This is a genomic window from Bradyrhizobium sp. CIR18, assembly GCF_014198295.1.
Lineage (GTDB): Bacteria > Pseudomonadota > Alphaproteobacteria > Rhizobiales > Xanthobacteraceae > Bradyrhizobium.
On record NZ_JACIHF010000013.1, the window covers coordinates 1 to 57,671 of the forward strand.

The 57,671-nt window shown below is 57.8% G+C and carries 46 protein-coding genes and 6 pseudogenes (1 of these 52 running past the window's edge); 35 read left to right on the top strand and 17 right to left on the bottom strand.

Features of this window, described 5'->3' with window-relative positions; translation table 11 throughout:
- Positions 1-700 precede the first annotated feature (700 nt).
- The 19 genes and pseudogenes from GGD65_RS30395 to GGD65_RS30485 all read left to right on the top strand — a co-directional run bounded on the left by GGD65_RS30395 (position 701) and on the right by GGD65_RS30485 (position 22,713).
- On the top strand, positions 701-2,401 hold the full coding sequence (locus GGD65_RS30395; protein WP_183237637.1) for an MFS transporter: 1,701 nt from the start codon (positions 701-703) through the stop codon (positions 2,399-2,401).
- Between the two features lie 534 nt (positions 2,402-2,935).
- On the top strand, positions 2,936-3,367 hold the full coding sequence (locus GGD65_RS41180; RefSeq protein WP_409362770.1) for a Crp/Fnr family transcriptional regulator: 432 nt from the start codon (positions 2,936-2,938) through the stop codon (positions 3,365-3,367).
- Positions 3,368-3,557: 190 nt separating this feature from the next.
- Positions 3,558-4,265, top strand: a complete 708-nt coding sequence (locus GGD65_RS30405) for a GntR family transcriptional regulator (protein WP_183237639.1) — start codon at positions 3,558-3,560, stop codon at positions 4,263-4,265.
- Positions 4,266-4,978: 713 nt separating this feature from the next.
- Positions 4,979-6,376, top strand: coding sequence for an aspartate aminotransferase family protein (locus tag GGD65_RS30410; protein ID WP_183237640.1), 1,398 nt, complete (start codon positions 4,979-4,981; stop codon positions 6,374-6,376).
- A complete protein-coding gene (locus GGD65_RS30415; RefSeq protein WP_183237641.1) occupies positions 6,373-8,088 on the top strand; it encodes an acetolactate synthase catalytic subunit in 1,716 nt (571 codons plus the stop codon). Before GGD65_RS30410 ends, GGD65_RS30415 begins: the two co-directional genes overlap by 4 nt.
- A gap of 151 nt (positions 8,089-8,239) precedes the next feature.
- Positions 8,240-9,676: an aldehyde dehydrogenase family protein gene (locus GGD65_RS30420; RefSeq protein WP_183237642.1), complete on the top strand. Its 1,437-nt coding sequence runs from the start codon at positions 8,240-8,242 to the stop codon at positions 9,674-9,676.
- 166 nt (positions 9,677-9,842) lie between these two features.
- Entirely contained in the window at positions 9,843-11,108 is a 1,266-nt protein-coding gene (locus GGD65_RS30425; RefSeq protein ID WP_183237643.1) for a Glu/Leu/Phe/Val dehydrogenase, read from the top strand.
- Positions 11,109-11,145: 37 nt separating this feature from the next.
- Positions 11,146-13,221: a hydantoinase/oxoprolinase family protein gene (locus GGD65_RS30430; protein WP_183237644.1), complete on the top strand. Its 2,076-nt coding sequence runs from the start codon at positions 11,146-11,148 to the stop codon at positions 13,219-13,221.
- Positions 13,218-14,963 carry a hydantoinase B/oxoprolinase family protein gene (locus GGD65_RS30435; RefSeq protein WP_183237645.1) on the top strand — a complete coding sequence of 582 codons (1,746 nt, stop codon included), beginning with the start codon at positions 13,218-13,220 and terminating at the stop codon, positions 14,961-14,963. Before GGD65_RS30430 ends, GGD65_RS30435 begins: the two co-directional genes overlap by 4 nt.
- 108 nt (positions 14,964-15,071) lie before the next feature.
- Positions 15,072-15,554 (top strand): annotated as a pseudogene (locus GGD65_RS30440) (PaaI family thioesterase); the annotation flags it as partial.
- Between the two features lie 185 nt (positions 15,555-15,739).
- Positions 15,740-15,988, top strand: coding sequence for a hypothetical protein (locus GGD65_RS30445; RefSeq protein ID WP_183237647.1), 249 nt, complete (start codon positions 15,740-15,742; stop codon positions 15,986-15,988).
- The gene (locus GGD65_RS30450; RefSeq protein WP_246783449.1) at positions 15,985-16,791 is read left to right on the top strand and encodes an aminotransferase class I/II-fold pyridoxal phosphate-dependent enzyme; all 807 of its coding nucleotides are present in this window, start codon (positions 15,985-15,987) and stop codon (positions 16,789-16,791) included. The genes GGD65_RS30445 and GGD65_RS30450 overlap by 4 nt, the downstream gene beginning before the upstream one ends.
- Positions 16,792-16,976: 185 nt before the next feature.
- Positions 16,977-17,613 (top strand): annotated as a pseudogene (bioD, locus tag GGD65_RS30455) (dethiobiotin synthase).
- An 8-nt stretch (positions 17,614-17,621) separates the two neighbouring features.
- On the top strand, positions 17,622-18,851 hold the full coding sequence (locus GGD65_RS30460; protein WP_183237649.1) for an aminotransferase class III-fold pyridoxal phosphate-dependent enzyme: 1,230 nt from the start codon (positions 17,622-17,624) through the stop codon (positions 18,849-18,851).
- A gap of 192 nt (positions 18,852-19,043) precedes the next feature.
- Positions 19,044-19,250, top strand: a complete 207-nt coding sequence (locus tag GGD65_RS30465; RefSeq protein ID WP_183237650.1) for a hypothetical protein — start codon at positions 19,044-19,046, stop codon at positions 19,248-19,250.
- A 368-nt stretch (positions 19,251-19,618) separates the two neighbouring features.
- Positions 19,619-19,885, top strand: a complete 267-nt coding sequence (locus GGD65_RS30470) for a hypothetical protein (protein ID WP_183237651.1) — start codon at positions 19,619-19,621, stop codon at positions 19,883-19,885.
- 123 nt (positions 19,886-20,008) lie between these two features.
- A pseudogene (gene panB / locus GGD65_RS30475) lies at positions 20,009-20,837 on the top strand (3-methyl-2-oxobutanoate hydroxymethyltransferase).
- Positions 20,838-20,846: 9 nt separating this feature from the next.
- The gene (gene panC / locus GGD65_RS30480; protein WP_183237652.1) at positions 20,847-21,689 is read left to right on the top strand and encodes a pantoate--beta-alanine ligase; all 843 of its coding nucleotides are present in this window, start codon (positions 20,847-20,849) and stop codon (positions 21,687-21,689) included.
- A 301-nt stretch (positions 21,690-21,990) separates the two neighbouring features.
- Complete coding sequence (locus GGD65_RS30485) at positions 21,991-22,713, top strand: SDR family oxidoreductase (RefSeq protein ID WP_183237653.1); 723 nt, start codon at positions 21,991-21,993, stop codon at positions 22,711-22,713.
- Positions 22,714-23,074: 361 nt separating this feature from the next.
- Here GGD65_RS30485 and GGD65_RS30490 read toward each other — a convergent pair whose 3' ends face one another.
- Positions 23,075-23,506 carry a hypothetical protein gene (locus tag GGD65_RS30490; protein ID WP_183237654.1) on the bottom strand — a complete coding sequence of 144 codons (432 nt, stop codon included), beginning with the start codon at positions 23,504-23,506 and terminating at the stop codon, positions 23,075-23,077.
- 729 nt (positions 23,507-24,235) lie between these two features.
- Between GGD65_RS30490 and GGD65_RS30495 the strand changes: the two genes are divergently transcribed.
- Positions 24,236-25,684: a methyl-accepting chemotaxis protein gene (locus GGD65_RS30495; RefSeq protein WP_183237655.1), complete on the top strand. Its 1,449-nt coding sequence runs from the start codon at positions 24,236-24,238 to the stop codon at positions 25,682-25,684.
- Between the two features lie 117 nt (positions 25,685-25,801).
- The gene (locus GGD65_RS30500; protein WP_183237656.1) at positions 25,802-26,059 is read left to right on the top strand and encodes a hypothetical protein; all 258 of its coding nucleotides are present in this window, start codon (positions 25,802-25,804) and stop codon (positions 26,057-26,059) included.
- Between the two features lie 287 nt (positions 26,060-26,346).
- On the opposite strand, the gene GGD65_RS30505 is transcribed toward GGD65_RS30500, so the two are convergent.
- From GGD65_RS30505 to GGD65_RS30525, 10 genes are all read right to left on the bottom strand, one after another.
- A complete protein-coding gene (locus tag GGD65_RS30505) occupies positions 26,347-26,724 on the bottom strand; it encodes a hypothetical protein (protein ID WP_183237657.1) in 378 nt (125 codons plus the stop codon).
- Between the two features lie 7 nt (positions 26,725-26,731).
- Positions 26,732-27,031 (bottom strand): hypothetical protein, encoded by a 300-nt coding sequence (locus GGD65_RS30510; protein WP_409362771.1) that lies wholly within the window; start codon positions 27,029-27,031, stop codon positions 26,732-26,734.
- A 752-nt stretch (positions 27,032-27,783) separates the two neighbouring features.
- Positions 27,784-28,608, bottom strand: a complete 825-nt coding sequence (locus tag GGD65_RS39985; protein ID WP_210317361.1) for a hypothetical protein — start codon at positions 28,606-28,608, stop codon at positions 27,784-27,786.
- Positions 28,609-28,634: 26 nt separating this feature from the next.
- Positions 28,635-28,994 (bottom strand): hypothetical protein, encoded by a 360-nt coding sequence (locus tag GGD65_RS39990; protein ID WP_210317363.1) that lies wholly within the window; start codon positions 28,992-28,994, stop codon positions 28,635-28,637.
- On the bottom strand, positions 28,994-29,530 hold the full coding sequence (locus GGD65_RS39995) for a hypothetical protein (protein ID WP_210317365.1): 537 nt from the start codon (positions 29,528-29,530) through the stop codon (positions 28,994-28,996). Before GGD65_RS39995 ends, GGD65_RS39990 begins: the two co-directional genes overlap by 1 nt.
- 158 nt (positions 29,531-29,688) lie before the next feature.
- Positions 29,689-30,384: a hypothetical protein gene (locus GGD65_RS40000; protein ID WP_210317367.1), complete on the bottom strand. Its 696-nt coding sequence runs from the start codon at positions 30,382-30,384 to the stop codon at positions 29,689-29,691.
- A 58-nt stretch (positions 30,385-30,442) separates the two neighbouring features.
- Entirely contained in the window at positions 30,443-30,646 is a 204-nt protein-coding gene (locus GGD65_RS40375; RefSeq protein ID WP_246783450.1) for a hypothetical protein, read from the bottom strand.
- A gap of 105 nt (positions 30,647-30,751) precedes the next feature.
- On the bottom strand, positions 30,752-31,498 hold the full coding sequence (locus tag GGD65_RS40380) for a hypothetical protein (protein WP_246783451.1): 747 nt from the start codon (positions 31,496-31,498) through the stop codon (positions 30,752-30,754).
- A 101-nt stretch (positions 31,499-31,599) separates the two neighbouring features.
- Positions 31,600-32,091: a hypothetical protein gene (locus tag GGD65_RS40385; protein WP_246783452.1), complete on the bottom strand. Its 492-nt coding sequence runs from the start codon at positions 32,089-32,091 to the stop codon at positions 31,600-31,602.
- A 99-nt stretch (positions 32,092-32,190) separates the two neighbouring features.
- A complete protein-coding gene (locus tag GGD65_RS30525; protein WP_312017749.1) occupies positions 32,191-32,829 on the bottom strand; it encodes a LuxR family transcriptional regulator in 639 nt (212 codons plus the stop codon).
- A gap of 844 nt (positions 32,830-33,673) precedes the next feature.
- Between GGD65_RS30525 and GGD65_RS30530 the strand changes: the two genes are divergently transcribed.
- The 5 genes from GGD65_RS30530 to GGD65_RS41190 all read left to right on the top strand — a co-directional run bounded on the left by GGD65_RS30530 (position 33,674) and on the right by GGD65_RS41190 (position 38,968).
- Positions 33,674-35,179, top strand: a complete 1,506-nt coding sequence (locus GGD65_RS30530) for a porin (RefSeq protein ID WP_183237659.1) — start codon at positions 33,674-33,676, stop codon at positions 35,177-35,179.
- A gap of 549 nt (positions 35,180-35,728) precedes the next feature.
- Positions 35,729-37,159 carry an aldehyde dehydrogenase family protein gene (locus GGD65_RS30535; RefSeq protein WP_183237660.1) on the top strand — a complete coding sequence of 477 codons (1,431 nt, stop codon included), beginning with the start codon at positions 35,729-35,731 and terminating at the stop codon, positions 37,157-37,159.
- Positions 37,160-38,288: 1,129 nt separating this feature from the next.
- On the top strand, positions 38,289-38,591 hold the full coding sequence (locus GGD65_RS30540) for an enoyl-CoA hydratase/isomerase family protein (RefSeq protein ID WP_183237661.1): 303 nt from the start codon (positions 38,289-38,291) through the stop codon (positions 38,589-38,591).
- Positions 38,575-38,715, top strand: a complete 141-nt coding sequence (locus tag GGD65_RS41185; RefSeq protein ID WP_183237662.1) for an enoyl-CoA hydratase-related protein — start codon at positions 38,575-38,577, stop codon at positions 38,713-38,715. The genes GGD65_RS30540 and GGD65_RS41185 overlap by 17 nt, the downstream gene beginning before the upstream one ends.
- Before the next feature lie 37 nt (positions 38,716-38,752).
- A complete protein-coding gene (locus tag GGD65_RS41190) occupies positions 38,753-38,968 on the top strand; it encodes an enoyl-CoA hydratase-related protein (protein ID WP_409362765.1) in 216 nt (71 codons plus the stop codon).
- Here GGD65_RS41190 and tnpC read toward each other — a convergent pair.
- The 3 genes and pseudogenes from tnpC to GGD65_RS40390 form a co-directional block, all read right to left on the bottom strand.
- Positions 38,948-40,528 (bottom strand): annotated as a pseudogene (gene tnpC, locus GGD65_RS30555) (IS66 family transposase). The gene GGD65_RS41190 and the pseudogene tnpC overlap by 21 nt on opposite strands.
- A gap of 55 nt (positions 40,529-40,583) precedes the next feature.
- A complete protein-coding gene (gene tnpB, locus GGD65_RS30560) occupies positions 40,584-40,946 on the bottom strand; it encodes an IS66 family insertion sequence element accessory protein TnpB (RefSeq protein ID WP_183237664.1) in 363 nt (120 codons plus the stop codon).
- A gap of 163 nt (positions 40,947-41,109) precedes the next feature.
- Positions 41,110-41,283: pseudogene (locus GGD65_RS40390) on the bottom strand (transposase); the annotation flags it as partial.
- Between the two features lie 563 nt (positions 41,284-41,846).
- Between GGD65_RS40390 and GGD65_RS30570 the strand changes: the two are divergent.
- The 7 genes from GGD65_RS30570 (at position 41,847) to GGD65_RS30600 (ending at position 49,946) form a co-directional block, all read left to right on the top strand.
- A complete protein-coding gene (locus tag GGD65_RS30570) occupies positions 41,847-42,239 on the top strand; it encodes an FAD-dependent oxidoreductase (RefSeq protein ID WP_183237666.1) in 393 nt (130 codons plus the stop codon).
- A 7-nt stretch (positions 42,240-42,246) separates the two neighbouring features.
- A complete protein-coding gene (locus GGD65_RS41195; protein ID WP_409362772.1) occupies positions 42,247-42,732 on the top strand; it encodes an NAD(P)/FAD-dependent oxidoreductase in 486 nt (161 codons plus the stop codon).
- Between the two features lie 366 nt (positions 42,733-43,098).
- Entirely contained in the window at positions 43,099-43,662 is a 564-nt protein-coding gene (locus GGD65_RS30580; protein WP_183237668.1) for a LysR family transcriptional regulator, read from the top strand.
- A gap of 770 nt (positions 43,663-44,432) precedes the next feature.
- Positions 44,433-45,968 (top strand): class I adenylate-forming enzyme family protein, encoded by a 1,536-nt coding sequence (locus GGD65_RS30585; RefSeq protein WP_312017746.1) that lies wholly within the window; start codon positions 44,433-44,435, stop codon positions 45,966-45,968.
- A 754-nt stretch (positions 45,969-46,722) separates the two neighbouring features.
- Positions 46,723-48,291: an AMP-binding protein gene (locus GGD65_RS30590; RefSeq protein ID WP_183237669.1), complete on the top strand. Its 1,569-nt coding sequence runs from the start codon at positions 46,723-46,725 to the stop codon at positions 48,289-48,291.
- Between the two features lie 62 nt (positions 48,292-48,353).
- Positions 48,354-48,788, top strand: coding sequence for a Zn-ribbon domain-containing OB-fold protein (locus tag GGD65_RS30595; protein ID WP_210317369.1), 435 nt, complete (start codon positions 48,354-48,356; stop codon positions 48,786-48,788).
- Between the two features lie 18 nt (positions 48,789-48,806).
- Complete coding sequence (locus GGD65_RS30600; protein WP_183237670.1) at positions 48,807-49,946, top strand: thiolase family protein; 1,140 nt, start codon at positions 48,807-48,809, stop codon at positions 49,944-49,946.
- A 231-nt stretch (positions 49,947-50,177) separates the two neighbouring features.
- On the opposite strand, the pseudogene GGD65_RS40395 reads toward GGD65_RS30600, so the two are convergent.
- The 3 genes and pseudogenes from GGD65_RS40395 to GGD65_RS30610 form a co-directional block, all read right to left on the bottom strand.
- Positions 50,178-50,467 (bottom strand): annotated as a pseudogene (locus GGD65_RS40395) (IS5/IS1182 family transposase); the annotation flags it as partial.
- A 185-nt stretch (positions 50,468-50,652) separates the two neighbouring features.
- Complete coding sequence (locus tag GGD65_RS30605) at positions 50,653-52,485, bottom strand: hydantoinase B/oxoprolinase family protein (RefSeq protein WP_183237671.1); 1,833 nt, start codon at positions 52,483-52,485, stop codon at positions 50,653-50,655.
- 5 nt (positions 52,486-52,490) lie between these two features.
- Positions 52,491-54,821: a hydantoinase/oxoprolinase family protein gene (locus GGD65_RS30610; RefSeq protein ID WP_210317371.1), complete on the bottom strand. Its 2,331-nt coding sequence runs from the start codon at positions 54,819-54,821 to the stop codon at positions 52,491-52,493.
- A gap of 671 nt (positions 54,822-55,492) precedes the next feature.
- Between GGD65_RS30610 and GGD65_RS40400 the strand changes: the two genes are divergently transcribed.
- Positions 55,493-56,158, top strand: a complete 666-nt coding sequence (locus GGD65_RS40400) for a transposase (RefSeq protein ID WP_312017747.1) — start codon at positions 55,493-55,495, stop codon at positions 56,156-56,158.
- Positions 56,159-57,050: 892 nt separating this feature from the next.
- Positions 57,051-57,671, top strand: the 5' portion of a protein-coding gene (locus tag GGD65_RS30620; RefSeq protein ID WP_183237672.1) for a TauD/TfdA family dioxygenase. 288 nt of this gene lie beyond the right edge of the window; the window shows 621 of its 909 coding nt (coding positions 1-621); its start codon is at positions 57,051-57,053; the stop codon falls past the right edge of the window.

A 57,671-nucleotide genomic window follows, 5' to 3' on the forward strand; every position in this document is an offset into this window, starting at 1 on the left:
GGGCCGCATTATCGAGCAGGGCCCGCCCGAAAAAATCTTCACAAATCCCGAATCCGAGCGCACGCGCTCCTTCCTGCAATCAGTCCTCAACCATTAAGGAGACGCTACCAGATGCAAGTCGATTAAGGTTATCCGAGCTCATGCCGAGACAAAAGTGCCAGCGCGTCTTCCGTTTGTTCCGCGGTCAGTGAGTCCCTGAACGCCCCCGAAGCGGTCATCAACTTTAAGCCGAGAACTCGGTTGGCCTCATGCTCAGGCCATGCGTTGTGCACGTCAGGCTGTTTTTTGAACTCGGTACGGCCGCTTTGACCTTCAATATCTACTTGTAGTCGGCCGGGCTCGAGAGCCAACTTTAAATCTCAGGAAAGAGCTCACGTTTGCCGACCTCAGGAGAACCTAGGTGGCCTAAGTTTCGCGGTTGCTCAGCTTCTACAGGGAGCTACAGGGTATGCTGCTTTCCAGTCGACACAGGACAACACGAGAGTCATCAGGACCTTTGCAATGTGCTAGCGGTTTGCAATGTCGGCCCCGGAACGTCGGTATTGGTAAGTAGATTCATCGCGCTGGGTTTCAGATGTAGGCAAACTGCGCAAGGCAAGGAGCAGGGACGTTATTTTCTGAACGGCCAGGTCATTCCGAAAATTCTCTTGTCGAGATCTAAGTCCCAGATCAAGTCCACGGCGACCGGGCACAAGCGCGGATGACTCATTCACCTAAACCGCCGACGTTCCGCCCAGACGGGATCAGCGCACCTCTGCGCCATGTCACTTTCCGGCGCGTCTGGCTCGCAAGCGTACTCTCCAATCTCGGCATTCTAATCCAGGGCGTCGCGGCGGCCTGGACAATGACACAGATGACTGCCTCGGCCGACAAGGTCGCGCTCGTGCAGACCGCGCTCATGCTGCCCGTAATGTTGATCGCGATGCCGGCAGGCGCGATTGCCGACATGTATGACCGGCGTATCGTAGCACTGGTGTCACTCTTTATCTCCCTGATCGGTGCAGGCGCACTGACGACGCTCGCCTGGATCGGCCTGATCACGCCGAATATCCTGCTGGCGCTCTGCTTTGTCGTCGGCAGCGGCATGGCGCTGCTGGGACCGGCCTGGCAATCCTCTGTAAACGAGCAGGTGCCCTCAGAGATGGTTCCTGCGGCAGTCGCGCTCAATGGGATCAGCTACAACATCGCGCGCAGCGTGGGCCCAGCTCTCGGAGGTGTCGTCGTCGCATATGCCGGCGCAGTGGCTGCATTCGCTCTAAATGCGCTGCTTTATCTACCTTTGCTAGTAGCGTTGTTCCTGTGGAGGCGGATCGCCGAACCCTCGCGCCTGCCGCCTGAAAGGCTTAACCGCGCGATCGTTTCGGGTGTGCGCTACATCAGCAATTCACCAGCAATCAAAGTCGTGCTGACCCGCGCTATGGTGATCGGCGCTATTGGCGGCGCGATCATCGCGCTGATGCCGCTGGTTGCGCGCGATCTCTTACATGGCGGACCACAGACCTACGGCGTGATGCTAGGGGCCTTTGGTCTAGGAGCTGTTATCGGCGCGCTCAACGTCACCGAGATGCGAAAGCGTATGAGTGGCGAGGCCGCAATCCGCGCCTGTTCTCTTTCAATGGGTGGGGCAATCGCTGCGGTCGCCATGAGTCACCAGCCAGTATTGAGCGCGACCGCTCTGGTCGTAGCGGGCGCCTGCTGGATGATAGTGGCGACCCTAAACAACATCGGCGTGCAACTATCGACGCCGCGTTGGGTGGCGGGACGCTCGCTTGCTGCCTACCAAGCGGCGGGATCAGGCGCGATTGCGCTTGGCAGCTGGGGCTGGGGCGATCTAACCAATGCCGTCGGTGTCGAAATGGCGCTTCTGGTCTCCGCCGCTTTGATGCTGGCCTCTCCGATCATTGGCTTCTGGCTGCCTATGCCTCGCATTGGCGCGCGGGGAGAGGAGCCGGTGGCGCTTGATGATCCCGAGGTGCGGCTGGCCCTGACCGGGCGCAGCGGGCCCCTGGTAGTCGAGATCGAGTATCGAGTATCGCAGGAAAAAGCACGGCCTTTTCATAACATCATGCAAGATGTGCAAATGATGCGACAGCGCAACGGGGCCTACGGTTGGTCCATCGCACGGGATATTGCCGATCCAGAATTGTGGACGGAACGGTATCATTGCCCAACCTGGTTCGACTACTTGCGCCAGCGCAACCGCTCGACACGCTCGGAGCACGCAATAGAACAGCAGGCGATGGCCTTTCACATTGGCCCCGAGCCGGTGCGGGTCCGCCGCATGCTCGAGCGGCCGTTCGGCTCAGTACGGTGGAAGGACGACACGCCAGACCATCCGGTGGCCGAAGAGAAATATCCTCAAGTCTCTGCCGCAGTTCGCGTACCTCCGCCGCTAGCGTGAGTACGCAGCTTGGAGATCGAGCTGACCATTTTCTGTGCGACACCCTGTTCGCGCGAGATTTATCTATCCCGAGCCACATACCGGCTGGGGGTAGGTTACTTCAAAAGCAAGCAACCTTGATAATGTTTGTTGCATCAAATGTCATTTTGTTGTAATGATTGATCTCATCTGCGAATTCATGAGCGCGGAATCATCATGCTCGTGCAACGCCTCAATGTAAGAAACTCCCTTCTCAATGCTTTGCCTCCGGCAGACTTTGAGCGCGTGCGCTCGCACCTGCGTCCCGTATTCTTCAAGCGGAATAGCATCATCGAGGAGCAGTCTAGGCCAATTGAGAACATTGGCTTTATCGAGACAGGTTTGGTATCTTTGCGCCGAAATTCGAGCGCAAATTCAGTCGAAATTGCGCTCATGGATAGCCGAGGAATATTAGGAATTTCTGGCTTGTTGGGGGTGGATGTAGCGAGTCACCAGTCGATCGCAGTCACTCCCGGGATGACGCTCTGCATGCGAGTGAACGATTTACTGTCCGTCATGGACGCTCAGCCTGACATTAGAAGACATCTCCTTTGTGGAGTTCAGGCCTTGCTAGTTCATACTTCGCAAGTTGCGCTTTGTGCTCTCAGTCACCGCCTCGCCCAGCGCGTAGCTGGATGGCTTTGCCACGCCTCAGAATCTGTTGGCGGAATGGAAATACCCGTTAGTCATGAGTACATCGCCACCATGCTGGGGTTGCGCCGAGCAAGCGTCACCGAATCGCTAATTCGATTCGAGCGGGAAGGGCTAATCGCCAAAACGCGCGGAGCTCTTCGCGTTCAAGATCGGGGCCGGCTCAAGCAAATTGCCTGCTCGTGTTGCTCGACAATTGCAGTGCATGCTCCCTTATCGCCAAGTCTCCATTGTCGATCGTCCTTTATACCTGACGGCTCGCCCAGTCAGCACCGCGAAGCAACCCGCGCGACCTAGGATTCATGTTCGTCTGCGGCAGGCCGGGCCGATCGACAGCCATTAGCTGATTTAAGCGCCCAAGTCCGGCAAATCGGAGCCCGAAGGGCGCCCACGCCGCGGCGAGGAATCCCCAGCTTTCGCAAAATGGGACTAGTTTTGTGCCGTGGCGTTTGATATAACATATCACTCTGACCTGACAGATGATTTGATGCTGAACGATACGGACATTGCAGCTCCTCTCGTACCCATCGACCGGCAAGCTAGTCTGGGCGAACTGGCCTACACCTCACTGAAAGAATCCATCATCAGCGGTCAGTTTGTCCAGGGGAACAAGCTGACCGTGCGTTCAGTGGCGCGGGCGCTCAATGTAAGTACCACTCCGGTCAGAGACGCCATTGTGCGTCTGATCGGCGAAGGTGCCCTGGTCAACCTGGGTCCGAAGACGGTAATCGTGCCGGAACTCACGATTGCTACGCTGGAAGAAGTTACGAAGATCCGGCTAGCACTCGAAGGCTTGGCCGCCTTCGAAGCCACCGCCCATATTAAAGACAGCGACATCTCTTTTCTTGAAGAGACGCAGGGTCGCATTAACAAGGCGATGGACAAAGCGCAATACGCTGATGTGCTCCGCTTCAACAAGGCCTTCCACTTCCGTCTCTACGGGGTGTCCAAAATGCCTCGCCTGGTGGCACTGATCGAATCGCAGTGGTTACGCATCGGGCCGTCGATGAACGATCTGTATCCCGATTTCGCAATTCATCGCCGGGGAGTAACGAACCACCAACGGGCTATTGCCGGACTGAAGCGCCGGGACAGCTCGGCCGTGCGCACTGCCATCGAAAACGACTTACGCGATGGGTACCGCCGTTTGAGCAAGCTCGTTTTATCTAGGCAAGGCGAAGCACGCAGCTCCTAAGATTTGGGCCGATGCCGCACAGCAGCCGTGGCGATCCAACCCCAGAATTCTCGGCCGGCTGCTTTCTATCCACACTACGGCCCAAATTCGCTGTTTCCCCTATTGCTAGAGCGAAATCGCGTACGCGTGCTCTGACTGTAGGCGAGCTTTCTAGGCCTGTACACCTTGGCGTTGATGTTACCTTAGCGACGCCAAGTTCACCGGGGGCCATCTCATCGTCCCCAACTAAGCCGCAGTGCTTATGCTCCGATGCGATGTCGAAAGCTAACGAATGTCGCTTGGTGCATCTATTGGCAAGGGCGACCAGCTGTCTTCGGGTCTATGTTCCCGCTTGGCCTGGCGGCCCCCTATGGGCGGTCGAGAAGCTCTGTCTAATAAGAAGCAGACCGCGGATGACGAACCTCAACGGACCCCTTGCCGCGTCGGAATAGGCACCTTCTGTCTGAACGATGGTACTCCGCTGCGCCCCCTTGTGCGCGCGACCCTGAGCCGCGAGCGGGAGCGCAACTGGTCAGTCTCTTGATCCCGATTTCCTCTTGGTTTCGAAAATGAGGCTGGTGGGCGCCGCGTGCAGCCGTTATCCGTGTAACAAATATGATGCAACAAACTGAGATAATCAGTAAGGTTGCTTAGAGGTGAGCGCCCAGCATTTCTTCCCGGTTGTGCTTCGGTTTTTTGTTGCATCAAATATCAAGTTGGGGTACTTTTGCTAAATGACAACTGAATCAAATGAGGGTGTCGTGAGGGCGAAATTGTCCGATGCGACGACGGGATCCACTCAAGTTGGGCAGAGATCCAAGGACAGCTTCGCGCGGGCGCGGTTGGTCTTTCCCGACGGTACCTCGCGCGTAACGATCGAGCGGGATCCGGCGCCGCTGTATATTGAGCGCGGATCTGGTAGCTACGTGTTCGACGTCGACGGTCGGCGCTTCCTCGACCTCAATTGCAACTTCACGACATTAATCCATGGTCATGCCTTCGCTCCAGTTGTGGAGGCCTTGAGTAACCAACTCCAGCGCGGCAGCTGCTTCGCAAATCCGACAGAGGGCGAGATCGAGCTTGCGGAGCTGCTTTGCGAGCGCATTCCCCAGGTTGACCGTGTTCGCTTCGTCAATACAGGAACAGAGGCCGTGTTGTTCGCAATCAAAGCGGCGCGGGCCTTCACCGGACGATCGAAAATTGCCAAGATCGAAGGTGCCTATCATGGCGCCTACGATTGGGTCGAGGTGAGCCAGGCGGCGAGGCCGGACAATTGGGGTGATGACGCTGCGCCCAAGTCCACGGCGACTTATCGCGGGATGCCCGAAAGCGTACTCGATGAAGTGCTCGTGCTGCGCTTCAATGATGTTGAGGGCGCCCGCCGATTATTGGCATTACACGCTGGCGATCTTGCTGCCGTCGTTCTGGATCCAATGCCAAGTCGCGGGGGTCTGACGCCGCCAAAACCTGAATTCATTGCTGCGGTTCAGGAATCGGCTCGTAGCAATGGCATTCTGATTGTTGCTGATGAGGTTCTCAATCTGAGGCAAGGTTTTCACGGCTCCGCCGCTCGCTACGGCCTTGTTCCGGACCTTGTTACAATGGGCAAGATCATCGGCGGCGGTTTGCCGATTGGGGCTATTGGCGGCCGCGAAGACGTCATGGAAGTGTTCGATGCCTCGGCGGGCCCACCTTTGCTGCCGCAGGGCGGTACATTTTCGGCCAACCCTTTGTCGATGACAGCGGGGCTCGTTTCGATGCGACACCTGGACCATCCGGCCTTCGCTCATCTTGAGGCGCTTGGCAATATTGTCCGAGACGGGATTGCTCAGGCCATCAAAAAGAGGGGTGTCTCGCTATGCGTGACGGGCGCGGCCTCGCTTTTCCGCATCCATCCTTCGAAGCGGATCCCAAATGACTATCGCGAAGCCTATCTCACGCCCCGCGGAGCTTCAGTCATGAAGGAGCTCACGCGCTTTTTCGCGGCAAACGGCATCATCCTACCTTATGGCGCCGCCGCTGCGCTCTCGACTCCGATGACTCGCGCCGATGCCGATGTCATCGTCGATGTGTTCGCGGGATTTCTCGACAGTGATCAAGGCAAGTTGGACGTCATTGAGGTGCAAAAGTGACCGAAGTAACAGTTGCGCAACGTAGCGCCCTCGCTTTGCAGCGTCATGGCGTCAAGGTGATTTTCGGCCAGAGCCTGCCGACGGCGGTGATCTTGGCTTGCGAAGCGATCGGCATTCGGCAGCTCGCATACCGACAGGAGAACATGGGAGGCGCAATGGCGGACGGCTATGCGCGTGTGTCCGGTCGGATCGCTGTGGTCGCAGCCCAGAATGGGCCCGCGGCAACCTTGCTCGTTCCCCCTCTCGCTGAAGCGCTTAAAGCGAGCGTCCCGATTGTTGCCTTGGTCCAGGAGGTGGAGCGTAACCAGCTTGACCGCAATGCGTTCCAGGAGCTCGATCATTTCGCACTTTTTTCCTCATGCGCCAAATGGGTGCGGCGGGTCATCACTGCCGACCGGGTTGACGACTATGTTGACGCAGCCTTCGTCGCGGCTGGTAGCGGGCGGCCCGGTCCTGCCGTCTTGTTGTTGCCGGCCGATCTTTTGCGCGAGAAAGCGATCGCGCCAAGTCGTGAACGCCAGTCGAACTTTGGTGAATGGCCAATTGATCGCCCCAGGCCGAGCGAGGCGGAGATCCGCGCTGCGGCGATTGCAATTGCTGCGGCAAAGGCTCCCGTTGTTCTAGCAGGCGGCGGTGCTACATCTGCCGCTGCAGCCGCCGCGCTTGCCAAATTGCAAGATCTTGCGCACCTACCCGTCTTTACCACAAATATGGGCAAAGGCGCCGTCGACGAAACGCATCCACTCTCAGGTGGGGTTCTCGGCGCAATCGTTGGTCCTCGATCGCTGGGCCGGCATACGCTGCCGATTCTCAAAGAGGCGGATGTCGTTGTTCTGGTCGCGACGCGCACCAACCAAAACGGGACCGACAATTGGCGACAAATCCCTGCGAATGCTCGGGTCATCCATATCGACGTCGATCCCCAGGAAATTGGCCGCAACTATGAGGCAACGCGCTTGTTCGGCGATGCCGCTGCAACATTGGAAGCTCTTTGTGGCGCACTTCAACAGCTCGATTTGTCCTTGCGTCGAGACGTGCGCAAAGGGGTGGAGGGACGTATCGCGGCGGCTTGGAAGAGCTTCGAAAAGGATCGAATCGTCTTCTCAGGCAGCAATGAGTCTCCGATCCGCCCGGAGCGTGTCATGCACGAGCTGCAGGCGCGTCTGACGCCCGATACAATCGTGGTTGCCGACGCCAGCTACTCATCGATGTGGGTCCTGGGCCAGCTCCGCGGCCGAAGAACTGGTCAGCGCTTCCTCACACCGCGCGGTTTGGCTGGACTTGGCTGGGGGCTTCCGCTTGCCATTGGCGCCAAGGTGGCACGCCCGTCCAGTCCTGTCGTAGCTTTGGTCGGAGACGGTGGCTTTGCGCACAGCTGGGCGGAGCTTGAAACGATGGTTCGCAGCGATGTACCCGTTGTCGTTATCGTGCTCAACAATGGCGTCCTCGGATTCCAGAAGGATGGAGAAACGGTGAAGTTCGGCACGTATACGTCGGCCTGCCATTTCTCACCGGTCGACCATGCAGCGATCGCTCGGGCGTGTGGTTGCGCTGGTGCGGTGGTCAGAGCGCCCGGCGATCTGGGGAAGACGCTCGACCTTGCACTTGCGGACCAACGACCATGGCTCATCGAAGTCATGACGGACCCGTCGGCTCACCCGCCACTGTCAATTTTCGACGGCACACTTGATCGTGCGCTCGCGCCGGTTTGAAGTTTCCTAGTTCAGATCGGAGATGCAGTTCCTGCGCTGGCGAACACAAGTAAGTCACGCCGAGCGCTCATCATTCATCGATCCTGCGAGCTTCCTTAATTCGTCGGCGCGTCTGAAGGTTGGCGCTTCGCCTCTAAGAACTGAGAGTATAATGGACACCTACGAAAACTACATCGGCGGTCGCTGGGTTGGCTCGGCTAAGACTCTGGACGTAATTAACCCTTCTGACGGCACGAAGATGGCCGCGATACCCCGGGGCGGAGCGGCCGAAATTGACGCTGCAGTTTTGGCCGGCCATGCCGCCCGTAAAGGGCCATGGGGAAAAATGGACGCCGTCTCGCGAGGTCGTCTGCTGCTCAAGATGGCTGAGCTCATTCGTCGCGATGGCGAGAAACTTGCCGCGATCGAAAGCGATGACGTCGGAAAACCAATGACCGTCGCGCTCGCAGATGCCGCCGTGTGTGCGCGATATTTCGAATACTATGGTGCAGCCGCCGACAAAGTACATGGTGAGACCATTCCCTTCCAGAGCGGTTTCACCGTGATGACGCTTTACGAGCCGCACGGCGTAACCGCGCACATCGTGCCCTGGAACTATCCACTGCAGATGACGGGCCGCTCGGTCGCACCATCGCTCGCTATGGGTAACGCCATCGTTCTCAAGCCCGCCGAGGACACCTCACTGACGGCGCTCGCGCTGGCGAAACTTGCCGAAGAGGCAGGCTTTCCGCCAGGCGTTTTCAACGTCGTCACCGGGCTCGGCGAAGAAGCCGGCGCAGCGCTATCGGCACATTCGGGAATCGGCCATATCAGCTTCACCGGATCCCGCGAGGTCGGCCGATTGATCCAGGCTGCGGCAGCCAAAAATACAATTCCAGTTACTCTCGAGCTGGGCGGAAAATCACCGCAAGTGGTTTTCTCGGATGCTTCCTTGGACGAAGCGGGCGCCACAATTGTTAAAAGCATCGTGCACAATGCCGGTCAGACCTGCAGCGCCGGTTCGCGGGTTTTAATCCAAGACGACATCTACGATCGCTTCACAACCCAACTTGCCGACCGGTTCAGGGCGCTGCGGGTCGGCTCCGCGAGCCAGGATCTCGATCTCGGACCAGTTGTCAACGCCGCGCAGCGAACCCGCATCGAAAGCTATCTGGAGATTGCGAGGCGAGACGGGTTGCAGATCCTGGCGGAAGGCTCGTTTGGAACCAACCTGCCTGCGGGTGGCTATTACGTCAAACCGACAGTGATTGGTGACGTCCCATCAAGTCACACCTTGGCACAGGAAGAAATCTTTGGACCGGTCCTTGTCGCGCTGCGCTTTCGCGACGAGCGGCATGCGGTAGAGATTGCAAACGACACGCCATATGGGCTGTCTGCCGGCGTATGGACGTCGGACCTTGGTCGATCGATGCGCCTCTCTCGCAGTATCGAAGCAGGCCAGCTGTTCGTGAACAATTACGGGTCTGCGGGCGGCGTTGAGCTGCCGTTCGGTGGCGTGAAAGGATCGGGCTTTGGCCGAGAAAAGGGATTTGAGGCGCTGTACGGCTTTGGCGTCCTGAAGACCGTCACGATTCGGCACGGCCTCTAAAGGTCGCGGCCGCGACCAGGCCCAAGTCGCTTCATGTTCAAGTCGTTCGTCGTCATCTTCCTCCCGCGACGGACGCTACTGGCCGCCCCTGCGTGGGGCGGCCGTTTTTCCTATCCCAAGCTGAGCCTTCAATCGGCTCCAGCCTCAGATGTGTTGGTAACCGACGATGAGCGATTCAATCTATAGCGGCCCAGTTTTTGAAATGGCCAGGCAACAATTCAAGAGGGCCGCCGATCATCTGCAAATCCTGGAGGTAGATCGGGACCGATTGCTTTATCCCAAACGGACAATCGCCGTGTCCTGCCCAATTCATAGGGACGATGGTCGAACAGAAGTCTTTCAGGGCTACCGCGTGCAACATCACCTTACTCTCGGTCCAACAAAAGGCGGAACCCGCTTCGCATCCTCAGTGGGCGTAGGTGAGGTTGCCGCCCTGGCCGTTTGGATGAGCTGGAAATGTGCTCTGGCGGGACTTCCCTATGGAGGAGCAAAGGGAGGTGTTACCGTGGATCCTTACGCATTGTCGCCACGCGAACTCGAGGCGCTTTCCCGACGCTACATGCAAGAGATGATTCCTTTCGTCGGCCCGCACACCGACGTGATGGCACCTGATATGGGTACCAACGAACAGGTCATGGCCTGGTTTATGGACACTTATTCCATGTACCAGGGGCAGACAATCAACGAGATCGTCACCGGCAAGCCAGTATCGGCGGGAGGAACACTCGGCCGTCGCGAGGCGACCGGCCGCGGGGTCGCTTATCTTGTCGGCCGCGCGCTTGAGCACCTTGGCATTCCCGCAACCGGCGCCACCGCGATCGTCCAGGGATTCGGCAATGTTGGGGCGGTAACAGCGCATTCACTTGCGGAAAGAGGCGTCAAGATTATCGGCGTCAGCGATCACACCGCCGCATACTATGATCCTGCCGGCATCAATATGGCAGAGCTGCAACGATACGCTGCCAAGCGCGGCCAACTTGCCGGCTTCTCTGCCGAAAGCCTCATTGAACCTTCGCAGCTGTTGGTCCGACAGTGCGATGTCCTGGTACCAGCTGCGATCGAGCAGGTCATTACGGGCCGAAATGCCTCCAAGCTTAAATGTCGCATTCTCGCCGAGGGTGCCAATGGCCCAACGACGCCAGAAGCTGACTTAATCCTGCAAGAGCGGGGCGATGAGATTTTTGTGCTGCCCGACATCCTGTGCAATGCAGGAGGCGTCGTCGTCAGCTACTTTGAATGGGTGCAGGATCTGCAGCGGTTGTTCTGGGAGGAGGCGGAAGTATTCGATCGACTCTATCGCATTCTCGAGCGCTCGTTCCAGCAAGTCATAGCTCGGGCAAAGCGCGATCATATTTCTCATCGGATAGCGGCCATGGCGATCGGCGTAAGCGTGGTACAATCCGCCAAGCACACCCGAGGCCTCTTCCCGTAATGACGTTACGACACATGGCACCAAACCGGAGTGACGAATGCTTGTTGCCCCTTGGCGGATCGGAATCGACATCGGCGGCACCTTTACGGATGTCGTAGCAATAGATGCGAACGGCCAGGTCGAGGCCCTCAAATCGCCTTCCAGACCGGACGATCCGTCAGCCGGCGTCATGACGGCGCTGAATGCGCTCGCGCGGCGGCTCGATGTTCCAACCCAGGAGCTGCTGGGTGGTTGCTCGATGCTCGTGCATGGTTCGACCATTGCGACGAACACCGTACTCGAAGGGAAGGGCGCACGGGTCGGGCTTCTCACTACCAAGGGCTTTCGGGATACGCTTGAGATTCGCCGGGGCATCAGAGAGGAGCCCTGGAACCATCGTCCGCCTTTCCCACAAGTCCTCGTGCCGCGCCGCTGGCGGCTGCCGATCGGCGGCCGATTTGACAAAGACGGGCTGGAGGTCGCGGCTCTGGATGAAGGCGACGTAAAGGCCGGAGCTGCGGCATTGAAGGCTGCGGGAGTCGAGTGCGTGGCCGTTTCTTTTCTACATAGTTACGTCAACGGCGCTCACGAGCGTCGAGCAATGGAAATTCTCCTGGCGGATTGGGACCCTGATGCGATTTTTTGTTCGCATGAAATCTCGCCCTACGCTGGCGAATACGGTCGCACCTCCTCGACGGTCCTTGCGGCTTATGTCTCGAGGCGCGTCGTTCCTTACTTGAGGTCTTTGGAAGATATTCTGCGGCAGAACGGACTCTTTGCCCCTCTGCTCCTCATTCAAAGTAACGGTGGTATTGCGTCAGTCGAGGAAATCGCCCGCAACCCTGCCTGCCTTCTTCTTTCAGGACCTGCAGCGCAGGTTGGTGCCCTGAAATATGTTGCCTCGACAATGGGCATCGACAACCTGATCTCCCTGGAGATGGGTGGAACGAGCTGCGATCTCGCATTGATGGAGGGTGGGCGCGTCCATTCGACGGACCGCATCGACATCGCCGGTTACGTTGCTCTTGTGCCAAGCGTCGACATTCACTCCGTGAGCGCCGGCGGTGGCAGTATCGCGCGGTTGGATGCCGGCGGAATGGTGACGCTCGGGCCTGACGGCGCTGGATCCATGCCAGGGCCTGTGTGCTATCGACGCGGCGGACAGCATCCAACAAATACGGATGCCCACCTCGTCCTGGGCCGTCTTGCGCCGGGGCCATTTGCTGGCGGTACGCTCAACCTTAATGATGAGGCGGCGCGGCAGGCGCTCAAGCGCGTCTATGGCGATACTGTCGGACTTGCGCCGGAAGTGGCCGCACTGGGCATCGTCGAATTGATGGACCAGAATTTGCGCCACGCCGTTGAGCATGTGAGTGCGGAACGCGGCTTTGACCTTCGCAACTTTACCCTTGTTGCTGTTGGCGGTGCCGGCGCCCTGCACGCAAGTTCGGTGGCCCGAAGCCTCGGCTGTTCGACAGTCTACATACCCCGTCTTGCCGGCGTCTTCTGTGCGTTCGGTATGCTCAATTCTGACGTTCGCCTGGATGAGGTCCGGACGATCCGGCGCGGCTTCAATAAAAGCGCGCTCGAGGAGTTTGAGCGTGTCGCGCACGAGCTTGAGGTGGGGCTGCGCGCGCGGCTTATGGCATACGGCGAGACTGGGAGCCATCCCGTGTTCAGCCGCCACATTGATCTAAACTATTTGGACCAGCAATCTCAGCTGTCCATCGAATGGACAAACAACAATATCGAAGAGATCATTGCGGACTACGAGGAGCGCTATAGTCTGCTTTATGGCCATGTTCACAAGCATTCGCCCTTTATGACACGCGCGTTGCGTGTGAGCGGCTCTCGCCGATTTCCCGGCGTTTCCATCCATAAGGTTTCGGCACCCGAATACATCGCATCCGCCTCAAGCCACCGTCGGGTTGTTGTCAATCGCGAGATTGGACCTGTCGACGTGAGTGTCTATGAAGGCTCCGATCTTACTCCTGGTGCACGACTTGTTGGACCGGCAATCATCAACGATATGACCACAACTGTATTCATCGGTAAGGGTGACAAGTTGAAAGTCGACGGGTCGAATAACTTTCTTGTCCGCTTGGGGGCTCCTGCTCAAGGAGGCGCGGTATGAGAATAGATGCAATCAGCTTGGCGCTGGGCCAGAAGCAGCTGGATCATATCTGCCGCACCATGGGATGGGTCATGGCGCGGACGGCGCGGAGCCCCATCTTCAGCCAGTCGCACGACTTCTCCTGCTTCATCGGAAGCAATTCCGGGCAGGTCGTGTCCCAGGCTGACGGTATTCCCATTCATACCGGTGGTGGTGGCATAGCACTGGCGCGGCTGCTCGAAACATTTGCGGGCCGTATCAATCCGGGCGATTGCTTCCTGGCGAACGATCCTTATGTCGCGGGCGGCAACCATCTACCCGACTTCACAATGATGCGGCCGGTGTTCCTGAAGGGAGAGCTGATTGCATTCACCTGCAACCGCGCACATCAGTCGGACATAGGAGGCGGCGCGGCCGGAACGTACAATCCCAAAGCGGAAGAGATCTTTCACGAGGGCCTCCGTATTCCCGTCGTCAAGCTGGTTTCCCAAAGGGAGATCCAGGATGATATCTGGCGGTTGATCCTCTTGAACTCGAGAACTCCCGACCTGCTCGATGGCGACCTCCGCGCGATGCTGGGGTCAACGGAGATCGGCGGTAAGCGTCTTCAAGACATGGCAATCCCGATGGGCGCCGAAGGCCTGCACCAGTTGTTCACGTCCCTCCTCGATTGGGCAGAGGAAAGCTTTCTCGCGGCGATCCACCAATTGTCGCCTGGTATCTACACTGGCGACGACTTCTTCGATCATGATTGCTTCGAAGCCGTCGACGCGCGCATCAAAACTGCAGTCACTGTCAGGGCGGATGGACTTCTCGTCGATTTCGCGGGCACCAGTCCACAGATGCGCGGCTTCAAGAACAGTTCGCTTGCGAATACGCGATCGGCAGTGCTCTTTGGACTGATCTCGTTTCTGGGCGCACACATCCCTCGCAACGATGGCGTCTTTCGCCGTGTTCGCATCGAAGCCCCTGAGGGCTCTCTGGTCAACGCAAAGCCACCAGCGCCTGTTACCGCGGCGACTACATATCCGGCGCACCAAATCATACATGCCATCTGGAAGGCGCTGAGCCCGCCGGCTCTCGAGCTGAGCTGTGCAGGCTGGAGCCGAATTTCCCACTGCAACACCTCCGGGACGGACGATAACGGACGATACTACGTTGCATATCAGTGGTTAGCCCAACCCGGGACCGGCGCCGTCAAAGGTCGAGACGGCTTCAATATATTAGGACAGATAACCACACTCGGCGGCCTTGCTTTGCCAGAGGTCGAGGACTTTGAAACCAGCTACCCATTCCTTGTTGAGCGTCAGGAGTTCGTCACAGATGGTGGGGGGCCTGGCCGCTACCGGGGCGGCACCGGCGCCGAAGCGATAGTCCGCGTGAAGCGCGCCGCTGAATATTCATTCCGCGGCGAAGGTAACTGCAACCCGACGTCATTCGGCGTATTGGGCGGACATGCAGCGGGCACCGGGAGCTGTTCAATCAAATTCGACGATGGCTCGACGTATGCTCCACCCCGCTTCGGCGTTGAACGGCTGCCACCGCTGACACTCACGATCAAGGCCGCCGGCGGTGGCGGTTTTGGATCACCATTCGAGCGGCTTCCGGAAGAGGTTCTGAACGATGTCATCGATGGGATGGTCAGCCCGGCAAAGGCGGAGGAAGACTACGGCGTCGTTCTGACTGATGATGATCTGCGAGTAGATGAAGAGGCAACGCGAGCGCGCCGTCAAAGAGCTCAAGAGCTTGAAGGACGGACGTAAGCAAGGCATTCATTTTGACGCGCCGTGGCATGGAACGCGCGGCTGTTCGCAAGTGCATCGCGCCAGTATGTTACCCCGATCCAGCGTTGGGTTACATTGGGAGCTCAGATGAGCGACTTGGAGGATTTCAGCAGTTCAACCCTGCTCTCGCGCCCTGACCTGCACGAAGCCACCGAAGGCGAATTCAAGGGCTGGCGGACATGGACGTTCGACCCGTTCCTGAACCATACGGGACCATTCTGGCACCGCGTGGAGGCAGAGCGAAAGGTACGTTGTGCCTTTCGCGTCCAGAAAAAGCACCTCAACGGAGCTGGAATTGTCCATGGCGGCTGCTTCTTGGTCTTTGTGGACTATTGCGTGTTCGCCATTGCAGGTCTCATTCTGGATAGCCCCGGGGTAACCGTCTCGCTGTCCAGCGACTTTCTCAGCACCGCGCGCGAAGGTGAGCTGATCGAAGCCACAGGCGAGGTGACCCGCGCTGGCGGATCACTGATCTTCGTCCGAGGCGAGTTGAAAACCGGCGAGCGGATATTGTTAACGTTTTCCGGAACACTCAAGCGGCTGAAGCAGAAGATCCGCGCAAAGTCTAATCCCGAGTCATTAGGATCCGAACGATATCCGTCCAGTGCTCACCAAGATCGGGCTCACGGTCGACGACAGGACGCTGCTGCGCGCCTATAGGCTTGCCGGCACCCATTTACGAGATTGGAATTCTTTTCGTTCAAGGCGCCGGACGGAAGCTCATTGCATAAGGCTGATATTTGCGAAAAGATAGCATGGCTGAAAAAGAGCAACTCGATAGAACCGCCAACGAATTTATCTGGAACATCATCGAGATCCATTCTCGAATTGAGGAGATACACAAGAATTGGGCTGAGATATTGCGAGTAACCGAACCGCAATGGTTGATCCTAATGGCCATTGATGAACTCGACCAAGGCCGCGGTTCCGCGGCCTCAAGCCGCGCGCGGGAACCGATTTTACATCGAACGACTATCTGGCGCTGCCAAGCGCACAGCGCATGAAGAGGGCGATTTCAGGAGCGCTTGACGCAGGCACGCCGATTGGTGCCGGCGGTTCGCGCCTTCTCCGCGGGAATTGCGAGGAACACGAAGCGCTCGAAGCGGAAGCTGCTCAATTCTTTGGAGCAGAAACGGCGCTGTTCTTCGGCAGCGGCTATCTCGCGAATTTTTCCGTCCTGACAACGCTGCCGCAGCGTGGCGATTTGCTCGTTCTCGATTCGCTGGTGCACGCGAGCGTTCATGAAGGGGCACGAGCGGGCAGGGCCGACTTTCGGATTAGTGAGCACAACAATCCGCAGTCAGTCAAGAGCACGATTAGGGAGTGGCGCGCGAAAGGTGGCGTCGGGCGTGCTTGGATCGTCGTCGAAAGTCTCTACAGCATGGATGGCGATTTTGCGCCGCTGGAGGACCTGGTAGAGATTTCCGATCGACTCAACGCGTTTCTGATGATCGACGAAGCGCATGCCAGCGTGTACGGCGAGCACGGACGAGGTCTGACGGCTCCTTATGAGAGACGCGAGAACGTCCTAGTGATTCATACCTGCGGTAAAGCGTTGGGGGCGGTCGGTGCGCTCTTGACCGCGCCACGAGCACTGCGCGACTTCCTCGTCAATCGGTGTCGTCCATTTATTTTTGCCACCGCGCCGTCGCCATTGATGGCCATTGCCGTACGGGAAGCGCTCCTGATCCTGCGGCAGGAGCCTGAGCGACAGCAACGTCCAATCTGGTTGCGTTTGCGCACCGTGAAATCCGTATGCGCGGGCTTCGGAGCAGTTCGCAGTCGCAAATCGTGCCCTATCTTGTAGGCGACAATGGCAATGCGATGCGGCTTGCCTCTGCGCTGCAAGGGTACGGGTTCGATGTCCGCGGAATCCGCCCGCCGACCGTGCCGGCGGGCACTGCGCGCTTACGCATCTCACTGACACTCAATGTGGAGAAGATGAGGTGCGGGCAATGCTGCGTGCCTCGCTGAGGAGACGAGGGGCTGGCGATGACGCGCGCAATCGTGGCGACCGGCACGGACACCGGCATCGGCAAGACGGTGTTTTCCGCCAGCCTAGCCTATCTCCTCGGTGCATACTACTGGAAACCGATTCAGGCCGGCCTTGACGGAGAAACCAATGCCGAGGCCGTCGTCCGGCTAGGCGGCCTCTCGGCCAATCGCATCATACCCGAGTCCTATCGTCTTCGAACACCTGCCTCGCCGCATCATTCCGCGGAAATCGATGGAGTGCGAATTGACGCAGAATCGCTCCGTGTGCCGGATGTTGGCGAGCAAACGCTGGTGATCGAGGGGGCCGGCGGCCTGATGGTGCCGCTGACACTGGGCACCCTCTACATTGACGTTTTTGAGCGGTGGGCTCTTCCGTTCGTCCTTTGCGCGAGCACGGAACTCGGCACCATTAATCACTCGCTGCTTTCCATAGAGGCCTTGCGAAGGCGCCAGCTTCGCATTCTTGGGGTGGCATTCATCGGAAAAAGAAATCCTGAAACCGAGATCGCGATTTGCGAGATGGGACGCGTACGCTGGTTAGGGCGATTGCCTTGGATTGCACCTCTCCAGGCCGGCAACGCTTCAGGTCGTGTTCAAGAGCTCGCTCGTTGACACTCTTTTCTTTAATCCATGATGCCTAGGATGAAGTCGCCGATTTGGCATCCTTTCACGCAACACGCCCTCCGTCACGAGATGACAAAGGTCGTGCGTGGCGAGGGCGCTTATCTCTACACCGCAGATGATCGTCGTATCATAGATGCAATTTCATCTTGGTGGGTCGTGACCCATGGCCACTGCCATGCACAAACTGTAAGAGCAATTCAGAAGCAGGCAGGCGAGCTTAATCAGATTATCTTCGCTGGTTACACTCACAATCCGGCTGAGGAGGTTGCCGCGGAACTCTTGAAAGTCGTGCCGCGCAGTCTCGACCATGTCTTCTTCTCCGACAGTGGCTCGGCAAGCGTAGAAGTCGCGTTAAAAATGGCGCTGGGGTACTGGCACAATAGCGGCGAGCAGCGAATACGTATCGTCGTGATGCAGCACTCTTACCATGGCGACACAGTCGGCGCGATGTTAGTGGGAGCCAGAGGAATTTTCAACGCCGCGTATGGCCCGCTATTATTTGATGTTACCACAATTCCGTTTCCTGCAGCAGGTCGAGAGCAGGCGGCGCTGGATGCGCTCGAGTGCGCATGTCGAAACGAAATGCCCGCCGCGTTCATCGTCGAGCCGCTCATGCTGGGTGCAGGCGGTATGCTGATGTATCCGCCCTGGGTACTCAAAGAGATGAAGTCCATTTACGAAGCGTCAGATGTCCTGCTGATCGCCGACGAGATCATGACAGGCTGGGGTCGTACCGGAACGTTATTCGCCTGCGAACAGGCTGGCATCACGCCAGATATTGCTGCTATTCAAAGGGGCTCACGGGAGGCGCGCTTCCACTCGCAGCAACACTCTGCCGAACTGATATCTTCGAGGCGCACTATTCGAAAGATCGAACCCATGGCTTGCTCTGCTGCAAAAGCCAATCTCGATTTGTGGCAGGATGAGAAGGTTCGCCAACGCGTGGCGTCGGTCGCGGCTATGCAGGGGCAGGCTATCGAGCCGTTCCGTGTCGACCCCCGCTTCGAAAACGTCCGTCGAACCGGCACCGTCACAGCACTCGACCTGAACACGAGCGATACAGGCTATCTCGCCGGGATCGGCCCGCAGCTTCAGACTTTCTTCAAGAATAAGAACCTGCTGCTAAGGCCGCTTGGCAATACGATCTATGTGATGCCGCCCTATTGCATCGCAGCGGCAGACCTTGACGAAATCTATGCGGGCATCAGGGATGCTGCCGACGCACTGAACTGCGATCGTCTTGGATGAAGCGTGCGATGCTGCCCGGCGCGCCTCAATATGCATCCTCCCGCCACGGCAGTCGGACGCTCGATGCTTGCCGCTGTCCATGAATTCGCCTGTGGCCAAGGTGGGTAGTTAAACGTCAGGTCTCGCCACCCTATCCGCGCCGCTTAAAAATATGTTGCATCAAATGTCAAAATGGGCTAAGGAGAGTGCTTGATGGACGCCGGGCTGGCGATGATCGCCAGGCCCGCAAAGCGCACAGCAAGAGAAATGCAAGGGGGCATCCACGTAACCTCGACAGGAGCCGAGAATGCGCAACAGTTCAATGGGTGTCTCCCACAGTTCGGCCAGGTGCTGCGCAATGTGCGGTGGAAAGTTCGGATTAATCCGCCACTACTCATGGCGAACGGCTCTTTGCTCTAAGGCTTGCGTTGGCCGCTTCCGGATGCGTCGGGAAGCCGACCATAGATGGCTTCGCATGATTGCGGGCGGCCCGATGGATGTCGCTGAATGCCGAATTGACTTTGAGCGGCGATCCGTTTGAAGAGCTCTCATAAACACTGTCGATCTGGCTTGGGTGCATTATGAAGGCCGCAAAATGCTGGCCGCGCGCGAGAAGGTGCGCAGAGTGCGGCGCCGCAGAAGATCGACCGAAATAGGGCTACAGCAGATGGTCTGCGGCTACCTCAGGATCAGCATCACCTCGAATGCTTGGATCGTTGAAAGAAGTGGGGCGGGCTAACGGAGGTACGGCATGAAGTTCATTCTCGTGAATCACAGGACCTCGTGCCGTGGTCGAACCTGCGCCGAATGTTCTCGGTCCCTGGGTCCGGGCTAATCTGCGAGACGTGGTGACACGGAGAGGATATTGCGATTACGATTGCTATCGCCGTCGCCAGCTCTTCGACATTGCGTTTCCATATCTTGCAACGCCTGCTTATTCCGGGAGCGATGCGAAAAATCTCGTTCCGTTTGGACTGGCTGCGTTGCTGATCATGGCGTCTCTGGCTTCAAGTTGGGACGGCCTCGATGTCATGGATCAATACGGCGGCGTATAGCGGAAAATCGCCTACGGCTCACGGGCCTCCCTCGGCTTAGCGTCGGTCGAAAGGTGAAAATGGCGCCTTACTACGTGCGCTGGTCAGGGCTGTATGGTCACAGCAAACTGCCTCAAGCAATGAATTTCGTTGCAGCGATGCAAGCAGGAAGCTCGTCGTATCGCAATGACCACCGCTTACGATGCGATTCCGACACGCATCGCCGATCCCTTCGTCGATATCATCCTTTCGGTGACAGCGTGGGAAACGTGTGCCTTGGGTTCGAAAATACGCTGCCGGTCAGCATGGCCATGATGAATCATCACCTTGAAGCGGTTGCGCGCCCAAGATCGCATGCCTTCTCGTGGCCGATATGCCGTTTCTCAGCTTTCACCTCAGTCCAGAGGAAACGATACGCAACGCCGGTGGCTTTCTGCAACGGGACGCCGATGCCGTTAAGCTCGAGGGTGGAACAAAGCGTGTCGAAACGGTTCGCGCTTTGGTTGATTGCGAAATTCCTGTGATGGGTCACCTCGGTCTCACTCCGCAGAGCGTCAACTTTATGGGTGGTTTCAAGGTGCAGGGCCGCAGCGCCGAGGATGCTTTACGTCTGCTCGACGACGCCCACCCTCTGCAAGAGGCCGGTTGCTTCGCCTTGGTTCTGGAGGGTATTCCGGGGGAACCTCCTGCGCGAGCGAGCGAGTCCCTCGCGATACCCACGATTGGAATTGGTGCGGGTCCCAGCTGTTCGGGCCAGGTGCTCGTATTCCATGACGTACTCGGGCTGACGGAAAACCGTCGGCCTAAATTCGTTCGCGCCTATGCCGAAGGTTTTCAGCTGTTGCAGGAGGCGTTATCGCGCTGGACTGCGGACGTCCGCGCGGGGTCATTTCCTGGACCACAAGAATCATATCAGCTACCCGAAGGTCTGGGCGATGAGATCGCAAAATGGGCGCCTTCCAATCCAACGTGATGTGAAAAGATGCAAATAATCACGAGGCTCCCTGAGCTACGGCGCGCCATCAGAAGCGCTCGCAAGGGGTACAAGAGTGTCGGCTTTGTCCCGACCATGGGTTACCTACACCATGGCCATCTGGCTCTGGTGGAGGCGAGCCGGAAGCAATGCTACACCACAGTTTTAAGCATCTTCGTAAATCCCAAACAGTTTGGACTGAACGAAGATCTCGGTAACCATCCGCGTGACTTCGAGCGAGACGGAAGACTGTGCCGCGACGCCGCGGTTGCGATTGTGTTTGCGCCGGATGTTTGGGAGGTCTATCCGGCCGAATTTGAGACCTCGGTCGAACCAGGCGAACTTGCGCAGCCACTATGCGGAGCGTTCAGGCCCGGACATTTTCGTGGGGTCGCGACGGTCGTGTGCAAACTGTTCAATATGGTGCAGCCGGACGTGGCGTTTTTCGGGCAAAAGGATTTTCAGCAGTGCGCGATCGTGCGTCGCATGGCGATTGATCTTAATTTTCCGGCCCAAATCGTCACCGTTCCGACGGTCCGCGAACCGGACGGGCTCGCGATGAGCAGTCGCAATCGGTATCTCGGGAAGCAAGAGCGACCGCGTGCTCTCGCGATTAGTCGCGGTCTGTTCACGGCGGACGCGGAATTTCGGGCTGGCGAGCGCGATGTCGCCAAGCTCATATCAAGCGCCATGCGGCATCTAAAGGAAGTCGATCGCGTCCAGTACCTCGAGCTCGTCGATGCTGATACGCTAAAACCGGCCGCGAGTCCCTTGAATCGTCCTGGGGCTCTTTGCGCCGCAGCTTACATTGGGTCTACCCGGCTGATCGACAATGTAGTCCTCACGCCGTAAACGTTCCGCATTATCAAGGAGCATCAGAACTCTCGATTTGGCGCATCTGCGACAACACAATTCGTGCCTGACGCAGGCGTTGGCGTCGCAGATCGGCAGGGGCAGGATATCTAAAGGCTACTCGATGAACAGATGATGTGCGGTTTTGCGGCTGGCTCATTGCAAACTCGGCTGGGGTAGGAAACACCTGACGCTAGGTTTCACAATCTCAACTCTCGCTGTGCCCATCTGAAGCGACATGGCTAGCGCATTCGCTTGGACGCACATTTCATCCCAACGTAAAATAAGGGGGTAACTTAGTATGACCGCAGTTCTAATCACTGGCGCAAATCGCGGAATCGGCCTTGAACTCGCTCGGCAATACGCAGCCAACAAGGCGGACGTGATCGGCTGCTGTCGCGCCCCCGAAACGGCTGAAGCGCTTAAGGAGCTGGTGTCGTCCTCCGGCGGTCGCGTGCAAATCATGCGGCTGGACGTTGCCGAGGAGGCATCCATCGCGTCCCTCAAAGACATGCTTGGCGATCAACCAATCGACATCATCATCAACAATGCTGGGATCGTCGGCCCGGAGAACCAGTCAGCCGATGGAATCGATGCTGAGGGTTGGATGATTACGCTGCGCGTGAACGCGCTCGCGCCGATCCTCATCGCCCTGGCGCTGCGCGACAATCTGAAGCATGGAAGCGAGAAGAAGCTCGTCGCGATCAGCAGCGGTCTGGGATCCACAAGTACCACTACATCGTCCGGTCTGGCCCCCATTAGATATGCCTACTGCGCGTCGAAAGCTGCCCTTAACAACGGCATGCACGCGCTTTCGCGTGACTGGGCGACAGATGGCATACTAGTGGGCATACTGGCGCCCGGGTATGTGCGGACCGACATGGGCGGTGCAGCTGCCGCTTCCCATCCCAGCTCCATATCACCAGAAGAAAGTGCGAGCGCTCTCATTCGACGCATCGCTGAACTAACGCCGGCGACCACCGGTACTTTCCAGAACCACCGGGGCGAGACGATTGCCTGGTGATTCCGGTCCCCTCGGGCTCGCTACGTGCCAAGGTCCGGGGTTGGTAAAGTCAAGTGAGCCGGAGACCGGGAGCATTCTGGGCTCGGCCGGGCCATCTTTTAAGGCTAAACAGGTCGTGGCGATTGCGCGCGGTGGCGCTTGATCTCGTCATAGACTTGGGCAGTCGCGCCACACAACCGAAAAGTCCCGATCTGCGGCGGCTCCAACGAGATCCAGCGCGACATGTTCGCCAAGGTTGTGCTGGGTCTCTAGGGACGATTATCATTCGGACACGCACTGAGGTCGAAGACAGTACTCCCGCATGCGCCATGCGCGTCTGCCGAGTGGCGAAGCCACTCGTACCGACTGACTGGCGTCCCCCTCAATGAGGCTTGCTCGCTGATAATCTGCTCCTCAATAAGCAAAAAAAGCAACCTTCGTGTATTTCGAATTGCAAGCGAGGCAATTCTGGACATTGCGAAAGTCGGCTATGTGAATCAATAGGCCTGATCTGATGACACACCTGACAGTAGGGAGCGCCTCTTGGCGCGCCGTCCGGCCCTTTGTCACACTTGTATCCATTGTATTCGACCAATTCACGGGTTCGTTTCAACTGATCTTTCAGTTCAGCAATTTGAGCGTACCTCGCTGCAATTTCTTCTCTAGCCTCCGAAAAGGCCATCTTGATATCGGGCAACGCAACGGTTAGATCCGCGATCTTGAGCTTGAATTCTGCCGCATCCACCGCCTTGTCGATGCCGCGCAAACAGTTCGCTAGTTTGATGGCCTGGCCCGCTGTCGCAAGCGCCGTCACTATATCCTAAGGTTTCTTTCTCCTGGAATCGATCGGTGCACAAACCGGAATAGGTGTGTTTGAATATCTGTGTATCAGTTCGTCGAATATATCCGACCAAACCTGGGCTTCCACATCGTGTCATCGCAATCAACAGCTCATTCCATACGTCTTCGCGCGCCTCAGTGAAGCATCGGCACGAAATGTACGATGTAGGCGAGTTCAGCATTTCGAAATCAATCCATATTAGTTAGCCATCGGTCATCGATCGAACGAAGAAGCTGAGCTTTGTTCAGCTCGAAGTGAGTCAGTCAAGATCGCGCCGAACCGTAAACATCTGCAAGGGGGGCCAATGAGCAGAGCTGAGACCAAGATTAGTCGGCTTTTATGAGTCCGGATTGGATTGCGCGTCCAGATGACGCTTCTCGGGATTTCCGGCGTCCTCGTCACCGGCGCAATTTGTGTCGCTGCGCTGAGCTACACGAACTTTTTGCAACGTCAGTCGAACGATAGCAATCGGCTTAAAGCCCATGTCGCATCGCTGTCACAAAGCTTCCTTGAGTCATGACAAATCGCGAGTGACTTCCTCCACAAGCCGACTGACATGTTAATCAAGAGTCAGAACGTGGTTTCGGCGCAACGCAACCTCGGCTTCAACGAGACGACGGATTTCAGGGTCGACTCCGCAAGTCTGTCCACGGGGTCGAGCCACGTCTGGCAGAGCTGAACCAGCCACGTCTTACGATTCTGATGCTGATGATGCGTCGGCACGAGAAAGACTTCATCCTGCGCGGCGAGGACAAATACGGCGACCAACTGGGCAAGCGGGAAGGGGAGTTCGAAACCGCGCTCTCTCAGGCGAGCCTCAATCCAGAGATGCACTCCCAGATTTTGGAGCTGATCCGCGCATGTAAAGTCAGTTTTCTGTCCTACATGGTGACACAACAGACCCTAAGCGACCAGGTCGAGGATCTGGGACATATCTATGACCGCATTCGCCCGTTGCTCACGAATATTACGGCTGTGGTTGATCAGCGATCAAGCGCTGCGGAAACGCGGGTTGAAGAGATTCGGCGGCAACAGATATGGCTCATCGGACTTGCAACGATTTCTGTAGGCATGTTGGCGCTGTTTTTCGGCCGGCGTACCGCCAGGACGGTCGCTTCGATGACGGCGGCCATGCGACGGCTCGGTGACGGTCATTTCGATGTGGTTTTGTCCGGCCTCGGTCGCGCTGACGAGCTCGGCGAAATCGCCCAAGCGGTTGAGATGTTCAAATTGAAGTCTCGTGAGAAGGCGCAGGCCGACGTCGATGCGACGGCGGATGACGATCGTGTTGCCGCGGAGCAGCGTAGGACCGATATAGCCCGCCTCGCTCGTGAATTCGAAATGACCGTCGGCAAGGTCATCGACAGGGTCTCGTCCGCGTCCTCAGAACTTGAAGCGTCCGCCCGCAGCCTGACCTGCACGGCTGATCACAGCCAGCAACTCTCACTCGATCTCGCCTCCTCATCTCAGGAGGCATCCGTCAACGTTCACCAGATCGCGGTCGCGACAGGTAAAATGGCCGAAACGATCATAAATATCGGCCTCCAGGTCGAACAGGCATCCAACATGGCCCGCGAGTCGGTTTGCAAGGTGGAAGTCAGCGATCAGCGCATGGTCAGTCTGACAACTGCGGCGGCGCGGATCGGCAGCGTCATCGAGCTGATCGACGCAATTGCGCGGCGAATCAATCTGCTCGCGTTGAACGCCACGATTGAAGCCGCCCGCGCCGGTGATCTCAGCAGAGGTTTCGCGATTGTCGCTCAGGAGGTGAAATTTCTGGCCGGGCAAGCCGCGCATACGACCGTTGAGATCGGCGAGCAGATCGGCAGCATCCGGGCAATAACGGTCGAGTCCGCCAGCTCGGTCACCGAAGTCGCTGCGATAGTCGGTCGCATCTCGGAGATCGCCAGGATTGTAGTTGACTCGATCGGAGAGCAGCAAACGGCCAGCAAAACCATCGCAAGCAATGTTCTTGGAGCAGCGACCAGGACCACCGAAGTGGCGTCCATCGCTAGGGAAGTTACCAAAGGCGCTGAGATAACCGGAGGCGCGTCGATTCAGGTGCTGGCGTCTGCCGAACTGCTGCATGGGGAAAGCTCTCAGTTGAAGCGGGAGCTAGACAGCTTCCTCACCAGGATTCGAGCGGCGTAGGGTCGGTGCGTAACTTACCAGCGAACTGGATGCGCTCCGGCGAAGTGCGATCTGTACGCGTGACGGGTTTGGAATTCGTCTCAAGAGGAACAAGGCCTTGAACAAGGGAAACTTTTGATGCCGTACTGCTCTTTCGATCTTGTGATTGGCCCGAAGTGCAAAGAACAGGGTGGTCTCATCCTTGAAAACCTTGAGCTTGCTTCCGAGCGGGCAATCCAGCTTGCGACCGAGCTCTGTATTGTCTACCCGGAACTCAAGTCTAAGGGCTGTTCAGTTCGGATCATTGGTGCCGATAACGCCGAGGTCTATCGCACCCCACTTGATCCGGCGCCGTCTTGGATGAGCGTCAGCATTAGTCGTCAGCAACAGCGATAACGGAGTGCGTATGGTTGGCGCGGCCGGAGGACCTCGACTCCGCACCGCGCGTTTTATCAACGAACTGTGATGAGGTTGTCCTGGGTTCTTCCGCACTCTGGCGGAGAGGCGCCTCAACGTTTGCGTCGCACTGGGCGGGGGGAAGGAAGACGGCTGCGTGAAGCGGGGGGAAGCGGCAGACTGACCTTCGCGTTGTAGATTCGTGCCGTTTGAAAGAGCTGTAAGGAAGCCGAAAACGTCACGATCACCGCGTATATGAGAAGGACAAGACTTATAAAGTCCATGATTTACCAACCGGTGGCTCTCGCGATGATGGCTGACACCAAGGCTAGGACCTGGACGCAAATAAAATGTACGAGGTTCGCGGTCAGCGTAAGGTAGAAGGATCGGGGGTCTCCCTCTTCAATATTCCGAAAGATATCGGCCGATGAGAAGGCAAGCACGATTGCGAGGGCGCCAACCGTGAACCCGAGAAGGTTCGGAAGAACCCCAACAGCGATTTCCGCCGCCTTGACACTGTGTTCTTGTTTTTCATCCCGCGTCCAAAACACCAGACAGAACAGACCGAGGAGTATGGAAGTTTGAAAGTAGGGCGAGCGCAGCAATTCTCTAAGGCCGCCCGCGCCAAAATGCTCGCCCAGCTCATTTTGATATTCGAGTACCAAGAGGTGTTTATTCTCGAGAAAGACGAAGTTGAAGGAGCGGAAAGTTCGTATCCAGACTCTCCAGAATCTGGATTTCGTGCTTTTCCTTCGCCGTCGCCTCGCGATCTTCGGCCTGATTGAGCCATTTGCCTTCCCGATCGATCTCAGTCCAGACTAGGATGCGCCCGTAGAAGCTGGGTGGATCACTCTTCCGGTCTGCCGGGTTCGTTATTTTCGCCAAATCACTGCCCCAGAGCCGCACCGGAACATCCGCGGCAGCCTCAAACAGCTCCCTGTAGATTCCGTTTGGGTGGGGATCGGCCGCAATATTTGCGCTCCCCTGACTATTGTTAGCTCGCCCGCCATTGTGATCTCCTCAGCGGGCGGAATAATTCCCAATACATTGCCAATCCGCAACCACCGCGCGTGCAAACTGACGAGTTGAGCACAGCATTGCCGCAAACGTGCTGCGGTTTGGAGCGGGAAAGTCGAGGGATGCTGCCGTACGGATCGGTCTGTTGCGGGCAAGTCCCGGAGTTTTTCCGGGGAGCTTCCTAGATGTTACACCTCGAATTCCGGCGGGAACGGAGGGTTGCTGATGAGAAAAACGAACAAACAAGCAAAAGCGGCCCGCGTCCGTACGCTCCGTACGATCTCCTATTCCTTTTCTGTAATCCGGAGCAAACGAGAGGGGCGCGTCTCAATGATGCCGCGGAAGAGCTGCCAAGAGCGAGCGAGACAGATCCGCTGGGGCCTCAAGCTGCGGGTTTCTGCGAGGCTATGATCATAGTTGATGCGTATCGGACAAACATCAGGCGGGCAGGTGCCGGTGATTCGGCCCACGTAGCCACCAGATGCGGCTGGCAGGCCTGCAATAGCCACTTCATACTGGTTGAGCCGTGGCGAAGCGCGATGAGCATAGCTTTAATATCGTGATCACCGGGAGGATGACTTCATGAACTCGGTCATGAAGGGCTCGCCAATGCCGGGCCAAGCCGCTCGTCGATAAAACATCAGAGGCGGCGGACCTCGGCATCTCACAGGCCCCGCATGGGGGGCGTATCTCCTTTGATCAGCTAATCAGAATGGTTCTTTGTCGTTCGGACGGAAGATGCTAAGTCGCCGCGAGATCTCGGAGAAACCAACTTTACCAACTACTCGTTCCTCTTCGTCTTCGAAGACGTCGTTGCCCCAAACTTCGCGTATGATGTTCCTGACGTAAGCTGCCACGTTCGAGTCGCTCCATTTTGGATTCCCGGTGATCGATTGCGGCCAGGTATTGCTGCCGACCCTCAGGATCGTGCCGTCGTGCCTGAGAACCAAGGCGATCTCCTCAGATAGCTGGAATTCCTCGCGGAATTCCTTGGGATGGACGTCATCCTGATCTTCATCATAATCAAACTCTCCATCGAAGCTTATGACGAGTTCTGTCGACGACCGAAGGCGATCTTCCAGCTCGCTCGCTTCTAGCCAGTCAGCGCCCCATTTGATCAGTTTGCAAGCTCCGATGTCGCCTCCGCACTCGAGCAGGACTTCGCCAGATCTGGCCTGGCGTTCTTCATCCTTCACTGAGGTTGCGATCAATGCAGCCTGCTTAGTTGCCCACTGCGCAAGGGCCGGTGGTGTGGCGATAGGTTGAGCTGAATCCCGGGCTGCGGTGACGGCTTCGCCAAGCAGCACACCCTCAACGTGAAGACGAGCAGCGCGTAGCCCGGAAATGGTGACCCACCCGCCATCAGGCGAGAACGAGTGCCTTGAGGGTGCAATGAAAGCGCGGCCGAATACCTGGCCGTCGGAGCCACATATGGGCTGCATCAGGGCCCGGCCGACCTTCAGCGTTTCATCTTCAGAGCGGTCGCTGGTGGGATTGAGACGGCGCACCAGCTCGAAATCGCTGATCTTCAACCAGTCACCAGGTCGAGCAACAGGTTTTACTCTGTCTTCAGCGATCGTTGCGATCGCGATATCAGATTGGGGGCGACCGCACCGACGAGTGCATTCAAAGGCACCGTCTGTTTGCTGTACGAGTTGACGCGCAGCAAGCCGCCGACGTCATAGGGCGGATTTTTGAGCAAGACCTCGACACGCGTTCCCCCATCGACCGGAACGGGCTTGCCCGAAGCCGACGACAAGATCGGTCGAGAAGTTGTGCCACCGCGAAAGTCCAGCAGCCTTCCCGTTTCCTGGCCCTTGTCGCACCTTCGCGAGTACACGCGAACAACCGATCCGCGCAAGAAGACGGAGAAGAACCCGATCCCAAACCGACCGATGGCGTGCATGCCTGCGGCCATCAGTCCTGGAAACTCCTGCCTGGCGAGAGCGAGCGCCAAAATGTCGTTCCGAAATCGAGAAGCGGACCCGTCAGCACCTGTTCGGACATCCCGATCTCATTATCCTCGACAATGAGCCAGACCCGATCGGCCTCCGATACCAGGCCGACGCTGATGAGACCCCAGTCAGACGGGCGATTCTGAAATTTCCGCCTGGCCTGCACGGCGTCGGCGGCGTTCTGGATTAGCTCACGAAGCGGCACGGTCACGTCATGCCCGTAGAGCTTGGATCCGCCGAGGTTTTCGACAATGCGAGGAACATCCGAGACCTGCAAACGGGCGTCCACCGGGCGCCAGCCGCGGGTCTGGATCGTGCGTGCCAGCATTTCCGGGGATCCGGCGCCCTTCACCCGTTTCGCTCTCAGGACTTGGCGGCCACGGCCTTGCAGCAAGAGCTCGACATCCCGCAGTTCGCGATCAACGGCGTTGAGCGTGTCGCATGCGAGCCACCAAGCTTCAGCGTCATCGCGTCCAAACGGCTGACCGGTCGTGAACATCACCGCATCGGGCTCGAGGTGCGGGCGTGCAATGGGCTCCTGGAATGCCCAATGGAGTGCTGACACGCCACTTGGGTTTGTGACCGCCGAAGAAATCGTGGTGCGCGGCGGCTGTCGAGATGCAGAGCATCTGCGACGCGCAGGAGGCAGGCCAACTTTTACCGATCGACACAGTTGAGCGTCCGATTTGCCAATGCGCCGAGATCGCCTGAAAATTTCTGCTCCAGCCTCTGAACTGACCACCAATGGCTGTGGGCGATCTGACCAATGGTGGGTCCGTAGGAACGACGGAGCTCAGAGTCCTCGACGAGATAAATCTGAGATCCATCAGCCGCACGCCATGCTTGCTCGGCTAACACTTCAGCTCGTACAGCGTGAAGCTGACGAAGCACGTCCGGCACAACGCGTCGTACGATCTCGGCAGGCGGCTGTCGAGGTCGGATCTTGCGCTTCCTCCACTTCTGATGCCAGGGGGGGCGTGCAACGGTGTCCTTCCATGCTATGGTCGACGGGACCTCATCTAGCCCGCCGGGGTACGCAGCAAGGCTCATAGCTGCATCGTGAAGAAGAATGCTCTCTCCGAGAACGAAGCCTTCAGCAGGATTGACGTCGACGGCGCCTTCGGCGACGGCGGACGCCGTATCCCACAACGCGTCCAGATGGCTCACATCGTGCACTGTCATGCAGGGCAGGTCGGTCGCGATACGCGAAACCAGCAGAGCAGCGCGCTCGCGAATTGAGAGATACTGCACCCTAAAAAATTCTTGGTCTTCAATAGAGCTGTCGGAGCGCGGCTCCTGGAATGCCTGTCGCCAAAGCCACGTGTGACGGAAATCTGGTCCGCTGGCAGTCATGCCATCCTCGATACAAATGAAAACTCGCGTCGCTCACGGCGATGGCGCCGCAGCGAACTCAAATTGCGCCTCGCAGCCACCATGCGCGCAAACGGGCTTTTTCAGCGCGAGGGGCGTTGGAATTTTCTTCGTCCGCACTTGCTGCAGGCAAATTGGTTGCGGAAGGCCTTGAATTCCTCCCAACGGGCCTTTCGTCGCCGATCGAGCCGTTGCCGTAGAGACCGTCTTGAAAATGGCTTCCGAAATTCTCGATCGCGCCCATCGCTAGGCTATCGAGGAAGCGGTTATTGACGCCCTTCACTTGCGGCGGGGCGAGCTTTGCCTCCCTCAGGAAGCCTGCTAGCGCCGAAGCTAGTTCGCTGCGCTCCTAAGAGTAGGCCCGCTTCAGCGGCGGGATCCGTACGTTGATTCCAAAGTCACGACCGATGCTGAGCAGCCATTCCGCCTTGGCTTGGCGCATTTCATTGGCTGCAGCCTGGCCGTCTGCCCATCGCGCCTCGATCATCTCATCAGTGACTTTGTGATCGGCAAATCGGGGCCCGTACGCTGGGTCGAGGCCGATGATTTGGGTGAACTGCCAAGTCTTCGCTTCGAGCTGATCCTTCAGATACCTGAAGAACCGCTCGTCATGAGTCGTGATCAGCAGCTGGCAATCGCTGAACATGGCGGCAATCAATCCGGCGATCGTGCGTCGGTGATCGGCATCGTAGGACGTCACGATGTCGTCCAGTGCAACAATCGTCACGCGCGCATTTAACTGGTTGACCGCAGCTAACCACAGCGCGAGTGGCAGCGAGTGGATCTGGGAATCGCTCAGATAGCCGCCCGGTTGCACACCGTTGCGGTTCTCGGCGAAGTCGATCAGCAGATTGAACCACTGCTGGTTGGTGTTGTCTTCTGCCGGCAGCTCTAACCGGACCAGTGCCGCATTCGTGCCCTGGATCACCTTGTAGATTTCGTTCGTCGGGGCTCGTAGGCGGTCGAGCAGCGACTGTACTGTTCTCCGGATCTCCGCGGAAATTATCGCCGCCTGCGCCGTCAAGGCATCGGAGAGCTTGACCAACTCGCTGTGTGTACCGAGAGTAAGCTCGCTCTCGGCTTGAATCTCGATCAATCGATCGATCTTGGTTCGGGCCCTGACGTAGGTGTGGTCGCCCTGCCTGGACTCGATGTCCGTGATCGCCTGATCGAGGCTGGCCAGTAATTTGGCAATCTCTATGGTAATATCAACCGATGCCGGTGCGGCGCGCCCTGGCCAGCCGGAGATGTTCGCTTGATAGGCGCTGAGTGTGGTCTGAGCGCGGTCTCGTCCTCGTGCAACAGCCCGATTATGCCTGGCAGGGCCGCAGCCAATCGTGTCTGCGCCTTGCTAACGGAAGACTTAGCCGCATCGAGAGCCTTTTTTGCGGCAGCGTAATCTGCCAATTCCTCCAAATGCCTGGCGATATGACCACGAATCGCATCAGCGCTACCCGCCGTGGTGTTCGCGACTGGCGTGGCACAGACTGGGCAAACGTACGGCGCGGGGATGTCCTTCCGCAAATAGCGGTTCTGCCGCTTGCCAAAGCGCCTGAAAGGCCGTTTGTTGTCCTCCAGCTTTGCACGCTGGCTCAATTCGACGTAGGCCGCGTCATCGCTTTTGAGTGCGCCCAAAACCAGTGCCGGATCCAGAGGCACGAGGACCTGCGCATTCGCGTACGTCAGCACGGCTCTACCGTCCCAAAGCTTTGAGCGCCCTTGCCCGATCCGCGTACCACGCGAGCGCATCCTGTGCAGAAGCACAGGTGTTTCTGGACGGCCGGTCGACTATTTTCGGACTTTTGATTTAGACAGCAACGCGACGGCTTGACGAATTGAGCTAACCCCAAGTTTTGCCCGAGCATTATCCAGGTGAAAGGCGACGGTTCTCCGGGCGATGTCGAGAATTATCCCGATGTCACTGAAGGACTTACCTTGAGAAGACCATTCAAGACATTCCAGCTCGCGCGAAGAGAGCAAGACGCCGCCAACCATTCGCTCCGACTGTGCGGCTAGCTTGGCATGGGCGTGGAAGTACATCGCGATGACTCGCAAGATCGGGGCGTGAGTCCTTGTCGCTTGCTCGAATTCAATTCGCCGCCGGTCCGTGGGAAAGGTCACGGCCGCAATTGCACCCTTGTCGTGTATTGGAATCGTAAATCCGCACCGGATGCCAAACCTAGCGGCTTCTTCAAACAGCTCGCGCTCTATCTCGGCCCGAAACCGCGTTCCGAATTCGAGACCCCAGCGAAACGGTTGAGCGTGGCGTATCGCCTGACTAACGACCGGATCAAAACGCTCATAGTGGCGCCGCAGATAGTGCGCTGTCCACGATGGGAGATATGTCGATATGAGTTTGGGAGCACCATTCGGTTCATGAGTATTCTTAAGTGTGTGTTGGTCTGTGGTTTCGTTCAGTCGATCGATGGATTCTTAAATAGTGCGATATATCTTGGATGAGCGCACTCGGTCGGATTATCGGGTATTTGCCACCCTTGCATGCTGCTCCGCCTCTGGCTGATCATTGTTCGTCGTCATAGGCGTTCACGTGGTGAAAAGTCGCCTCGAACGTGACAATCGGCTAATGGATATATTCGTATGATTGGTCGCGAGAGTTACCAGAGAAACTTGTGCAACATGAACAAGGCGTCGTTCCGGATTGCCTATGGTCGTCATTCTGGTTCAATTTCGAGCTGGCGACGACTGTTGTTGTTCATCACTCCAAGCGGTGAAATACCCGACGGGAAGTACCGAGCGTTAACTCTCCTTTTTTTTCCTCGTACTGTTGATCTGGTGACGCATAATCTTAAGCCGCCTTTCCGTTAATGTCCTCTTTGCTCTTTCAGTCCAGCTTTCAAGTCATGCGATGTCTGATCAGCAGGTGTCAGAAAGCCTGGAAACTAAGCGTCCAGCGTTATTGACAGCGAGTCGTCGGTTGCACCTCGTCACATTGAGGATGCCGCGTACGAACCGGACGATAAGAGCTGCGGCAGTGCGAAATGTACTGTTGTGACGCGATTAGAACACGCTAACGGAGTGGGCGTGTGCGTTGGTTCGGTCCGTACAAAGTTTGCGCGCCGACAACGAACGCAATCTGTCAAGGTCATCATGCGAGCGGCGGAATGCTCCGCACCGCGACGTCACTGCATAATGCGATCGGTCGACGTTTCAGCAAGGCCCTGCAGGTCGAGAATGATTGGGGGCGAAGGTGGCAGGTCTCGTTTGGGGTTGATTGGCCACTTTTGAGGGTGACACTATTTGGAGGACTTTTATGAACATGGCTAAGAGCCTTTTGCTCGGTTCGGCCGCGGGTCTAATCGCCCTGGGCGGAGCGCGGGCCGCCGATCTCCCTGTTAAGGCCAAGGCGGTCGAATACGTGAAGATCTGCTCACTCTATGGTGCTGGGTTCTACTATATTCCAGGGACCGATACGTGCATTAGGCTCGGGGGGTATCTGCGCGCTGAGACGGCGTTCAACACCAATGGGGTTTACGCGTCAGGGCGAGTGAATGGCGTGGGCGGGGCTAACAATCGCCTGAGTAACTATTACACTTGGCGTTCTCGACAGGATCTGACCTTCGACACGCGCACTGCGACCGAATACGGAGTGGTCCGCACCTTCTCCCAAATGGACTTCACCTGGACCGGCGGGAGCTATAGCGGTACCGGAGCTGGCGGTACCGCCTACGCTGGTGACTTCCTTGCGGGTGGTTCGCTCAGCGTCATGTACGCGTTCATCCAATTCGCCGGTTTCACGTTTGGTAGAGCGCAGTCCCAGTTCTCCGCCCCCTGGAGCAACTATCCGGGGAATAACTTCGACGGTCTGCCGGGTGGCGGCGGTTGGGAGCCCGTGAATCAGTTCGCGTATACCGCGGACTTCGGTCAGGGCATCTCGGCATCTTTCTCGGCTGAGGATCAAGTTAGTCGCGGCACGACCAATATCTGGAACGTGAGCAGCGCGACCGCAGCGGGGCTTGCCACGGGCGCGTACGGTGCCAATGACATTGGTGGTTCGCGGGCTCCGGACCTCGTCGCAATGCTTCGTGTTGACCAGGCTTGGGGACTCTTCCAGGCATCGGTGGCCGCGCACGACAACCACGCTGCTTACTACGGCGCCACCGAGCTCACGGGTCATCCCGGAGACAAGTGGGGCTGGGCTGGCCAGCTGGCTTTGTCGGTCAAGAACATCCCGACTGGTGCGGGTGACACGATCAACGTCCAAGGCGTTTATACGAAAGGTGCAAGCCGTTACAACTTCCAGCCGTATGCTTCGACCGCTTTCGCGATGTACGGCGGCACAGGCTTGGCGAGTGCTTACCAGAGCGTCGGCTTGGCTGGTGTCTCCGACTCCGTATTTGTGACTGATGCTGGCCAGGAGCTGACCACGACCTATGGCTTCAACGGTGCCTATAACCACAACTGGGATCCCCACTGGAGCACCTCGCTCTACGGTGGATGGGGTGCTGTGCGGTACAACAACACTGCCAAGGGCTATATGTGCGGTGCCTTCGTCGCGAGCCTAGCGCTCTCTAGCGGAATTGGCGGCTGCAACCCTGACTTCAACTACGCGGTTGTTGGTACGATCACGCGCTGGACTCCGGTCAAGAATCTGACCTTCTCCGCCGATCTGACTTACACCGTGCTCGACCAGAAGTACGCGGCGGGAAGCACTGTGGTGTTGCCGGTGCAGGCAGGAATCGCCAAGCCCGGCGCCACCTACGAGCTGAAGGACCAGAACACGTTGAGCTTGCTGCTGCGGGCCCAGCGCACTTGGTGAGTCTCTGTTAACTAGTGGAAGGAGAAAAGGAAGGGCTCTGAAAAACTAGGGTTAACCTCCAGAAGGCCTCCGGCATGCCCGCCGGGGGCCTTTTAGAATTCTAACCCACTTGCTGGTCTGCCGCTGTTGCGGCTACACGGCCTCATCGGGTGAGATCGCGGAACCGCCCTCGGCTACTGTTCTATCGTCGCGGTCCTAGATCTATCATTCACAGTTTACTTCCTCATAGCGACGCCGCGTTTGCGCTAGTGGTTTTATGCACGAAACCGAAGGCATCGCCATTATGCCGGTTCAATCTGGGCGGCTGACGAAATTTGCGAACTGCACATTGTGCTGTATGGCGCAAGGAGCGCTTTGCTCTGCGCCGCCGATCAAGTCTGTAAGTTAGCGAGCTACTCCTGCGTAGATTCGCGAATGCGCGACGGTCCAAGTAGTCGTCAGCTAGGGTTGGTTTATCGAACCAAAAAAATAGCCGCCATATGTTGCAACATATTCCAGATTTGGTGTAGTAATTCCCCCACCAGAAGCATTTGGTCTACGAGGTCTTCGATGGTCAACCGCATGCAATTCTACATCGACGGGTCGTGGGTCGATCCGGTGTTCAAAAGCTCCAGACCTGTTGTCAACCCAGCGACCGAAGAGGCGATGTACGACGTTGCGCTCGGCTCTAAGGCCGATGTCGAGAAGGCCGTCGCCGCCGCGAAGCACGCCTTCCAGGCCTATTCCCAGACCGGGAAGAACGAGCGTCTCGCGCTGCTCGCAGAGATAATCGAGCGTTACAAGCGTCGCGCGAAGGAGATTGGTGCGGCGATTTCTGACGAAATGGGCGCCCCGCTGCCGTTTGCGGAGGAACTGCAGGCCGGTGTCGGGCTCGTCCAGTTTGTGAGCACATTGAACGTGCTGAAGGACTACAACTTCGAGGAGGCGATGGGCGCTACCGCGGTGTTGCGCGAACCGGTCGGCGTAGTTGGCATGATCACGCCATGGAACTGGCCGATAAACCAGATCACCTGCAAGGTCGCGCCGGCGCTTGCGGCCGGCTGCACCATGATTCTGAAGCCGTCAGAGTTCACGCCGACCTGTGCGCTGATCCTGACGGAGATCCTGCACGAGGCGGGCGTGCCTAAAGGCGTATTCAACCTGATTAATGGCCTTGGACCCGAGGTTGGCGCCGCAATCAGCGAGCACCCCGATATTGACATGGTTTCGTTCACTGGATCGACGCGCGCGGGTATCGATGTCGCCACGCGTGCAGCACCAACAGTGAAGCGCGTTAGCCAGGAGCTCGGTGGCAAATCACCGAACATCATCCTCGATGACGCCGATCTCTACAAGGCGGTTGCCGGTGGTGTAGTGAATATGTTCAGCAATTCAGGCCAGACCTGTAATGCGCCATCGCGAATGATCGTGCCACTGTCGAAGATGAAGGAGGTCGCTGCAATCGCGAAGGCTGTCGCCGACAAGACTAAGGTCGGCGATCCCCGGGCTGAGGGCACCACCATCGGGCCAGTCGTGAGCCGCAATCAGTGGGAGAAAATCCAGGCCCTGATCCAGAAGGGCATCGACGAAGGGGCGACACTAGTTGCCGGCGGTCCGGGCCTGCCCGAGGGCGTCAACAAGGGGTTCTTTGTCCGTCCAACCATCTTCGCCGAGGTTACCAACGACATGACGATCGCGAGGGAGGAGGTCTTTGGGCCCGTACTCACAATCATTGGTGCCAAAGATGAAGTGGACGCCATCAATATCGCTAACGACACTCCTTATGGCCTCGCGGGTTATGTATCGGCTGGCACGGTCGAGCGTGCGTGCAATGTGGCGCGGCGAATCCGTGCGGGCAACATTAACCTGCAAGGGGTGCCGAACGATCTTACCGCACCTTTCGGCGGCTACAAACAGTCTGGCAATGGCCGCGAATGGGGCAAATACGGTCTGGAGGAATTTCTCGAAGTGAAGGCCGTCGCAGGCGTTAACGCAGCCTAAGCCGTATTTGCGAACGGAGCGACATTTCACCATCAGAGACTGATCGCTCCGTCGCTGATGGCCAAGCCTTGTCAGCTTCTTAGCCGGGCTTACGAGGTCTGTGGATTTTGTGAGACGCATATCGCTTTGCGATCTGGGCGTTCGTCAGCAGTCGAATGGGCCTCGGCGAAGGCGGGCGTCGAAGTAGTGGTTGACAAACAATCACTATTGGCCGCCTCGGCCCCCATGTTTCGCAAGGACGACGTCGCTTTTCGTGACGCATTCAGTAGGCAACTCGGTATTTTGATCGAGAACGGCACTTACGAGAAGCTCTGGGCCTAAGTATGGTGCTCCTCATGGGGATGAGATGGCTCCTCTGCTTGCCAAGCTAACTAAGGCACGGATATTGTGCCAAGCTAGGAGTAGCAGGCCTCTGCGGAGAGGCTCGTGTGCTAAGACCCTCTATGTGCTGACTCACATAACGGAAATCGCGATCTTCTCGGCAAAGCCTTCCAATGCGCTTGGGGGCCTTGGCCTGTAGCTGCGCAAACCCTCCTTCGAGTGCCGAGCGACCGATGGGCGCAGAAGGCGGCGGCGGCGCAAGGCAACAGCGCACGCCTTTCGAATTGATTTCACCTGATTGTCGAGAGCCGGCCAAAGATTCATCCCGATCTCCTTGCCGAGCGCCAGTGCTCGTCGACTATCACCGATCTGTCTACCCTGGTGTCCAACTATGATGCACGCATTAGGCTAGATTGGTTGGCGCTGCTTTGTTGGGTCGTCCGAAGCCAAAGACCTAAACCAACCGCGTAACGCCGGCGCCCGACAATTCCAGTTCGGTATTGATCCTCTCCAAAATGGTATTAGCCGCGCGACGCGCTAGTCGCCGAAAATGCACGAAGTTCTTCAAGGGATGCTGCGTCGTCATGGCGAGAACGTCTCGGATTGGAAAATCGAGCGCCTGATCAATGCCGCAGTGAAGGAGCGGCTGACCTTCTATAGGTGCCGCGCGTGGTCCAATTCGTCGACGAACTGCAGCGTGGTCCATCGCAACGGATCAAGAAAAGAGAGACCGTCATTGACCTAGAAGGCGCATGAGACGCGGAGAGAGCCGGCGTGAAGCCGGCGCGGATTGGTTTAAGGAGTGAGAATGACAGGCCAGAAGTTTGCCCACCGACCCGAAGATCTGCTGTCGGAGATGCACGGGCGCGTATTAGTCCTGACGATCAACCGACAGAAGAGCCATGACTCATGGACTAATGCAACGCGTGAGGAACTCAGGCGGCTGCTGCTCGCCGCCGATCATGACGCTAATGTAGAGGCGGTCATCCTCACAGGCGCAGGAAACAAGGCGTTCTGCGCCGGCCAGGACCTCTCGGAAATTGAGGAATTCCCTGACGGCGGAAGGATGGACGTCGGTTTGAACTTCTTATCGCGTGCTACGACGCCGTAAGACAATTCAGCAACCGCTCGTAGCGGCCTTAAATGGAATCGCAGCGGGGTCCGGCTTCCAGATCGCGCAGTTCTGTGATTACGTCGTTGCTCATCCAAAAGTGAAATTGGGCCAACGGAGGTGAGTGCGGGGCTCCCGAGTGTGTTTGGCACCTGGCTGATGTGGGAACGGATCGGCAGCCGTGCGTTGAACTTGCGTTGCAGGGTCGTCTCATGAATGCCGCCGAAGCTAAGCAACCTGGTTTCGTCAATAAGATCGTGGAGCAGTCGAACGTGCACGATGCTGCGTTGGACGCCGCTCGCCGCCTAGCGAAGCAGCCTCGCCTGGCGTACAGGCGTAAGGGCAAGCTGCGGCCGTCAGGCGGCGTGGTTCCATAGCATAAGCGCGTCGATTTCGCTGCTCGACCAGCAGTTGGCGTTACGCTGCAGCGTTAGGCTGAGCCAGTCGAACGGATCGACGTTGTTCATTTCGCCGTCTGCAGCAGTGTTGCGATGGTCGCCCAGGTTCGTCCGCCGCCGTCGCTGCCCGCGAAGAGGCTATTCTTTCTTGTAATTGTCTGTGGTCTGATGGCGCGCTCGACGATGTTGGAGTCGAGCTCAATGCGGCCGTCGGTGAGGAAGCGTTCGAAAAGGGGGCGGCGCGAGACGGCGTAGCGGATTGCCTCGGCCAGCTTTGATTTACCGGAGATCCGCCGCAAGGTCTGCTGCCAGAGATCGAAGAGATCTGCGACGACCGCTGCGGAGGCTTGTTGGCGCGCAGCAACGCGTGCACCGGGGCTTTGGCCTCGCACGGTCTTCTCGACTTGCCAGAGCTTTGCCATCCGTTCGACCGTCGTCGTTGCCACTTTCGAGCTTCCTGCAAACAGCTCGTAGAACTTGCGCCTGCTGTGTGACCAGCAGCCGGCCAACGTGATGCCATCATTGCCGCGATCGGGGCGCGCCAACTTGTTATAGGCGGCGTATCCATCAACCTGCAGGATGCCGCGATAACCATTGAGATGCCGGGCCGCGCATTCGCCGGCGCGGCTATCTTCGAAGCGATACGCCACCATCGGCGGACCGCTGCGGCCAAAGGTTCGGTCATCTCGGGCATAGGCTCATAAGTAGGCCGTCTTCGTCGATCCGGAGCCTGGAGCGAGGGTCGGCAAGGTGGTTTCGTCGGCAAAGATCCGATCCGCCTTCTTGACCTCGCTGAAGATGTAGTCGGCCACGATCTCAAGCTCGAAGCCGAGCTTGCCCATCCATTGCGCCATCAGCTGGCGATCAAGTTCGACTTGGTCGCGCGCGTAGATGGCCTCTTGCCGGTAGAGCGGCTGGCCATCGGCGTACTTGGAGACGGCGATCTGGGCCAGAAGGGCTTCGGTCGGAATGCCACCTCGATGATGTGGGCTGGGGCCGGCGCCTGGATCACGCCGTCCGCGTGAAGGCATACTTGGGACGGCGCGTGACGATCACACGGAACTTGGCGGGCCCCACATCCAGACGCTCCGATACGTCCTCGCCGATCAGCACCTTCTGCTTGCCGGCATGCTCAGCCAACGCTTCCGGCTCAATGACAATCTCGATCCGTTCCAGATGGGGCGCAAAGCCCTTGCGCCGGCGCGGTGCACGCTTGCCATCCGTTTGGGCATGCCCCTTGCTGACCTGAGCCTTGATCGCAGCGATGCCGGACTCGATCTCCTCGAAGACAAAGGCCTGCTGTTCATCGTCGCCGTTCGCCGAGCCGAGCTTCTCCGATCGTCGGCCGAACCGGGCGCGGTCGAAGGTCTTCAGGATCTGTTTCAGCCGCTCGATGCGCGCATCGGCATCGGCGTTGCGGGCTTTGAGATCGTCGACCTCGCTCTCCAGAGCATCGACACGGGCCGCCTTCCCGGCCATGGCAAGCACCATGGCCTTCATCTCTACGTCATTCGGGAGGCGGAGATCGGGCGGCGACATTGACCCGACCAGAGCACATTTTGCTCCAGTTCTCTCGTCCTTTCAGGCCATTGATTCACTTCGCCGCAGTGCTTTTACCCAACAATCTCCGGCGGCTTAACGCCATAGTCCGGACCCGCTTCCAATCCATCCCGTCCACGAGCGCCATCAACTGCGCCGGATTCAGCTGCACCCGATGATGCCCGATCCGCGGCCAGCAGAACTTCGCCTGCTCGAGACGCTTTAAATAGAGGCACACGCCGGAGCCATCCCGCCACACGATCTTGATTCTGTCGGCTCTTTTGGCCCGGAACGCGTAAAGCGCCCCATCGAACGGATCTGAGCCGGCATCGCGCACCAGCGTAACAAGGCCATCGATACCCTTGCGGAAGTCGACCGGATGGCTGGCGAGGAACACCTTCACACCAGAGGGGATCATGCCGATCGGACCGCCCGGATCACCCGCTGCAAATGCGCCTCGTCGAGATGCCGGCCGGCGCGCACGACCACTCGCCAATGGCAATCTCGATCACTGACATGCACGCCATCGCGGCTTCGCAACTCGAAAGCTGCGAGGGGTAAGTTCGTTCGGCCCGCGCATCACGGCGCCAGGCGAACAGCTGCGACGGGTGAATGCCGATCCGGCGGGCAATCGCCGATACGCTCGCGCCGGGCTCAAGCGCCTCTGCCGCAACTTGCGCCTTGAACTCGTCCGACCAGCGTCGGCGAAGCTGCCGCGGCGCTCCCTCAAGACGCTCGGCGACCGCTTCGATCATATGGAAGGTTCTAGTTTCAGAACTAGGCGCAGACATAGAAGCTCACATCGGCTCACAGACCCCGCAGCCGATAGCAGATCGTTCACCCACTCCGCCAGATGGGATCTCTTTGCCGCTTACCTTTGAGTCAATGCCATGACAGAAGATCAGACGTTTGCTCACAATCCGGAGGATCTTCTTTCCGAGGTGCATCAGGGGGTGATGGTTCTCACGATCAACAGGCAATCGAGCCACAACTGTTGGACGCAGGCTCTGCGACCAGCGGCAGCGTCGTTCAGGGCAGCAACAATCTGCTGAGCATGTCATAGCAAGAAGGAATACGCTCAAAGTACGTTCAAACAGGTGCGCCGCCGGGCAATTTCGCTTACGTTAGGTGTGAGGCTCGGGAGACGGAGGTAAGTGTGGACATACTTTTCGGCACTTGGATCATGTTGGCGCGGAGCGGTAGTCGGGCGTACGAACCGGCGCTACGAGCCAGCTTCTGGACGTATTATCAGCGAGCTGGTTGCGCACATCTAGTGTGCTCTCGGCCTGACCACCGGACGAGGGTTCCGGCGCAGCTGTTGAAAGCGAGTTCACCGGCGGCTCTCGATTGGGCTTCGGCTCCACAAATCCTGCCTTGGGCTATCGAGTACGGCAGGGCTACTCGATACGACACGGTGGAGCGAAATACATGGTTGCTTCATGAATTGGGCCGCGATGCACTTCGCTCGTACGAGCTGCTACTGGGGTCTGAACTCCCGCCAACCAAAAGGCGTGGCTACCTCATTCTCCATTTCTCGGAGCGCGAAGCGCAAGCAGCAATTCGCTTGAACGCGATTCGAACCTCTTTCGGCGCGGCTGTCCGGATGGTTTCTGAGGCAGATATCGTTCAGATGGAGCCGGTTGTTCGCGGGGTAACGAAAGCTGCTACCTTCGTCGAAAAAGCCGGCGGCATTCGTGCTCAGGCTCGCTGAAGTGTTCATGCAGCGTGGTGGTCTGTTTCGCTGCGAACGCGTCCACAATTTGGAATGTAAGGCAAATGGCAAGCTGACGGTCAGGAGTTCTCGCGACACCTACTTGCCCGAGACAGTGATTATCGCGACCGGCGCCCACGCGAACCAAATGCTCGCGCAGTGCGGTCACAGAATCCCGCTTATCGCTGAGCGAGGTTACCACCTTGAACTGGATGTCGAGCCTGAATTTATCAGCAGGCCACTTAGTCTGCCGAACCTGGGTGTCGTCCTCGCGCCGAGCGAACGAGGAGCACGGATAGCCGGCTTGAGCCACTTTGGCTTGCCGGGTTTAAGATCCAGACCGCGGTTACTCTCATCTGCACTGGATCGAGCACCCAAACTGCTGCCGATGCTTAGTCCCCGACCCGGTTGCCGCATTTGGAGTGGGGAACGCGCTGCAACACCCGACTCGCTGCCGGTGGTTGAGCAGGTTCCTGACCAGCCTCGTATATAGTGGTCACTGGGCACGGCCACGGAGGACTTACCGCGAGCGCCGTCACGGCCAGAATCCTTGCCGACCTCGTGATGGGCAAGGGGTCTAGCTATTCGCGCCAACTCAGTTCAGAGCGTTTTCAAGTTAGAAGACACACACGTTGTTGGATTTGACGCTGCGGCGGTCCGTGCCAGCTTCGTGTCGCGCGCTATCGCAACCTCGGGCGATCGGATCGATGACGCTGGATGTTGATCTCGCCACGCCGAATTTCTTGCCAGCGCTCTGCTGGCTTTGGCGGAGGTCTGCACTTGCCGTGAGCAGACGGTGGCCGACTCAGTTAGTCTCGGGCAACTTGATGGCAGATTGTTGTAGTTCTATAGTCAAAAGATGGATGTCAGACACTTCCGTTATTTTGTGGCCGTTGCCGAACTTAGCTTCGCGGGAGCCGCTCGCGACTTAAATATGAGCCAGCCGCCTCTTTCGAAACGGATTGCCGATTTGGAAGGAGCGCTGGGCGTCAAGCTGTTTGACCGAACTAACAAGAAGGTTGAACTAACCACAGCGGGTGAGGCTTTCTTACCGCAGGCGCGCGCTGCTGTGCAAGCATTCGATGCTGCGCTGCGGGTAGCTCGGTCGCTGTCGCCGAGCCAATCACGGCGCATTCAGATCGCACTTCCCTCCGAAACGTCCCGAGGAGTTCTGTCGGCAATCGTAAGCCGCCTAAAACAAGAGCAGCTAGAATTACATCTTATTGAGGCGAACACGGCGGAGCAACTTCGTCTGTTAGCGGCTGGTGGCATAGACGTCGGTGTTTTCCGTTACCCGTTCAAAAAACAGGGGCTTTGGGTAGGGCAGCCTCTTGGCGTCATCATCGCTGCTGAGCGTCCACTTGCAACTGTTGATAAAGTGCACCTTAGCGACTTGAGTCCGTATCCGCTGGTACAATTTTAGCGTCATTTCAACCCTGGCCTTCGATGAAATTCTCAAGCTTTGCCGTGCCGGTGGTTACGTCCCCCATCGTATTCTGTATAGCGCCAGGATGACAAAAGTCTTTCTTAGGACAGAATCTGCAGTGGCGATCGCGACGGAACAATTTGCGAAGCGACCCGGTGAAGCCGCGTCGACAGAATTTATCTGGAGACCTCTCGAAGGCTCGCCACTCCATTGGTGGACATCAGTAGTCTGCAGATCAGATGAGTGCGTTGGAGTAGCTCGCGCGGCTGTCAATGTGATATTTTCTTCTCTGCAGCAACACGAAAACTGGATCCTGATGCCGCGCCCGGCCACAGCTCACCGCGAACTCAGAAGACACAAGGGCCGCCGGGCGGGGGCAGCCGAAAATGCCTAGTGAAGCCGCCCGTGCATCGAATGTTGCTGATTAAGCGGTCGTGAAAGCCAGCTTACGAAAGACTTCAAAACCGTCGAGACGAATGTATCCCCACACTTGCCTCATATGAGCAAGTTACACGGCTGTCTTGGCCTGGGTGGCAACCAATTCCGGTTCGGTATTGTATTTCGTCAAATTGGTATTGGTATCAAGTGAAAGGACTGCTCAATATTCCTACGTCTGGCTTGCCGAAAACGGACTGCGCTTCAGAAGGATAAGCCGGCGAACTCCGATTGTCACCGAGATATACTTGGTGCGCGGTTGATTTTACCCACTTACCAGAGGTTCCATAGATGCCCCCCGAGAACCGGCGCGAGATCTGCTACAGCAACGAGTGGCCGATGCGCAGTGCTGGATCGATGCGTTGGAGGCAGCGTGTAAAACTCTCACAGTGGGGCAGCTCGTCTCGACGCAAGCGCGAACGTACGGCTCTGTCACCGCTATCGACATCTTCGATCGTAACGAGCGGGCGACGTACTCCGAGATGGATCGCTGGTCCAACAAATACGCCCATGCACTATGTTCCTTCGGCGTGCGCAAAGGTGATCGCATTGGGGTGATGCTTCCCAATCACATTCAATTCCCACTTCTTTGGTTCGCCCTCGCAAAACTAGGTGCGGTGCTCGTTCCGGTGAACATGCGCTACACCCACAGGGAGATCGAATATGTTCTGAGCGACACGCAGGCTAAATTCGCGATTGTTGATGAATCGGCATGGCCTGTGTTCTCCGCGATGGACCCGTGGCCGCGAAACCTCGCGAAGGGGCAAACGATTGTTGTTGGAACTTCTGCGAAGTTCGCAGCTACGACCCTCGATGACCTGCTCAAGGGTATCCAAGACTCACCGGTGGACAAGGATGTACGCCCCGATGACTTGCTCAATGTCGCATACACCTGTGGGACGACAGGCTTCCCGAAGGGATGCATGTTGACGCACGATTATTGGGGCGTCGGCTCCTACGGCTCGAGCGCGACGCAGTATCAGCCGTGCACCCGTTTTCTGTCTTGGTCTCCTTTCTTCTACGGGGAGACGCAAGGGCAGCTTCTGAGGTCGTATCGACAAGGCGGCACGCTGTACTTGGCTCCACAGATGAGCTCGTCGCAATTTATCGGTTGGCTGAAGAGGTACCATATCGAATGGTGCGCGTTTCTCGAGTTTGTAACGCGACAGCCCGCCGCCGATGACGCGTCGACGTGCGTGAAGCTAATCCGATGCTGCAGCGGTTGGAGTCGCGGCTCGATAGAGCGTTTCCGTGGCAGGTTTGGCGCCCGTGGCCAGAACATGTACGGGACCATGGAAATCGGATGGTGCACTATCGTCCCCGCCGATTTCGACCACGTGGACCAATGTGGTTCGATCGGAATGCGCGCGCCGTTTCGGGCGCTGCGGCTGGTTAGCGATGACGGTACTCCCACTCCGGTCGGTGAGGTTGGCGAGCTGTGGGCAAGCGGTCGTGGGATGTTCAAGGGGTATTGGAATCGACCGGAGGCGAATGCTGAATCGTTCTCAGGGGAGTGGTTTAAGACCGGCGATATGATGCGCCGCGACGAATTCGGCTTTTACTGGCTGGTGGGCCGCACGAAGGATGTGATTCGACGCTCCGGGGAGAACATTGCTGCGCGCGAGGTCGAAGCCGTCATCCGCGAGATTGCCGAGATCGAAGATGTGGCTGCTGTCCCCGTTCGAGATGCCAAACGCGGCGAGGAGGTCAAGGTATACGTGCAGCTTAAGGAAGGGCGTTCGCCCAAGGATTCGCCCGCGGAGCGCATTCTAGAGCATGCACGCGCTCGTCTTGCCGTTTTCAAAGTGCCCCGTTACGTTGCTTTCATTGAAGCGCTTCCCAGACGACGACCAGCAACAAAGTTCTGAAACGAGAGTTGGTAGCCGCGAGCGAACCGCTTGCCGTTACCTACGATGCCGAGCAGAAGCGCTGGCATTAAGTGATTCGTTTACCCCGCTCCCGCGTGTGACTCAATTCGCTACATGGAGCAGTTCAGCTTTCGATCGCATTCCGGCGGGTCCAATCGAGCTGTGCTTGAGCCTTCAGCCTGGCAGCATGAATCAGGCTTGATCGGATCGTCCTCGCCCGACCGATCGTAAGCAGTTCTGAGTTCGTTGCGCTTGACGCGAATCCTGGGGAGGTTGCTCATACGTATCGCCGAAAATGAGAACACGTTTGGGAGAGCAAGCAGCTCGATCAATCGCGCGTGCCCGTCGAGGCGAAGAGCTCTCAGTTTATGCGTTGGATGCAGCTTTAAAAAAAAATCGATTTGAGTATGTTGCCATTTCCATCAGTCTCGTCTATATTTGATGCATCAAATATTGGGGCGGGTCCGAGCGGCGCGCGTTGGAGTTAGTGTGGCTGCGAACACGCGTCACCGGTATCGCTTCGGGAGCGACATATGAGTTCGAGGACACCTTTGTAATAACCGAGCAGGGGGCCCGTTTGCTAACCTTGGGCTTCCCCCCTCAAGAGATTCCCGTCATTGGTCAGCATTTAGGCTTAAGGAAGGTGTACTGCTTTCGAGCGGCCGGTCAAAATGCATGACGCGTAGATGTGCGAAACTCAGTGTAGCTATTAACTTCGCTAAGTCTCGAAAAAGCCGGGGAGGTCACGTGAAGAATGATTGACCAGCAGCTTTATCAAGCACCGACGATCGGCGAGCTCATCATTATTGCGCTTCAAAAATTCAAGGACCGGATTGCCTTCAAGGAAGCGGGCCGGACCGTTACCTATGGTGAACTAGAGGTCTTGATCGGAAGAGCAGTGGCCGTGCTCCAAGCGCTCGGAATCCGAAAGGGCGACGCCGTCGCGCAGATCGCAAGCAATGCTACCGAAATCTTTGCGGTTACGGCTGCCTGTTACATTGGCGGATGCAAGTCCGTTACACTTCAGGCCACCTCAAGCATCAATGATCATATCTACGCTGTTAAAGATTCCGATGCGACCCTCGTTATTGTCGATGACGAGCATATCCGCAACGGCCTCGAGATTAAGAAGACTATCGGAGGCAAAATCGAAGTTAAGTCCCATCAGACCGGTAACCACGAAATCGGCCCATTTTGGACCGACCAGATCAAGTCAAAACTGCCGCTGATGACCGATGTGGCACCGGAAGATATCATCCGTCTGGCCTATACCGGCGGTACAACCGGTTTACCCAAAGGAGTCATGGCCTCGAGCCGATCGCTCGCCAGTTGTGCGCTCAATTATATGGCGGGACAGCCTTGGGAGAGGAACCTCAATTATCTCTGTGCAACGCCCATGTCGCACGGGGGCGGGTCGATCATTCTGCCCACCCTTCTGAAGGGCGGTTGCACTTTTCTGCAGAAGAAATTCGATCCAAGCGAGGTCATCCGCGTCATCGAGCAGGAGAGCATCACGAGGATGATGGCTGTGCCCACCATGATATATGCCTTGCTGGACCATCCGGGCATCTCGAGTGCCAAGCTGAAGAGCATGCGCCGTATTCTCTACGGAGCGGCCCCAATCTCGCCGGTCAGACTTCGTGAAGCGCTCCGGGTCTTCGGTCCGGTATTCATCCAAGGCTATGCGCAGACCGAAGCGCCTTCAACTGTACTGATCCTTAGCCAAGAAGATCATCTAACGGGAGAAGAAAAGCGCCTAGAGTCGGTCGGTACACCTTATCCTGGCATCCGGGTCAAGTTGCTGGATGATAACTGTCGACCGGTGGTTAAAGGACAAATCGGCGAAATCTGCGTACGTGGACCGTTGGTCATGTCAGGTTACTGGAAGAAGCCCGAGTTGACTGAGGAAACTCTGCGTGGCGGTTGGCTCCATACAGGTGATCTAGCCTACCAGGATGAGCAGGGTTACTTTTTCATCGTGGATCGCAAGAAGGATATGATCATCTCGGGCGGAGTAAACATCTATCCAAAAGAAGTCGAGAATGCCCTGACAACGCACCCGGCAGTCGCAACGGCAGCAGTCATCGGAATACCTGATGAGAAATGGGGCGAGGCGGTCAAGGCAATCGTTGTTCTCCGCCTTGGCGAGACGGTGTCCTCGGAGGAGCTAATCGCCTTTACGAAAAAGTTGAAGGGCCCGGTGCAGGCTCCGAAATCAGTCGACATCGTGGAGGCCCTGCCGCTGACCGGTCTGGGCAAGATCGACAAGAAAGCACTCAGGGCGCCCTACTGGGAGGGAGCTACTCGTCAGGTAAACGGATGATGTCAGGTCGACAGCGATCTGCGCGACTAGTCCCCATCGCAATTGCTGGAGGGCCGAAGAGCATGATGGAGATTTTCAAACCGGATCTATACGGCCCGCGAGGCACCACGTCTGCACCAGACTATCCTTCCCTCAAGGGCGGCAAATGCGCCCACTGCGGCTACGTGTTTTTCCCCTTTCAGGCTTACGGTTGTGAGGTATGCGGAGCGAGTAGCCATGCTTTGAGGCCATTAGCCCTGAGCGGTTGCGGCACATTGATCGCGTCAGCGAAGGTGCACATTCACAATCCGCCTGCGAACGCGTCCAATATGGGATTGCCTCAGGCACCCTTCATGATCGGTTCGATTAAGCTTGACGATGGTCCGACGATACGCGCGTTCCTTGTCGATGTCGATGAGGGGCCCCTGATAGGTGGCCAACGAATGGTGAGTAAGCTGGTCCCACTCGGTGGTGGCCCCAAGACCGTTTTCGACCTGCGTTTCACCTCAGCCCGCTGATCAAAGAGCCAGACTTAGATGGCGAAATTCCTTAAGGACTTACGTCCTGTTTATGTAGTCGGAATCGGCTGGCACCGGTATCAACCGCTCAGCGACACGCCATACGTGACGCTCGGGCTCGGAGCAATACGACAGGCTCTCACGGATGCCCGTATCGCCTGGTCGGACGTTGAGTCATCCTATATTGGCACCGGTCGTCTCGGGATGGCATCGGGCCGGCCGATGTTGAAGCATCTCGGCGACACGGGGCGCCCGCTCGTGCATATCGAAAATGCTTCTGCCTCAGGTTCTGCTGCTTTTCGGCACGCTTGCATCGAGGTAGCGGCGGGTATCTCCGACCTGTCCTTAGCCGCCGGCGTAGACAAACCGCCTCCTGCGCAGCGACCCAAAACTGGCATCGACAGTCTAGCGGACGATTTCATCGTTCCTTTTACTCATTTCGCGCTTTTGACGAACGAATATGCGCAGAAGCACGGAGTTGAGCCAGAGGACATTGCCTTGGTGGCGGTCAAGAATCATCGCAATGGGTCGTTAAATGCCAACGCTCATCGACAGCAGGAACGCTCGCTTGAGGAGATTTTGTCCGGAAAGCGAGTGTCCGGCACGCTCACGACGTTGCAGTGCTGCCCTGTTGGCGAAGGTGCTGCTGCGGTGATCATCGCCTCTGAAGATGCCATCAAGCGCCTTAGTATTGATGCACGGCGCGTCGTCCGGGTTTCGGCGTCAGCGGCATCCAGCGAACGCCCTGGGCCGCATGCAACCGTTGACGCAGTGATCACGCAAGCCACCATCGCCGATGCGCTACAACAGGCCGGTCTAACGCCAAAAGACCTAGACGTGCTGGAACTCCACGATGCATTCACGGTCGAGGAGCTGGAATACATCGAGGCCATGGGAATTTGTCAGCCGGGCCACGCGATCCATCTGCTCAAGGACCATGCCTTCGATATTGGTGGCCAGATAGCCGTCAGTCCTTCAGGCGGCTTGATCGCTATGGGGCATCCGCTCGGTCCGACCGGCATCGGGCAGATCGGCGAGATCGCGATGCAGCTGCGTGGCGGGGCCGGCGCCCGGCAGCATAAGGGCGCGAAGATTGGCTTGGCTCACATGGTTGGGTTGGGAGCTGTCTGCTATGCTCACGTGTTGATAAAGCCGTAGCGCGGCGTTGCCGCGCCAGCTTCCACTAACGCCGGTGTGTCAACATCGCGGTCTAATCACGAGAAGCTAGGTCGATGATTTGCCCCATATAGCTTGCATGTTGAATTCATCAATGCCCAGCGCGAGGCGTCACGCCTATTGCACTACTCGTACCTTCGCGTTTAGTCGCACTCGCTGGCGCTGAAGCGGTTGTCAAAAGAAGAGAAGATCAGCAATGACAGCTAGTCGAGAGCAGCATTCCACGAAATAGCGCTGGGCAGCGGACGCTTGTGCAGCGTATATTTGAGCGAGGGTTCCGGTTAGTTGGGGATGACGGCGATCGCCTTTGGGGGGCGATGTTTTTGCGCAAAATGATCGGCGTCATAGGCTGTGTCGGCGATGATGACATCGGCGGGGCAGTCCTTCAATTGATGCGGCGGCCTGCGCATCGCCATTTCGACGTGAGCGTGAACCGGACAGGATATCCCAGACCGTCAACGACCAATATGCATCTTCGTGCTTCCGCCGCGACGCGAACGGCCATTTCGATGCAAAGCGCGCCTTCCACAGACATCCGGTTGTCCGGCCTGGTTGAGCCTTCGTGGTCGGGCCGGCAGCGGCGCCGTTCGCTCCGGGCCGCGTCGCTCAACACCAAAACGATCCATCACACTCCAACGCCGTCTCCAAAAAAGAAGCCTTGAATATGATTGCCCTAAATACGGAATCGTTAGAGACCATTCTGCCTGGAGCGGAGTTTAGCGGTGCCTATCTCGTCAACAGCGAGCGTTCCCGCCGTAGCGCATCCGGTGAGGACGACCCGATATACATCGCGGGCGCGCGCGGCAGTCTCACGCATCTCCGATAGGTCGCGCAGAACGAGGGCCGGATCTCGCTTGGCGGGATCGCCGAACCCACCTCCGCCGTTAGTCGTACCGTAGATGGCTTGCCCCTTGCTGATAACCTGCACACCAAAGCCAGGGATTTTCTCGTCCCGGCCCTCGTGATGGATCACATAAGAAGCGCCAAGCGCGCCCGATTGGCCTCCAAAGACGCCCTTCGGCGCGAAAACCTGGCCATCGGAGTTGGTGACGACCGTCATGGTCCCCTCCCGCACGCGGTAGCGCGTCTCTAAGGCCAGTCCGCCTCGCTGGGTGCCAGCCCCACCGCTTCCTGGCACAAGCCGCAGATGATCTACGATCATGGGAAATTTTATCTCGTTGATCTCGACGCTGTCCCGATAGGTCAGTCCCGACGATGCTGGGATGCCGTAAGTTCCCCAACCATCAGTGTACGGTGATGCTGGGCCCCCGTTCGACGCCAATGTCATCTGGCTGATGTAGGGACGCCCGCCGTTTCGGAAGTCAGTGCCGGAAATGACGGCGCAGTTGACGCCTAAGCACAAGCCGCCCTCGGCCAATCCTATCCCATCGCCCAATCCCGCAAGTGCAGATTGCACGAGGTTCACGAGGCGGTCCGCGACGTTCGTCGTGGCGATCGAGCAACTCGCCGGAAAGCGCGGAATGCCTACGACCGAATTCTCGCGCAACAAGACCTTGATGCGGCGGAAAGCGCCAGAGTTTCGCGGCAGACCGACGCCCAAGCTATGATAAATTGCTGCCATGACGCTGCTGCGGGCCGTCGCTTCGGTCTGATTGAAGCCCGCCTTGACGCAGTCGTCGTTGTGGCGGAGGTCAACCGTGATTTCACACGCGCCCGGATCGACCTCTATAAGGGCTTTGACCGCGATGCCATCGGGCAGAAATCCCGGCAGCGGGTCGTGGTGCGAACTCACGTCCATGCGGCCCTTCGGCAGGGCAGCGATTCGGGAAGCCATGAGGCGTTCAGAATAGTCGAGCCATTCCTTGATGAAAGTCTTGATCCTCCCCGTCCCATGCTCGCGACAGAGCTCCTTCAGCCGCCGCTCAGCGATGCGCGCAGCTCCGAGTGTCGCAAGGAGATCGCCGCGCCATTGCTCTGGAACACGAATGCGGCGCATGCCCAAGCGCACAACATCCTCGATGGTGCGTCCGTTTCGTTGCAGCCGCATGCAGGGGAAGATGATGGCGCCTTCCTCGTATACGTCCCTGGCAAACGGATGGTAGGTCGTAGGCAGACTGTTGCCGATGTCGGCCTGGTGAGCCTTGACGCAAGCCGTGAAGAGATGTTCGCCTTCAACGAAGACCGGCACCATGACCGTTTGATCGGCGGGATGGGTGTTGCCCGTGTAGGGGTCGTTGTCGATGAAGGCGTCGCCCTCAGCCAAATCCTCATGAAAAAGCGCGATATTTGTCGCCTGCATGTGCGAATTGAAGGTGTGCACGGGCAGTCCGTCGGCGACGGCGACGAGTTCGCCATCGCCACTGACAATCGCGCAAGAGAAGTCACGTCCGTTGCTTACGATCACCGAGCGCGCCGAACGTAAGACCGTATTGGTCATCTCGCGAACGATCGCCTCGAACCGATTGGCGAGCACCGCCGCCAGGACCGGGTCAGAAAAGATGACCGGGATCGACTTGGTTGGCTGACCGCCGGCGGGGCTCAGGATGGGCTGCTGGGTCATAATATTTACCTTTCCAGCTTCAACAGATAGCTGCCGGTGGGGGACAGACACGCGGACGCATTTGGTGGCACAACGATGGTGGTCGTGGGCTCAAGGATGATGGCAGGACCCGCGACTTCCTCGTCCAGCCTGAGGGCCGGGCCATTGTAAAAGGGCGTGTCGACGAGCCCCTGTCCGGGGAAATAGGCGCGCTTCCGCTTCAGCAGCGCGCTGCGCTCCTCGCTCGCAATCGGCTTTGCAGCTGGACGCGGCAGGGCGACACGCAATCTTATTTTCCAGGTCAGGAATTCGGCGATGCCATTAGGATCGTCTACGCCGAACGTGCGCTCATGGGCCTTATGGAAGCGTTGCGCGAGCTCGGCCGCGTCGAGTTCGCCCCCGATGGGAAAGCCCGAAAGAGGAACCTCGAGCTCCCAGATTTGCGCTCGATAGCGGGCATCCACCGCGATTTCGAAGCTGCACGCCGCCTCTCGGGCAATCTTCAATCCCGCCCGCAACTTCTCGAGTGCCGCATATGCTCGCGACAATGCGTCTCGGACGATGGTCTGATCGAAGGCGTCCGAACTCGTGATGCCGCTCGCGGCCTCTTCCGCAACCACGTCGGAAAACTGCATGCCGCAGGCACTCAGGGCGCTCGCAGTCTGAGGCAGAAGCACCGTCTTGCAGCCGAGAGCCCGGGCCACCGAAGCGATGTTGAGCCCTGCGGCCCCACCGCCGGCCACGAAGACGCTCTGCCGCGGATCGACGCCTTCGGAGACCGTGATATCCTGGATAGCGGAGATCATGGTCTCGTCGGCGATAGTCAGGATAGCGAGCGCCGTCTCCTCCACAGAAAGCGAGAGCCGGTCGGCAACTGTTGCCATGGCAGCCCGCGCTGCGGCGGCATCGAGGGTGATGCGGCCGCCCAGGAAAAGATCCGGATCGATGTAGCCGGCAACCACAGCGGCGTCAGTCACAGTCGGTAGAGTGCCGCCGCCTGGATAACAGGCCGGCCCAGGCACCGATCCGGCGCTCTGCGGACCGACGCGCAATAGCCCCCCATCGTCAACCCATGCGATCGAGCCGCCTCCAGCTCCAACGCTGCGAATGTCCACGGACGATAGCGCGAGCAATTCTCCAGTGTAGCGCGGCCCAAGCCAGGTCTCACGCGTGCGCACGACCTCCCCATCACGAATCAGGCCGACGTCGAAAGTAGTGCCGCCCGTGTCGCAAATGATGACATCACCATTTGCAGTGACCCGGCCGGCATATTCCCGGGCTGCTAGCGGCACCATGGCTGGTCCGGATTTGGCGAGGTGAACGGGTCTACGCGCTGCCGCCGTGACTTCCATGCACCCGCCCACCGTCGTTGAAACGAGCAGGTCGCCTGAGAAGCCAAGCTGCTCGAGGTCGGCTGCCATGTCTTCCAGAAATTTCTGCATTACAGGCTTGAGGGATGCGTCGAGTACGGTCGCCGAGGCACGGCGATATTCCCGCGGAATCGGCAGGATCTCGTGCGATAGCGTCACCGCAACTTGCGGAGCGTGCTCCTTCAGTAGTTGCGCGACCCGCACTTCGTGCGCCGGGTTGACGATGGACCACAATAGGCAAACCCCAACGGCCTGAACACTCAGGCGCGCCAATTCACGCGCGGCAGCGATCACACTAGCCTCGTCGAGAAGGGTCTCAACACCACCTTCGGCGTTGATCCTCTCTTTAATCTCGAAAGTCAGGCGCCGCGACACGTAAGGCTCGGGGAAGGGCGTGCGAAAGTCGTGGGCGTCCTTTTTGCCGCCCTCCCGGAGATAAAGGATGTCCGGGAAGCCCTCGGTCACGAACAGAGCGGTCTTTGCGGTCGAGCGCGTCACAATGGCGTTAGTGGCCCGGGTCGTTCCGAAAATCAGGCGGCTCGCACGTTGGATCACGTGTTCAGGAGTCACATCGAGCAGACGCGCTGCCGCGGAAATTGCGCCATACATACCCTCAAAGGCGCGCTTGGGTGTTGTCAATGCCTTTCCGATAGTAAGCCGGCCAGCTTCGTCTTGGACGACGGCATCCGTGAATGTTCCTCCAGTGTCGATCGTGATCACGTAAGTCATGGTACGTTGCAACCTCCAGTTCAATAGCAGTTGCCGCGCGATCCGCGCGTTAGTTTCCGCCGTGCCCGCAGGCGATCTGAGCACGCCGGCAATCACGACTGCTCCGAGCACGATCATCTGCACGGGGCCGGTGATCTGGACGAGGTTCATGCCATTCGACAGAAAAATGATGAACAGCGACCCGATGAGAGCCGCACCCGCACTGATGCTGCCACCCGAAAAGCTCGCGCCATCGCGCGAGAACCCGGCAAGCGCCATTTACGAAATATGATGCACCAAAAATTAGCGTCAAGCAAGTAGGTCATTCCTGAAAGTTTCAGCACAGACTCTCTTGAACAGAAGCCATGAGGAAACGAGGCGCGCCCACGGCAGAGTCCCCTGGTCCAGGAAAATCCGTCGGCACCCTATGATCGTGTTGCGATCGGCTTACTCTCCGCACATCGACAGTTAGGGCATTGCTTTCGTGCGTTCCCGCTCAGATATAGTAACGCATTAAGACCTCCTTAGTATGGTACGAACAGAACTTTTCCTTTCGACGCAATCAACCGATCGCAGGCTATCTGGATATGAAGCACCGGGCTAGCTCGCGAATACCGCAGTGGGAGCTCCTCCCAAGAGGGGCTGAGTTTATCGAATGCCGTACTACTCTTTTGATCTCGAGATTGGCCAAGGACCAAAGGCGGTCTCATCCTAGAATTTCTTGAGCTTGCTTCAGAGGGAGCCCAACAGCTCTCGACCGAACCATTGCATTGTTTATATATCCGGAGCTCAAGACCAACGTCTGCACGGCCGCGTCATTTGCGTCGATCACACGGCTGTTTGATCCTACGCGCGATGGATGAGCATCAGGACTAACGGCCGTAAACGACTGGCGACTGTCATTCGCTTTACGGAGCGCGACCGCAGGAAGTCTCGAAGAAGTCCAGTCTGTGCAAGCCATCCGCTACACCCTCAACCATTCGGACGGCCTGACGCGCTTCATCGATGACGGACGCATTGAAATAGACAGCAATACGGTCGAGCGCAGCATCAAGCCGATACGCCCGGAAAAGAAGAACTATTTGTTCGGCGGCAGTGAAGGCGGCGCCCAGACTGGGCCATTCTCGCCTCGCTCATCAACTCGGCAAAGCCACAAGACATCGACCCGCGGCACCACTGACCGATGTTCTCGAGCGCATCATCTCCGGACGTACCAAGATCAATCAGCTGCACATGCTGCTGCGGTTGAATGCTGCGCCTCATGGTCACCCTTGGTGCTGGACAAAGGTCTCGCAGTTTGCCGAGTCGATATCCTGCAGCTGGAGAGCGCGAAACTCGCCTTTGCGAATACTGTGGTCACGAGCAGCAGCAGGACGGTTCAATCGGGAACGCCGATCGGCATCGCCTCGCTGATGGCCGCCTTGAGATATCATCGTTGCGTCCCACGCAAAAAGCCATTTCGCCGATCAAAAGTCTGCAGTGAGGGCACACCTGGGCGATCTGAAAACCTCCCTGAAACCCTCGGTCCCCCTCAGGTGGGAGGTGGCCGTTACAGCCGTTCCTCAAATGCCGCGCCAACGGCTTCGTTCAATGCGGAAAGCGTTGCATGGTTTTGAGATCTCACTCCCGCAAAGTTTGCAATCTCAAACGCTGGCGCGTCCGGAAAATTGATCCACTCAATGACTGGGGAGCCTCTTTACGGCCGCGGCTTAACCGCCTTGGCTAATGGGGAGAATTAGCTCGGGTGTTAAATTGTTAGACGACGGCCGAGTCCGGCTCTACTGAGTGCAGCGGCCGCGGTAGGTCTCCACAGTACGCGTCTGGTGCCCAACAACGTAGCTAATGCACCATCGGATCCGCTTCCGTTGTATTACTACCCTTGTGAAATAGAGGAGGACGATGTTGATGACGACGTAGGCGGAGCTGTCCGAGTGCACGAACGAGTACGCCCCCCCTCGGACGTTACTCCATGCTCTTCCCACCGACCGAGCCCGAACTGACGGCTATGGTATATCGCGGACCTTGAGCTTGTACCGGAGATCGCGCCGCTTTGAGTGCAGGTCGACCTGCATTTGTCGTGAACGTGACAGTAGAGCACAATACCTCAAAGCGCAGGCTGCGCTGCCGTTCAGCGTGAGCCATTTTCTCCGGCGAGTGAAGGCTTGAGGGTCGATTTCCGCGACTGGCACGGCAATTGCTGGTCACTCGGTAACACGAGGCCAGGCCATGAAAGCCACGACGTCAACCGCGATGCGCCCGCACCTAGACGCTTCACAGTTCAGTGGAACAAACTTAACCGCATCCCCGATCATCGCAGGAAACTCATCGAAGCGGGAAATACTACCAAAATCAATCGATGGGTGCGTGGTCCATCTCGCGTGGCATTAGTAACATACGAACGGGCCGATTACCCCAGAATTCGGATACCTGTCCAATCCAGCGGACTCCCGTTCGTGTGCTAGCCTAGTAGGCTTTGTCGGGTGAAGAACGCAACGTTGGAGAACTAGCATGAGTGAATCCGCTTCCATCAATAACATCATTCCCCGTACCGATGTCGTTAAACGTGCGGCGCGCATCGGCGCTGAAATCAGGAATATCAAGCTATCGGGCGATTTGCCGGATCAGATCATCGCTGCGATTCATGACCTCCTGCTTGAGCATAAAGTCATCTTCTTCGGCGATCAGGGGCATCTCGACGATGCCGAGCATGAGCGCTTTGCTCTTCGTTTGGGGAAGCTTGTGCCGGCTCCCACGCTAAGCCCTACGGAAGGAACGATGTCGATGCTCGAGCTGGATTCCGCAGCCGGGGGTATCCGGACGGACTCGTGGCACGTCGACGTGAGCTTCCTTGATACCTACCCAAAGATTTTGGTGCTTCGAGGCGTTGTAATCCCATCAGTTGGCGGCGACACGGTTTGGTCAAACACCGCAGCCGCATATCTCGATCTGCCGCCGCCGCTGCAACGGCTTGCTGACGACCTCCGGGCTATTCACACAAACGCGTACGACTTCGCCGTGATCGCCCGCCCTAGCGCAGCCGACAAGAAATTCTACGACGAGATGAGTGCTACAACGATCTTCGAGACCGAGCATCCCGTCGTACGTGTCCACCCCGAGACCGGCGAACGC

Coding starts and splice junctions, on each gene's coding strand:
- GGD65_RS30395 (WP_183237637.1), top strand. CDS start 701: ATGACTCATTCACCTAAACCGCCGACGTTCCGCCCAGACGGGATCAGC.
- GGD65_RS41180 (WP_409362770.1), top strand. CDS start 2,936: ATGGACGCTCAGCCTGACATTAGAAGACATCTCCTTTGTGGAGTTCAG.
- GGD65_RS30405 (WP_183237639.1), top strand. CDS start 3,558: ATGCTGAACGATACGGACATTGCAGCTCCTCTCGTACCCATCGACCGG.
- GGD65_RS30410 (WP_183237640.1), top strand. CDS start 4,979: ATGACAACTGAATCAAATGAGGGTGTCGTGAGGGCGAAATTGTCCGAT.
- GGD65_RS30420 (WP_183237642.1), top strand. CDS start 8,240: ATGGACACCTACGAAAACTACATCGGCGGTCGCTGGGTTGGCTCGGCT.
- GGD65_RS30425 (WP_183237643.1), top strand. CDS start 9,843: ATGAGCGATTCAATCTATAGCGGCCCAGTTTTTGAAATGGCCAGGCAA.
- GGD65_RS30430 (WP_183237644.1), top strand. CDS start 11,146: ATGCTTGTTGCCCCTTGGCGGATCGGAATCGACATCGGCGGCACCTTT.
- GGD65_RS30435 (WP_183237645.1), top strand. CDS start 13,218: ATGAGAATAGATGCAATCAGCTTGGCGCTGGGCCAGAAGCAGCTGGAT.
- GGD65_RS30445 (WP_183237647.1), top strand. CDS start 15,740: ATGGCTGAAAAAGAGCAACTCGATAGAACCGCCAACGAATTTATCTGG.
- GGD65_RS30450 (WP_246783449.1), top strand. CDS start 15,985: ATGAAGAGGGCGATTTCAGGAGCGCTTGACGCAGGCACGCCGATTGGT.
- GGD65_RS30460 (WP_183237649.1), top strand. CDS start 17,622: ATGAAGTCGCCGATTTGGCATCCTTTCACGCAACACGCCCTCCGTCAC.
- GGD65_RS30465 (WP_183237650.1), top strand. CDS start 19,044: ATGGACGCCGGGCTGGCGATGATCGCCAGGCCCGCAAAGCGCACAGCA.
- panC (WP_183237652.1), top strand. CDS start 20,847: ATGCAAATAATCACGAGGCTCCCTGAGCTACGGCGCGCCATCAGAAGC.
- GGD65_RS30485 (WP_183237653.1), top strand. CDS start 21,991: ATGACCGCAGTTCTAATCACTGGCGCAAATCGCGGAATCGGCCTTGAA.
- GGD65_RS30495 (WP_183237655.1), top strand. CDS start 24,236: ATGCTGATGATGCGTCGGCACGAGAAAGACTTCATCCTGCGCGGCGAG.
- GGD65_RS30500 (WP_183237656.1), top strand. CDS start 25,802: ATGCCGTACTGCTCTTTCGATCTTGTGATTGGCCCGAAGTGCAAAGAA.
- GGD65_RS39990 (WP_210317363.1), bottom strand. CDS start 28,994: ATGGCCGCAGGCATGCACGCCATCGGTCGGTTTGGGATCGGGTTCTTC.
- GGD65_RS39995 (WP_210317365.1), bottom strand. CDS start 29,530: ATGTTCACGACCGGTCAGCCGTTTGGACGCGATGACGCTGAAGCTTGG.
- GGD65_RS40000 (WP_210317367.1), bottom strand. CDS start 30,384: ATGACTGCCAGCGGACCAGATTTCCGTCACACGTGGCTTTGGCGACAG.
- GGD65_RS40375 (WP_246783450.1), bottom strand. CDS start 30,646: ATGGGCGCGATCGAGAATTTCGGAAGCCATTTTCAAGACGGTCTCTAC.
- GGD65_RS30530 (WP_183237659.1), top strand. CDS start 33,674: ATGAACATGGCTAAGAGCCTTTTGCTCGGTTCGGCCGCGGGTCTAATC.
- GGD65_RS30535 (WP_183237660.1), top strand. CDS start 35,729: ATGGTCAACCGCATGCAATTCTACATCGACGGGTCGTGGGTCGATCCG.
- GGD65_RS30540 (WP_183237661.1), top strand. CDS start 38,289: ATGACAGGCCAGAAGTTTGCCCACCGACCCGAAGATCTGCTGTCGGAG.
- tnpB (WP_183237664.1), bottom strand. CDS start 40,946: ATGATCCCCTCTGGTGTGAAGGTGTTCCTCGCCAGCCATCCGGTCGAC.
- GGD65_RS41195 (WP_409362772.1), top strand. CDS start 42,247: ATGCAGCGTGGTGGTCTGTTTCGCTGCGAACGCGTCCACAATTTGGAA.
- GGD65_RS30580 (WP_183237668.1), top strand. CDS start 43,099: ATGGATGTCAGACACTTCCGTTATTTTGTGGCCGTTGCCGAACTTAGC.
- GGD65_RS30590 (WP_183237669.1), top strand. CDS start 46,723: ATGATTGACCAGCAGCTTTATCAAGCACCGACGATCGGCGAGCTCATC.
- GGD65_RS30595 (WP_210317369.1), top strand. CDS start 48,354: ATGATGGAGATTTTCAAACCGGATCTATACGGCCCGCGAGGCACCACG.
- GGD65_RS30600 (WP_183237670.1), top strand. CDS start 48,807: ATGGCGAAATTCCTTAAGGACTTACGTCCTGTTTATGTAGTCGGAATC.
- GGD65_RS30605 (WP_183237671.1), bottom strand. CDS start 52,485: ATGACCCAGCAGCCCATCCTGAGCCCCGCCGGCGGTCAGCCAACCAAG.
- GGD65_RS30610 (WP_210317371.1), bottom strand. CDS start 54,821: ATGGCGCTTGCCGGGTTCTCGCGCGATGGCGCGAGCTTTTCGGGTGGC.